Below are 57,671 nucleotides of genomic sequence, written 5' to 3'. Positions count from 1 at the left end.
CGACCCGCAACTCATCAATGAATTCACAGGCCAGCAACCAAATTTTAGAAGGAGAAAACTTCATCAGGAGATAAAAAATATAGATAAAAGTGGAAATATGCCCGATATTGGTCTGTACGATGCATATCAACTGATTAAGTTATCAAAAATAAAAATAACCCTTATTTTAGATAGGATTGATAGTGCTATATTTCAAAAACGAAAGAGTGTGATATCACTCTTTTCCGACCTTCAAAATATTCGTGATAACACTCTAAACGCTCAGATAATATTTGCTGTAGAGGAGGATGTTAATTCAGCATTTATAAAGGAAAAACAAGTGACGACTATAGAACTTCGAAGTGTAGAGCCTGATACATTGGTCAATCATGCGCTAGATACTGCATCTCAAGTCAGTCCGCATTTTAAAATATCTAAAGATGAGGCAATGAATTTTTTTTTGAAATCAGACTCTGCCGAAAACTATATTGAAAAGCTACAAAAAATGGTCCTCCACCAAAATTCAGATTTTAAAAAAGATAGTATACAGGGAGATGCATACTCCCCCTTCAATTAGAGGGTTATCACGGTATATAAATTTATTATAGGATCCTTTGTACCTTGGCTTTCTAAGGCGCAAAGGGGCACATAGCGCCTTAGAGTTTTTGCTCTATTAATCTGTTTATACTACCCCATTTACGATCGTTTTCTTCCAAAAGCAAAATCAAAGTCCCTTGCCTGCAAAGTCGATTTGAATGTTCATGTACTGCTTGAACGATTTCGCTAAGGTGCTTTCGTCTCCATAACGGCTTACAAACCTACAAATTTGTAGCCAACTAAAAAGCAAGACGCGATCCTATTCACACTTAGGGAATTTGACCATTTTTATTGCATATTAAATGAACACTTGATGCAGATGCTTAATAGTTTAGCTTATTGAAAATAAAACATTAATTTTTTTCAGTTTGCATTTATAGAGATCTTTATAAATAAAAATGCATCATTTCCCTAATATAGAAAGTCAATTTACGATCAATTATATATGCAATCTAGCTGTTTTTATGCTTGTTAAGGTCTAATCTTTGATAATCAATAAAATTTTAAATAGGTATTAGTTAGAATGCACACTAATACACTAATACGCTGCTAGCGTGTCAACACTGGACGATACTAGAGCGTCAACAGTATATTGTATCTCTATAAAAGGAAGTGAATGAATGATATATACAAATTCTCAGGCTACGACAGTCGCTATTTCAACAGGTGATCACAAGAAAGCTGCGCTTTATTTCGACAAGTTAGTACCGACACATTCGAGTGGTGACGTTCCCAATATCCTTAGAGAGCCCGTTCACTTCGCAGACTACAAACTATCTGAATTGTTTAGTGCAACGTCAGCAGTAGATATTGAGGAGGATCGCTCAAGTGAGGTTCAAACTGCTACCATTAGGCACGTTTGGAGGGAGGCGCCAATGAGCGTTCGATATTCTAAAGATTACCTGGAGAATGTCTTTGCAAATGTTGTAAAATCTAGTCAAGAAGCGTGGGCAGATAGTAAATTTGTTACGTCGCTAGTGCTGAGGAACGGGATGGTTGATAAGGGCCACTTTCTCATTCCTACCTTTGATGATGACACGAGAGAACAGTCTTTCGCAAGGCTCGGTAATGATGAAGTCGTACAACTGACTCTCAGCAACCTAGACTTAATCGATACGAGTAAATTGGAATGGCCGCAAATACTAGAACTAAAAAGTGATAGTGACTCAGACAAAAAATTGCGAAATCTTCTCCTTTTCCTGTACAAGAACTATAGCAATAAGTCGGTAGATTTCATCAGAGACGACTTGCTGCGACAGATTGATGAATACCAACAGGTCTGCAAGAAGCACGGTTTTAAACTTGTCACGAGTACTTTATCCACTTTATTGAGCTCTAAGTCACTGCTCGCAACGACTGGTCTAAGTACTTTAGCTTTACTGTCCGGCTTGCCACTACAGGCATTAACTCCTGTTGCGATCTCCGCAGCTGGCTTGGAGATTGGTAAGATTGCAATTAACTATGTCGAGAAGAAACGTGATCTCATAGACTACAAAGAAACTCACCCTCTGTCGTATATCTTGCAATTGCCGCTACGCGACACCTTGGTATCGGCAAGATGATCATAATCGAGGTCTTGTCTTTTTCCTAAAATAGCAAAACGCAAGCCAGATCCTAAGGGCAGCACATAATATCTAATAGATTCAACCATTGAAATCATTAATTATTATTGTTAACTCGTCATTTTTTTCACAAAGATACTTCGTACATGCTTTTATAACATTGGTTTCATCACTAATACTCTTCCCTAATTTTTCCATGCCTAAAGGGAACTCGGTATGAAAATGCCAGAGTTTATTCGCGTATTTTATAGCACGTATTCTCCTTTCGTAAGGCTGTACGGTTGAATATATACTAGTAAGTATTGTCATTACCGCACTTAGGTAAAATACAACATTAATGATTTCACTTTCCTTAGTGAAATCACTTTCTAAATTCCCGCTTGAAAGGACTGTAACAAAAGCAGATAAAATAGGCACACCCCATGCCAATATCCTGTGAAGCCAATGATAAATAGCTGACCTTCGACGTGTTAGCATTATATGATATGCAACCCGATTATTGATCTCTAGGCTTTGCGTGAATAAAACCGGATTATTTTTTATTATTGGTGGCAGATTAATGCGTGTGTATTTATTATCTATTTTGTTATTCATTTATTTATTCCTTTTCGCCTAACGTCCCAATATCCTAATGCGTCTGGTGATTTTTCTTGTTCGAGTTATTATGTTTGATTGCCTGAGAAGGTCTAGAAATGAACTTGCTCCGCAACCAATATTATCAATTTATGAGATTATAGTTTCGACTTCTGAATTTTTCCATTTAGTATTATGTAAAGTTTTGTTAGCTTTGTTTGGTAACTGACGATTTTTTATTCATTAATATCTGCTATTGGTTGAACATGAATTGGGGTGTTTCTTTTGCCAATTAGATCAGAAAAATGACTAAGAAAATTCTCTTATTTTTGTTTACTCACAATGAATTTTAGGGTCAGGTCTGGTCTAAATAGCACTGTATTAAGCTATATTTAGGTGATTATTGGGCAGGAATTTTGTGAAAATTTGGAAAGAGCAGCCAGACAAAAAAATTGTATAATGGACTCACCACAAACCTATACAGCAGATCTTCGCTGCATAAGTTTTTTTTAGCACCGAATCCCGACGTTCGCTTTTTCCCGAAATCGAACATAGTCATGGCTAAGTGAATTGGGGCATTTATTTTTAGTTTTATAAGTCGCTAAGGGGGCGAAAGCGACTTAGCGAAATCTTTCAAGCAGTGCATGAAGGTTCAAATCGACTTGCTGTAAGGAGCTTTTATTTTGCTCGCTACTGGGAGAAATACGTGCGTCAACGGGGTCATCTCAATAAATAATTAGTTCAAAATTCTAAGTCGCTTTTATGCCCCAAAGCCCTGAAAATAGATTTTATAAGGGAACGTAACAGGATAGCTGTTGGTTATAGTGATGCTTGCCGTGTCAGGATGCTTGCCGACTCTAATTTTTAGCCATTAGTGATTCAGCATACCGTCACTGCCCATCGCCAAAATCTCATCATATATTTTACTGAGTGGGGTTTCGCTGCCGCCCGATTCACGACTTAATTTATCAGCTTCCAATTGTGCCTTGCGGGTTAGCACAATACTTCTTTCTGTATCAGCTTTCGTTTTTTCCAGGCCAACCAATGAGATCTCTAATGACTCGATACGCGCGACTTTGACGTTAGCGTTAGTTTGAAACTTGTCATAGGTGTTATTCAAACTAATCTTCTGTTCAACCGTTATATCACCATTTAGATCTGCTTCGGTTTGTTTAATGGCAACCATTAAATTTGATAGCTGCATACGTATTAAACAAAGCTCATCGCGTAGTGATGCCATTGAAGCGGAAGAATACCGCAGCGCATCTTCATCCGTGGTAATAAATTCACTGTAATGACCAAATGTGCGCGCATTTTGATTCCCCAGCGACAAAACTCGTTTCTTTGAGGCCGACCTTTTCTCTGAGTCATTGTGCATAACTTCATCTTCATGAATTTCTTTAACTGATTGAATTTGTTTATTATCTGTATTTGGAAGGTCAGGTTTCCGAGGATTTTCAGTCTGTTCAGCACTGCGCACTTTACGCACTGATGGCTGCGCAACGTGCGCACTTGGTTTTATATGTCGACGTGCTGTCGCGTAATTCAATTTTTTCTTTTCGCACCAGGCTTTTACTGAGATCTCAGTGCGTAAATTTTCTTTTATAAATTGCTGATTTAAGACGTCCCAATCTGTCGCCATGAGCCTTCCTCCTTATTTTTACTCATATTAGTTCGTTTTTACTGGTTATCAAAGCAGGTTTGTTAAAATAATTGATGACTATTGTCTTACGTGACTAATAGCGATAACGCTATAACACTATGATATGTAATCAGTTAAAGTAATGGGGGTTTAATTACGGTCGCGCCGGGATAGCATCATTTATTATGTCATTTAGTGCAGAAAACTCAGCGGCTAACCAGACATGGTAAACGGTTAGCGCTTCGCTCTTAGCCTCTACTGCATCGGTATGTATATAAGCGGCAGTCACCTTGGTTAGTTTATGATTTAACAATAGCTCTGCTATCAGGAAATCGATTTTTAAATCAACCCACGTGGTGCGTGCGAACTTACGCAGTTGATGGCTGGTCCAGTTATTGAGACTGACCTCTTGTATCAGTTCATTGGCTGCATAGGCTGAAATAGCACTACGGCCTTTGGGTGCTGGGAATACAAACACGCCGGTATAGCCGTTCTGTTCCTGCCAGTTTCTATAATCAGTAAGGATTTTTTTAACTAATGGAGTGATAGGCAGATTTAATTCTGTGCGGGTTTTAGTGATCGGGCCGGGTATTGACCAAAGATCCGTTTTAAAACAGATATCACTCCATTTTGTTTGCCTTGTTTCACCTAGTCGCGTGCCATGCAGTAGCATAATTGCAACTAAGGCGCGGGCGGGAACACTGGCAGCTTGTGCATCAATAAAGAGCTTTGCGACCTGGTAATATTTAAGTCCCGGACGCTCGGCGGTTTTACCTACCTTAATAAAATCACTAAACTCGAACGATGATATGGGATCAGGCTTAATCAGAACTAGCTTTACCGCTTGAGCAACGGACTGCTTTAAAATAATCCAAATGTTTTTCGCCGTGGTCATTGCGTATTTTTGCTGTATCGGCTGAAAGAAATGTTTATCTAATGCAGCGTAAGTGATCTGATTTAGCGGTAATTCGTCAATTAAGGGTAATAGATGCCGGGTGATCGCCCAACGTATAGTCGTTTTACGCTGTTTTGTGATTTGGCTGTTCTGTTCAGTACGTGCCAAATACCATTTTAAAAGCTGTCCAAGGGTTTGAAATTCACTTTCTGGCTCCGCAGTATCAGCAATTAAATTGCGGCTTAAATTAGCTAAAATATCTTTTAATTTAATGTTCGGATAGCTGCCGATTTTTTCATGTTTTGATTTGCCATGAGTCGATCTAACTAAATACCAGCTGCCCTTACTTCTGCATTTATGCAAGCGCAAACGAAGCGGATAACGCGCATCACGGAACTCGTTAAATGCAATGTCTTGCTCTGCAGACTTTAACGCCGCAGCAGAAAACTTTATCACTTTAGTTGTCATTCTAAGCCCTTAAAATGCTGCAAACAGAGCTTAATTATACCTTTTTTTTATAACTAATTGTAGTTGGTTGTATGATTTTAAATCGTTACTGGCAAATGAAATGCGTAAACAATGGTATCGATTTCCTTATGCCTAATAGCACCACTTCTGCTAAGTTAATGAATGTCATGTCATCTTGTCATTGTGATAGAAAGCCTTATATAACAATGCATTGAAAGGACTATTCCCATGACAACATCTGATTTTACGTCACTCGTTTTTTTAATGACATTAAGTTAATCATTAATGACGTAACGCAAAATAATGTCACTTAGGTAACCCATTGGTTTCACTTCTTTTAACTAACCAATGACATCATGACATTAACATCTTAACCTTTGATATTTTAATAATAGAATGTAAAAAAGGCCTACTCAAAGGCCTTTTAAAACGGGTTACTTACAACTAGGACAACCTTCGCTACAACAAGTGGGGAATAAATAGTACCTTCCCTGGCCGGTTCTTCCTTTTTTAATAAGACCCTCTTTAACGAGCTGAGTTAATGCTTTACCTACCCATTTAATTTGAGCGGTATTAACTCCCAAGTAGTTACATATCTCAGTCGCTGTCATTTTAGCTTCAGCGCCTTTTGCCCTGGCAATATGATCGCTGAGCATTTCATACCAGTTCCCTTTATCAGTATATTTATCTGCCACTTTTGCAGCTAAGCTAAGCTCATCTTTACTTAACATCCAACCATAATTAGCCTCATACATTGCTTTTATTTCTAGCCAAAACTGTAAAAGCAACTCAGGATGAACCTGCTTCGAGCCGTTGTTATACTCATAACCAAGTAAGCTGTTTGTAGCGTCGATATCCACAGCACCGGTTAACTCAATGACAGCATATCGGCTACTTCCGGTTTCATCTTTGAGGAAGTCAGTTTTATTCACTGTGGCAATAAAATGCGTCTGTCTTGGTTTTTTAATATCACCTCGAGCATAAGGAGGCCTAATAGTGTCAATTGGCTTGGTAATAAAAGCCTTCAGGCTTCCTTGACTATTTTTACTGGTCCGCTCTAACTCGCCTAATTCAACAATCCATGACTTTATACAGGAGAGCACACTGTCTTTATTATCAGGATTGAGCTCAGCTCCTTCTAAAAAGGCCCCTTCGATAATGTTAGCAATTCGGCTAATGAACGCTGTTTTCATATAGGATTGATCGCCCTGTAATACCGGCACCAATTTACTTGAAAATGTTTTCTCATATAGAGATGCGACGCATCCGACAAGCCACTTTTTCATAATGGCAATGGCAAATTCCGGGTCTTTGGCATTGAGACAGGCTAATACCAGTTCAACTCGTTCATTGCCATCCCATTGCCCTGCATTGAGTAATTCAGCAATAGGGTGATAACTATTTTTCTCCGCCAGTGCAACTAAATGATCATCAATGGCCACTTTGGGTAAGGCGATGATCGCCGCATTAGTAATGAGACAACTTCTAGCCGCCTCCACAGATGGAAAAGCTTTCCCCTTTACACTTAGCTCAGGCTCATAGGTCATCTTATTGATTGCCGCTTTAATGCCAGTATAGTCAAGCAACACGGAAAGGTTTGGGCCGGTATTGAGTAAATATTTCTCCCTCTTATTGTTTAACTTAAAATGAGGGAATCGATCAATTAATGTTTCATTTTCCAATTCACCGTCGATATTTGAGGGCTGATTAGGTTCAGGTAAATGTCTCATTTCAAGTCCCCCATCACAACTTGAATTTGCTTCTGTTGTTGATCATTCAAATACAGCTTTAGGTTGTGCTTATTATGTTCAGGAAAAGCGCTAGATAAGGCTTTTACCGCCCTCTTCGCATCACCATTAAATTCACGCACAACAATAAACTCAAAAATATCGAGGCACTTTCCTGTCGCACAAGGATCACTAGCGTGGTGAGAGTAATAGCGGAGTTGGCCATCATTCCCTTTAAGTAAATGCACGCCTGCCATTTTGCTTTTTGACTCTGGAGGCAAGTAACTGCGACCTTGTTGTTTATAGCCATACTGTGCAAGCACGTAATCCCATGTATAGGACTGGTTCACCAAATCAATGATAGACACTTGCCCTGCTATTAATGACTCGCAGTATTGCGGTAATACCTTTTTCTTTTTAACTTCAACAACTGGCGCATAATCAGTCATTAAAATATTGTTAAAAGTCACGGCTTGCTCGAGCAGTAACGATCCATTAACCTGTAAAGCGTTTCCCTCCGAGATATAGCTGTCGTAAATAACACCCGGGAATAAGCTGGGCAGATACATGATTTGCTGCGGCCTTGTTGAACAGTCATCGGCAGAAAAAAAATGACACAGATATTTTTCCAGCAAAGACCAAATATCAAATGATAATGCCGCAACTAACTCTATGTAGATACGGTAGCGATGGCTGCAACCATCTTGCATGTGACTAGCAGTTGTATGGACGATATATGACTTAATATCCACTTGGTCCAATAAGTCTTTGATCGCAGCGATATCAAATGGGCTGTCATCTAAATCTAAGCGAAGTAAGGTGAAATTATTGTGCAGCATAACCGTCTGCTTAGTTTTATCTGTTGCATCATGAGCAGCAATAACTGCACAGCGGGCTTTTATCTCTTTTAAAGAAAAAGAGGATGCCTGTGGAGGGTTCTTAATTAAGCCAGTCAACTCAGCCCAATCTAAGTAATTAAAATTATTTGTCATTGTAACTAATGATGCATAAAGAAATTTCAACATAAATGTTGTATCCTATAGGCACTGGTAGTTTGAACTTTGGCGAGGCCGAACTACCAGTGGTTAAGTGATGTGCTTAGCTTTTGCTAAGCACGTTTATTTTTAACGCTTTTGTTTAATAAATTATCTCGTGTCATCCACCTCCCCTTTTCCGTAAAAACCATTATATTTCCTCCTTTTTGAAAAAAATTACGCCACGTTTACGCCTCAAGTAACTTCAGCCCCCATTATTAGTAGGCATATGACGGTTGTTCTGTCCGTTGATTCGAAAAATTCAGCAATTTTTTTATGCCGCATTGCCATATTTAACTTTCCATTGCTCCTAACATTCGATATAAGTAAAAAGTCCATCCCAGTCTTTTTTCATGGGTAAGCGGTTTTCAAGGTAAGCTTTATATAAATATTTAGCACCTTTTACGGTTAAAATTGAGTAATAATAAGGAAGCCCATCTTTGCTTTTATCGCATTTCTGCCTTAAATATTTATCTCGCGCATGACCCTTCACTTTATGACCTCGCTCAACTTTCATTAAAATATTTTTCTCAACAAACCAAGCATTGACTTGTTGGGTATTAACCCCGTTTAACTGGCTACAACAATCAGGAGGAGTAAGCCCTGAAAATAGTGAAATTGAATCATTTTCAACTACCTTCTGGACCAAATTTCCCATCTCTTGTTGTTCATTGATAAGCGCAACAATTAACCGTAAAGCCGACTTTTCTACATTAAATGCCGTATTAGTGTTATTTAGATGTTTCATTTTTAACTCCTTTGTTCAGGCAATTGACCTGCTAGCCAAAGGCCAAATAATGGCAAACAAACATAGCCGCGTTTACCAACTTGCCTATAGCAAGTCGATAAACCTGGATGCTTTTTCCGTTGCCAAAATAAACGTTTTAGTTGCTGTTGAGTGAATTGAGGAAAAACCTCAGCAACTTTTTTCATGGGTTGCCAGTTCTCCAGATCAGTCATATAGAAATTAAAGTTTTGATCAGCTTTCATTTCTTGTTTGCAGTTGGCTGGTGTATCAAAATGATTCATTTTTAATCCTTTCATATTTAGTTGAAGCTATTTTTCGCGTTTTTAGTTCAGTCATGGTTTTGTTGCCTATAATTCGGTTGCATCGAATGCACTAGACACTACTTGAGTTTCGGTGGGGTACCCGTTGTATCTCCCCCATCGAACTGAGGGTAGCGTGATCAAGATCACATTAAAGTCATTGTGAAAGTTACAGACAAAAAACCACTAATTTTTTGCTTGCAGTTGGTCGGTGTATCCATATGATTCATTTTTAATCCTTTTATTTAGTTGAAGCTATATCTCACGTTTTTAGTTCAGTCATGGTTTTGTTGCCTATAATTCGGTTGCATCGAATGCACTAGACACTACTTGAGTTTCGGCGGGGTACCCGTTGTATCTCCCCCATCGAACAGATAGGAGCGTGATCAAGATCACGTTAAACTCGTTATAAAAGTTACAGGCAAAAAAAAACCACCAAATTTCTTTGGTGGTTTTAATATTTGTAAATGGGTTTACTTTATTAGTTAATTATAAATTTCCCCGTCTTTCTTAAGCTGTTTTAAGTAATCGTAAACTACACTAGGGGACTGATAAACAATCTTATTTTTTAAGATTTTATCGCTTAGTGTTGTCATGTGAATGCTAGGATTATTTTTAATTATTGGAGTAACAAAGGTGACTATTTTATTCAGCTTTTCTCGCCTCTCTACAGCCTGCCCTTCATCTTCGCGTTCTCCGTACCGCCCGAACCCCGCTACAGTGTATTTTTCATTCAAAGCATTTCCGATAAGCATGCCACAACCAAACAATAACTCAGATGCCTCCAAGGCAGCTTCAAAATTTTGTGAAAGTTTATGATGACCAATTGCTAAAGCTATATGAACCAATTGGCCTGTTATGATCAGTTCCATATTTTCTTCGACGTTCCCCCTCACTTTTAAATAGTTTGCAAGAGAATAGTGATAGCCTTGGTATTCGTATAAGTTAATAATCTTTGTACTAATATCAAATTTTACCAATTGGATAAATATAGCTGCCCAGGGAGATCCCGGTTTGCTATTTTTTAAAACCTCGGGGCTTTCTGTTGCCATTTTCTTTAGGATATTAATTTCAGATTGACTATCATTTTCAAAATTGTTGATCAAATCTTCCGTTAATTCATTAAAATCAAGTTCATATAACCCATCTTTACCATTTTTAATTTTTGAATATTTTACATCACCCATTAATTATTCCTCCAAATACTCTATCAGTTAGTTTTGCTTTATGTTCGATACAAAGGTGGCTGTATCTTTGGGTCATTGTTATCGATTTATGCCCGAGCACTTGTGCTATTTCAAGCAAACTAGCGCCGTTCATCGCTAAAAGGCTGGCACAGGTATGGCGTAAGTCATGAAATCTAAAATCAGTGATCTCCCCTTCCCTTAAGGCACTTTGCCAGTGGATATCAAAATTACGGAAATATATTGTTGGATCATCTGGATGTGGAAAAACATACCCACCTATGCACCTATATTTCATTAATTCAGTAATGACATCACCCGTTAAGGTTAAAATACGCTGTTCGCCATTCTTGGTGTTGGGAAGGTGAGCTGTTTTTGTTTTAAAATTAATATCATCCCACTCTAGTGTAAGCATTTCAGAACGTCTAGCCCCGGTTGTAATAGCCATTAAGACCAATAGAAACAACTGGTCCCACTTGGATTGTTTTACCATAGCAAATAATATCGATAGCTCTTCGTCACTTAAAAAGCGCGTTCTGGCATCATTTTCTGTATATTGACGAATCCCTTTTACCGGGTTGTAATCGATATCGAACTCATCGGATAGGTAACGATATAAAGAGCCTAAAGCGGCTTTATAACGATTTAATGTGGCAGGAGCTTTGTCATTAGATAAACGCTTTAACTCAGCTTTGACTTGTTGCCGGGTGACTTTACCAACCTTTAGGCTGCCAAAGACAGAAACCCAATAACGTAAACGCTGGTGTTTACTCGGATCTCGACCATTATCTTGATCTAAGAGTTTTTTTACGGCATCAGAGAAGTTTAAGGTGGTTAAAATATGATTGGTTAAACTATTAGCGAGATCATTATCCACCAGCAATAATGCCATGAATGTTTGAGCCTCTTTTTTAAGTTTAAATGATTTGGATATGCGCTTACCGTCTCGCATAAATTCAACACGATAGGTGATGCTTTTTTTGCCCTTACGGACTTGAAGAGTTGCCATTTTTTTTCCTTTACGCCAAATTACGCCAAAAACGTAACCGAGTATCAGGAAAACAAAACCATTTTTTCTTTTTAACACCTCTAACTAGTTGACTAGACTAGGAAAAAGTATGGTGCCCGAGGCCGGACTTGAACCGGCACTTCTTTCGAAAACGGATTTTGAATCCGTCGCGTCTACCAATTTCACCACTCGGGCATAATCTTTAATTTTAAATCAGAGTGTTGTTAAGACGCAGGGATTATACCTAGAGATGCTCTGCTGACAAGTTTTTTCTAACTGACTGATTGAAAAAGCATCATCTTTTTTAATTAGCGGCTAAATCTCTCACATTCATTGATGTTTTACGACTTTTATTGTCCTTATCGCTTTTAAAAAAATGCCAAGTGATTTGGCTTTTGCTACACTGCAAGCAGGTAAACTTAAGGAATCAGTATGGTCAAACATAACCACAATAATGAACAGATAAAAATTCTGCAACAACAGTATCAAAGTTGCCCGCGCGCTAATTTTTTAAAACGAACAGGCGCCTATATCTACGACTTGTTTGCTGTTTCAGCTTTGCTAATGTTAGCCGGAATACTTGCGATTATAGTCGTGATTATCGCAAGTAACACCGGCCTAATAAATATTGATGCTTATCAAGATGTTGCCGATTTTCTCGCTTCCAGCCAACTATTTGCATTATATCTGGCAATCATCATCATTGGCTTTTACAGTTATTTCTGGACCCGAGGCGGTCAAACTATAGGTATGAAAGCGTGGCGATTACGTGTTCAAAATAGCGATGGTAGCAATATTTCCTTTACTCAATCATTAATTCGTATGGCAACGTCAGCCTTTGGCTTAGGCAATTTTTTGGTTTTTTTTGGGAATAAAAGTGCCTTTCAAGATCAGTGGGCAGAATGTGAGATGGTCGTATTAACAAAAGAGTTAAGCGATTGGAAAGGTTTTAAGGGCATGGGATTTATGGATCAGGATAAAAAATAAAAAGCCATAAGAGCTCAGTCATTAAGAGCGCTTTTTGACTAATACAATAAAAATTGCCACGCTTTATTGATAATAAAAACGTGGCATTTTTGTTTCTTGTTCATTATTTAGCTTTGCCGCTTAAGCAGGTAGAGGGCCAGAGATAACACTAGAAAACTCGGTAATAATGCGCCCAGTATCGGTGGCCAGTTAAAGACTAAACTGAAGGGGCCAAATAACTCCCCTGAAACATAGAAAGTAAAACCGGCAGCGATACCAAAAATTAAACGGGTACCCATTGTTACGCTGCGTAAGCCACCAAATATAAAAGAAACCGACAGTAACATCATTACCACAATGGTAAAAGGCAGGACGGCTTTACGCCAAAATATCAGCCAGAAACGCTTTGCATCCTGCTCATTATTTTCAAGGTAGATGATGTAATTATAAATATCGCGCATCGACATTTTATCCGGTTCACCCAAAATGACTTCCAGTTTTTTCGGTGTTAGCTTAGTCTCCCAAATATAATTACTCATTCGCTTAACCTCTGTTCTATCTTCCAAAAAATTGGTTTGGCTAACATCTCCAAAGAACCAACTCCCTTCTTTAAAGGCTGCTTTACGCGCCAGAATGGCATGATCAAGTTTTAAATTTTCATCAAAAAAGTACAGTTGTACATGAAAGAGTTCATTCTTACTGTTCATCCGTTCAATACTGACGAATGAATCCGCATCCTTCACCCAAACCCCATATTGATTACTGACCTGTACCTCGCCTCTTTTTGCCATATAACGCATAGAATAGGCTTCTTTATCTGTTATGGGCACAACAAATTCAGTCAATACCATTACTACGATCACCATTGGAATAGCTGTTTTTAATACGGCGCCTGCAATCCGTAATTTTGATATGCCGGCGGCCTGCATAACAACCAGTTCACTGCTATTCGCCAAACTCCCTAAACCAATCAATGCACCAATCAAGGCTGCCATCGGAAAAAAAACTGATAACTCAATAGGAATTTTTAGAATAACAAAATAGGCCGCATTCCAGGCATCGTAGGAGCCCACCCCAATGCTTCCCATCTGCTCAACAAATTTAATGATACTGCTCAATCCTATCAATACAAACAGGCTCAAAAAAGTGGCTGCAAAAATTGTTTTGCCTATGTAACGATCTAAAATACCCATAATAGTAATTCCGTTTTAAATACCTTAACCATCACCTGCGTAAAGTCACTTTGGTAAATTTACCTAAACTTTGCAGGTGTAATATAATGCCCAACAGCAAAAAGCTGATTTGTACAATCCAGATACTGAAAACGGGTAGAGACCCATCTTCAATCAGACTCTTGGCCGTACTCAGCAGCAAGAAAAAGGTTAAATATAATGCTAAGGCAGGTAATAGCTTTGAATAACGTCCCTGTCTCGGGTTAACTTTTGCTAATGGAACAGCCATAAAAGTCATTAATAATATTGATACTGGAATACCTATTCGCCACTGCAGTTCTGCCTGATATTTAGGATTGTCTACAGAAAATAGTGCAGCGGTCGGTAAGGCCTGAACGCCACGCACCTGCTTTTGCACCTCTCTATTAGCGATATGTACTTCGTACGTCTTAAACTCACTATGATCAAACTCATGTTGTCCAACAATGCCGGCATAACGCTGACCATCTGTTAAGGTCAGCCAGGTACCATCTTTTTTAGACTCAAGATAACCCTCTGCGGCGGTCAATACTGATGGAGCTTGTTTCCTATCTTCCGGCCAATGCGCTGCAAAGATTTTGTCTAACTTTTTATCAGCGGATTTTTCAATGTAAACCACGCTGCCGTTCCCTGAGGTTTTATGAAAACGTCCCTCAATCAGTGTCGCCGAACTGGTATTCGCTTGAGCTTCTTCGATAACGCTAATCATTTTATCTTCACTAAGCGGTGCAAGATACAAACTGTTATATGCCGCAAAAGCGAAGGTTAAAAAGGATAATAACAGAGTCGCTTTCAAGACATTATTGGGACTATATCCACAGGAGCTCATCGCGATCATTTCACTTTCGCCGTGTAACCTGCCATGGGCAAAAAGCACTGCAAGATAAAAACTAATAGGCAACATTAGCGTACCCAGTTGTGGTAAGTTCAAATACAACAGGGTCATTACCAAATCTGCAGGGATAACACCATTAATAGCTTGAGCAAGAATGGTTATAAATTTTTGACTAACAAAAATAAGCACTAAAACAAACAGAATACCGATCTGGCTTTTAAATGTTTCGAGCATCAAATAACGAAGAAGTATCACCCGGTTCTCCTGTGTAAATATGATCCTGAGAAAGCGCTGACGGGCTGAAATCACTTTTTCAAGAGGGCTAGACGAATAGCAAAGGCCCTTGAAAAAAACTAACTTTCAAGGGCCTTTGCTATAAACTAATGAATTAAGCAAGTAAATACGGTAAAATCACATTTTTATGCGTTGAGAAGCGTTACCAAGTCCCACTTACTTCTATAATAACTGTATTTTCTAAAAAATTGCACAGTTAATCGCATTATACATAGCCAAGAGCCAAGGATATATATGGAATTTTCAGTAAAAAGCGGTAGCCCGGAAAAACAACGCAGTGCCTGTATTGTTGTGGGTGTATTTGAGCCGCGCCGTTTATCACGCGCAGGTGAGCAGCTTGATGAGATTAGCGAAGGTTATTTAAGTACATTATTACGCCGTGGTGATATTGAAGGAAAGATAGGGCAGGTATTATTCTTACATAATGTGCCCAATGTATTAAGTGAACGCGTATTATTAGTCGGTTGCGGTAAAGAACGTGAACTAACCGAAACCCAGTACAAGCAAATTATAGCAAAAACCATTACGACACTTAACGATACTGGTGCTTTAGAAGCGATCTGTTTTCTTTCTGAATTACATATCAAAGGGCGTGATACTTACTGGGCAGTGCGCCAAGCAACCGAAGCAACTCAGGATTGTTTATATAACTTCGATAAATTTAAAACCAACAAAGAAAATACCCGCCGTCCTTTGCGTAAATTAACCTTTAATGTGACTAGCCGTAAAGAGTTAGCGCGCGCAGAACTTGGTCTGCAACATGCTTTAGCGGTCGCTTCCGGCGCTAAAGCATGTAAAGATTTAGCCAATATGCCTCCCAATATCTGTACCCCATTATATTTAAGCGAACAAGCGATCGCACTGGGTCAACGATTTGAAAAAATAACCACAGAAATTGTTGATAGTGAGCAGATGGCAGAACTTAAAATGGACAGTTACTTGGCCGTTGCTAAAGGCTCGGCTAATCCTGCCTATATGTCATTAATGCACTACAACGGTGGTAATGCAGATCAAAAACCTATCGTACTCGTTGGTAAAGGGCTGACCTTTGACTCGGGCGGTATTTCTTTAAAACCAGGCGAAGCCATGGATGAGATGAAATATGATATGGGTGGCGCGGCCAGTGTTTTTGGTGCCATGAAAGCACTTGCCAAACTTAACCTGCCAATCAATGTCATTGGCATATTAGCAGGCGCTGAAAATATGCCGGCGGGTAACGCTTACCGTCCGGGTGATATTCTGACTACTATGTCAGGGCAAACCGTTGAAGTCTTAAATACCGATGCTGAAGGGCGTTTAGTCTTGTGTGATGTATTAACCTACGTTGAACGTTTTGAACCGGATTGTGTTGTTGATATAGCAACCTTAACAGGCGCTTGTATTATGGCGTTAGGGCATCATATCAGCGGCTTAATGACGCCGCACAAAGGGCTGGCAAATGAGTTGTTAAGCGCGTCAAATCAATCTAGTGATAAAGCATGGCAACTGCCGATGGATGATGAGTTTCAGAAACAGCTGGAGAGTCCATTTGCCGATATGGCTAATATTGGAGGTCGTCCGGCAGGGTCTATTACTGCGGCTTGTTTCCTTTCACGCTTTACGAAAAGTTATACCTGGGCACATTTAGATGTTGCAGGGACAGCCTGGAGATCTGGAGCAAATAAGGGGTCAACGGGTAGACCGGTTTCCTTATTAACGCAGTTTTTAATAAACAGAAGTGAAAATGAAACAACAGCGGTAAATAGCTAAGTGAAACTAAGATAATGAGTCAGGTTGTTTTTTACGTTTTCACTACGGAAGAAAAATCAAGCAGTGTAGCCATAAGTGCTCATTTTGCGTACGCTTGCAGAATAGCGGCGTTTTTTTATGCACAAAATAAAAAAGTGTTCATCTATACCGATTCAAAAGAAGATGCATTTGCGGTCGATGAATATTTATGGCAGTTTGACGGTGACAGTTTTGTGCCGCACAACTTGTTAGGTGAAGGGCCAAAATTTGGTACGCCCGTTGAAATAAGCTGGCAAGTCCCGCTGCACCCTCGCCCTATTTTAATTAATTTAAGTCAAAAAACGCCTGATTTTGCAATCAATTTTCAAAAAATTATTGATTTTGTTCCGTTTCCGGAACCCCAAAAAATTGCAGCACGAATACGTTACAGTACCTATAGAAAAATGGGGCTAACGCTTTCTACTCAAACCGTTGAGAGTAATTCAACGGTTGAGTCAACCAACAAAACAGAAGATTAACCGATGGAAAAGATATACAACCCAAGTGCAATTGAACAAAAAAATTACCAAAATTGGGAAGAAAAAGGTTATTTCAAACCGCATGGTGATACTAGCAAAGAAAGCTACTGCATTATGATCCCGCCACCCAATGTGACCGGTAGCTTACACATGGGTCATGCATTTCAGGATACTATCATGGATACCCTGGTTCGTTACCAGCGTATGCAGGGGAAAAACACCCTCTGGCAGATGGGTACTGATCATGCAGGCATTGCCACACAGATGGTCGTAGAGCGCAAAATATTTGCAGAAACAGGACAAACACGTAAAGAACTCGGTCGTGAAACTTTTATTGAGAAAATCTGGGATTGGAAAGCGGAATCTGGTAGCAAGATTTCCCAGCAAATGCGCCGATTAGGCACTTCAGTTGATTGGGATCGTGAACGTTTCACTATGGATGATGGGCTTTCTGAAGCGGTTAAAAAAGTATTTGTAGATCTCTATAACGATAATCTTATCTACCGCGGTAAACGTCTGGTTAACTGGGACCCTAAACTGCATACGGCGATTTCAGACTTAGAAGTTGAAAACAAAGATGTTAAAGGTTTTATGTGGCATTTCCGCTACCCGCTTGCCGATGGTGTGCAAACGGCTGACGGTAAAAACTATTTAGTCGTTGCAACAACTCGCCCTGAAACCCTATTAGGTGATACGGCTGTAGCGGTAAACGCTGAAGATCCGCGTTACAAAGACCTGATCGGTAAAGAGATCCTTTTACCTTTTGTTAATCGTCGCATTCCGGTTATTGCTGATCAGCATGCCGATATGGAAAAAGGCACAGGTTGTGTGAAAATCACCCCGGCGCATGACTTTAACGATTACGAAGTCGGTAAGCGTAATAAACTGCCGATGATCAACGTATTAACTTTTGATGCCTGTATCCGCAGTGAAGCCGAAATATTTAACAGCAACGGTGAAAAGAGTAATGATTATGCAAGCGATCTCCCGAGCCAATTCCAAGGTTTAACCCGTGAAGAAGCACGCAAGTTAATAGTCAGTTCACTAGACGACTTAGGTTTATTAGATGAGATCAAGCCACATGACTTAACTGTGCCCTACGGTGATCGTGGTGGTGTCGTTATCGAGCCAATGCTGACAGATCAGTGGTATGTGCGCGTCGCGCCACTCGCTGAAGTTGCCAATGAAGCAGTTAATAATGGCGATATTGAATTTGTACCAAAACAATATAAAAATATGTATAACTCATGGATGAATGATGTCCAAGACTGGTGTGTTTCTCGTCAACTTTGGTGGGGACATCGCATCCCTGCCTGGTACGATCAAGCCGGAAAAATTTATGTTGGTCGTGACGAAGCAGAAGTGCGAGCCAAACATGATTTGAGTGACGATTTCATTCTAACTCAAGATGAAGATGTATTAGATACTTGGTTCTCATCGGGTCTATGGACATTTTCGACCTTAGGCTGGCCAGAAAAAACCTCAGATCTTAAAACCTTTCACTCGACCGACGTATTAGTGACTGGCTTCGATATTATCTTCTTCTGGGTTGCGCGCATGATTATGATGACCATGCACTTTATGAAAGATGAAAATAATAAACCACAAGTCCCCTTTAAAAAGGTTTATTTTACCGGCCTTATCCGTGATGAGCATGGCGATAAGATGTCTAAGTCAAAGGGTAATGTATTAGATCCTTTAGATATCATCGATGGTATTGATTTAGAGAGCCTAGTCGCTAAGCGTTGCGGCAATATGATGCAGCCGCAATTGGCAGCAAAAATTGAAAAAGACACCCGTAAAACATTTGCTAATGGAATAGAAGCTCATGGCACCGATGCACTGCGTTTTACACTTGCCGCAATGGCGTCAACGGGTCGTGATATCAACTGGGATATGAATCGTTTAGAAGGTTACCGTAACTTCTGCAACAAGTTATGGAATGCGAGCCGTTACGTATTAATGAGCACTGAGGAGCATGATTGTGGTTTCTCGGGTAATACTGAAATGGAATTTAGTTTGGCGGATCGTTGGATTCAGGGACAACTGCAAACTACCATCAAAGACTTCCGTCAGGCACTCGATACTTTCCGTTTTGATATTGCCGCTAATATCTTATACGAGTTCACCTGGGATCAGTTCTGTGGTTGGTACTTGGAGCTAACTAAACCCATTTTATTCAAAGGCAGTGAAGCACAGCAACGTGGTACGCGTCATACACTGATTACGGTACTTGAAACCTTATTACGTGTTGCGCACCCTATGCTGCCGTTTATGACTGAAGAAATCTGGCTGCGAGTGAAAGGTATTACAGGTCAAGGTGGTGATACGATCATGCTCGAACCTTACCCTGAATATGATTCAAGCCTGGTTGATGAAAAAGCGGTCGAGGATCTTGAGTGGGTTAAAAAAGTGATTGTTGCGGTGCGTAATATTCGTGGTGAAATGGATATCAGCCCGAAAACGCCGCTTAATTTACTGATTAAAAATGCATCTGCAACAGATCAACGCCGTTTTACTGAAAATCAGGCATTCTTGGCTGCACTTGCCAAACTTGAAAGTGTCACTGTGCTTGAAGACGGGCAAGAAACACCAGTATGCGCAACCGCATTAGTGGGTGAGCTTGAGCTATTAATTCCAATGGCAGGTTTAATTGATACCGAAGCTGAACTCACCCGTTTAAATAAGCAGCTTGAAAAAGCAGGCAAAGAGTTAGCCAAAATATCAGCTAAACTCGGCAATGAAAAATTTGTGGCTAATGCACCTGAAGCTGTGATCGTTAAAGAGCGCGTAAAACAAACCGAGTTGCAAACAACTTGTGATAAGTTAAGCGCACAAATCGACACGATTAAAGCGTTATAGCCTTATAACCTTATAACCTTATAACCTTATAACCTTATAACCTTATAACCTTATAACCTTATAACCTTATAGCTTAACCGGGTTTAGTTAAAAAGGAGCGTTTTGTTAACAAAACGCTCCTTTTTTTATCCAATTTTTTATAATGACAGATTTTTTAACAAACGGTCCATAGCACGATAGGCAAGAGATTCAGTCAGATGATGACGTTCTACTCTAACGCTTCCGGCTAAATCTGCAATACTTCGAGCCACTTTTAAAAGACTGTGCCAGGCACGAATCGATAATCCCATTTGATTAATCGCCTGCTCTAAAAACTGTGCATCTTCAAGACTCAACTGGCAATAGGAGGCTATTTCCTTGGTTGATAAAGCATTATTTAGTTTGCCCTGCCTTTGCTGCTGTTTATCTCTTGCTTTTAACACACGAGTTTTGATTATCTCACTGCTTTCGCCTTTGAGCGTATGCCCAACCTGAGACGATGCCAAAGTGCCTTGAGGTAATAAAGGCACCATAATAGAAAGTGAAAATCGGTCTAAAAATGGCCCCGATAAACGCCCTAGATAACGTAAAATCTGATCCGGCGTACTGCGCCTTAAATCACCACTAATATGCCCGCAGGGGCTTGGATTCATGGCTGCGATTAATTGAAAATGCGCAGGAAAAGTGACTTGATTTGCCGCTCGAGAAATAGTGACTTTATGGCTTTCCAGAGGTTGGCGTAAACTGTCTAAGACTGATCGGGGAAATTCAGCTAATTCGTCGAGAAATAAAACACCACGATGGGAAAGTGATATTTCACCCGGTTTAGGTTTGCCCCCTCCCCCCACTAATGCAACGGCGGAAGCACTATGATGAGGGCATCGGTAGGGCGGCTCAAACCAATCATCCCGTTGCTTGCCGCAGACAGAATAGATAGCGGCGGTTTGTAGCGCATGTTTTTCGGTTAACCTTGGTAATAAGGTCATAAAACGTTCCGCCAACATGCTTTTTCCGGTGCCGGGAGGGCCAACTAGAAGCAGGTTATGCCCACCAACGGCGGCTATTTCTAAAACCCTTTTTGCTTGTTCCTGGCCTAATACATCGCTCATATCGGTTTGGTTTATTGCTGCGGTTTTAGGCGCGGCCTGTGCTTCAGGTAACGTTTTCTGTTTTTGTAAAAAGGCACAGACGCCAATAAGGTTGCGTGCAACATAAGCTTTCGCGCCGGTTAACGCACTTTCATTTTGATTTTCGGGACAAATAATTAAATAGCGGCCTTTTTCTTTAGCAGCCAATGCACAGGGAATTAAACCATCAATAGGGCGCAGTTCCCCTGATAACGCGAGTTCAGCAAAACATTCAAACTGATCAATACCATCGCCTCTAATTTGCTCCGAGGCAATTAAAATACCGAGGGCGATCGCCAAATCAAATCGTCCACCCTCTTTAGGTAAGTTAGCAGGTCCAAGATTAACGGTGATCCGTTTGCTGGGAAATTTAAAGTTACTATTAAGAATGGCACTGCGTACTCTTTCTTTTGCTTCTTTGACCGATGTTTCCGGTAAACCAACCAACGAAAAACTTGGCAAGCCAGTGCCTAAATGTACCTCCACTAGTACCTCGGGTGCATCTACTCCTAATAGTGCGCGGCAGTATAAACTTGCAAGTGCCATATATTGTGTAGCCCTTAATATAGGTTATAAAAATTTATAGAAAATTGATTAATCTCTATCAGTATAGGCAAGGCTATAAAAGTTTATAGGAAGTTGATTAATTGCTATCAATAGAGGCAAGGTTAAAGGTTAAATAGCGTTTTATAGAATAACGGCAGCACAGCGATAAGATAGAAAAAAAATCGGCTTATTGGGCTTTCAGTGCTTGGTTTTTTGCTTACAAAAAAGCCAACCCCATCTGGGGTTGGCTTAGATAAACAGTTTCCTTATTTTAATAATAAGGAAATTTCAGCAATTATTATTTTAATGAAGAATAATAAGCGGCCATATTGACCATATCAGCATCCGATAGAGCCATTGCTTGTGGTGTCATCAGCATAGACATTCCACCCTTACGTTCTCCCGCTTTGTAGGCTTTTAATGAGGAGAGCAGATAAGCTTCTTTTTGCCCTTTTAAATTAGGATAAATTGCAGCGACTGAAATACCATCAGCGCCATGACATGCGGCACAAACAACTGCTTTAGCTTTTGCTGCTTCTAAATCTGCAGCGGAAACCAAGGTTGGTGCAATTAAAAATAATGATGCAAGTAATAATTTTTTCATTAACATTTCCTTTTTTTAGACTTCGGACATTATAGCTCATTCCTTATTAAACAGCAGGGAATGATTAAAACAATGGGAGCTTAACGGATATGATATAGATCATTTATTTTTTCTAAATTATCAAAATTCACATTAAGATCTTTCAGGCGACCGTCTACCACAGAATAAATAAATCCATGAACCGTCAAATCTTGTCCATTTGCCCAGGCTTCCTGAACACAAGTTGTATGACAAACATTTTTTGCCTGTTCGATAACATTAAGCTCAGTAAGATAATCTAAACGTTGCTTATATGTCATTTCTGCGGTGAAACTATCACTAAATTTCACATAGATATCCTTGATATTGCGCAGCCAACCATCAATCAAGTCAAAAGACTGCTTTTGCATTGCTGCGTGAATACCACCACAATCATAATGCCCAGTCACTATAATATGTTTAACTTTTAAAACATCCACGGCATATTTAATAACCGACATGCAGTTTAGATCAGTATGCACAACAAGGTTGGCAATATTACGATGAACGAATATGTCCCCGGGAAATAACCCTAATAACTGATTGGCGGGCACACGGCTGTCAGAACAACCTATCCAGAGATATTCTGGGGACTGTCGATTAGCAAGTCGCGGAAAAAAAGTAGGATCTTCTTCATTTATTTTTGCAGCCCACTCTTCATTATTTTTTAATAGCGCTTCTAATAAACTCATACTTACCTTTCTATTTAATATGCATTGACACTCAAGGAACTTGAGGAATACTTATTCTTATACCCTATCAGAGTTCATATTAAAATAGATCACATAACTTAATCAAACATTTTATTACATTACGTAAGCAGTGGGGGAACAGATCACGGCGAACAGGAGATCTTTTTAGCCGAGAAAACAGTGCAAGTAACTGGAGAATACTTATGCCTACACCCTATCAGGATTCAGATACATTACATAACTTAATCGAATATTTTACTATATTACCTGAAGAGAAAGGGAACAGATCACAGTGAACAGAAGGTCTCTTTCGCCAATAAAACAGTGCAATCAACTTGAGGAATATTTATACTTACACCTATAAGGCTCTAGAGTAAGATACATTACTTAACTTGACCAAATATTTTGCTATATGACCTGAGCGGTGAGGGAATAGACGACTGCGATCCGTACAAGTAACTTAAGGAATATTTATGCTTATACCCTATCAGGATCTAGATTCAGATACATTACATAGCTTAATCGAACATTTTGTCTTACGTGAGGGAACAGACTACGGGGAACAAGAGGTCTCTTTAGCCGAGAAAACAGCGCAGGTCTTCAACTTATTAAAGCGCGGCAGCATTGTTATTCTCTACTCAGAACTTTCCGAGAGCGTGACCCTTATTCACAAGGAGCAACTCTCCCAACAACAGCAATAAATAACTGATTAAAATTTAAGCGTTCTTATACTATAGCTATAATACAGAATAAATTAATACAAAATTAATTGGTTTTTTTGACAAAGATCTGATTTCTCAAATAGGATAACAGCATAAGTGTTATGGGCATCTATTAAAAAGAGATACAATAAAATTCTATTCCATGTAAGTAACTGTCATTATTATTTTGGCGAATAAACCAAAACAAGAAATAGCACATTAGCTATTCATACCTATTAAGGGAGATTTATGATAATAACCAAACCTCAAACCGATCCAACGTTGGAGTGGTTTTTATCACACTGTCACACACATAAATATCCAGCTAAAAGTATACTTATTCATGCTGGAGAAAAGGCTGATACACTTTATTTCATCGTTAAAGGCTCGGTTGCAGTTGTGATTAAGGATGAAGAAGGTAAAGAAATGATTTTATCTTACTTAAATCAAGGTGATTTTATTGGTGAATTAGGTTTATTTGATAAACAAGAAAATCCAATTCGCAGTGCTTCAATTAAGGCAAAAACTCCCTGTGAAGTTGCTGAAATTTCTTATAAGAAGTTCAATCAACTGATCACTGTCAATCCTGAAATTTTAATGCGTTTATCAAAGCAAATGGCTGATCGTTTACAGATTACAAGCCAAAAAGTGGGTAACCTTGCATTTTTGGATGTCACAGGCCGTATCGCAAATACACTGCTGGATCTTGCCAAGCAGCCGGACGCAATGACCCACCCCGATGGCATGCAAATCAAAATCACTCGTCAAGAAATAGGTCAGATTGTCGGTTGTTCACGTGAAACTGTTGGTCGAATCCTTAAAATGCTTGAGGAACAAGGTCTTATTTCTGCTCACGGTAAAACAATTGTGGTATTCGGGACGCGCTAAGCCAACCGATAATATGCAAAAAACCGCTTAATTGCGGTTTTTTTAACAGTAAAATTTAGGTATAAACGGATAATTACGAGGGTAACCCCGCCTGCAGGAATTTTTTTAAGCTGTCGTTTTGATGGCTATCGGTAAGTTTAGATATAGTATCAATACTGCTTATAACACCATTATTTACAAAGAGATAATGTGATCCCACATTAATAGCATCAGAGATATGGTGAGTGACCATTAGAACAGTTACATTTTTTGTAGCAGATAAATCTTTCACAATAGTTAACATTTCTTCGCGCAAAACAGGATCCAGCGCTGAAAAAGGTTCATCAAGTAATAACAAGGGTTTATTTTGGACAAAACATCGCGCCAATGCGACACGTTGTTTTTGACCTCCTGATATTTGATCTGGAAAACGCGATAAAAGTTTATCGACTCCCACTTGTTTAGCAATATTCTGTACTTGCTCACGATCGATGCTGCTTAATTTAAGACCAGGGTGCAAGCCTAAGCCAATATTATCTGCGACAGATAAATGCGCGAATAAATTATTTTCTTGAAACAAAATAGCCATAGGCCGTAGATGCGGTTCAACATCCAGCACCGATTTCCCTCCCATTAAAATATCACCACTGCGTGGGCGAATAAAACCCGCCGCTAAATTTAATAAAGTGCTTTTGCCTGCACCACTTTCGCCCAAAATGGCGACAATAGAGCCTGCTGGAATTTCCACATCAAAACTAAACTCCTCCTGCCGATAGTGATATTTAACATTAACAAAGTTAATCATATTTGCCTTAAGTCATTATTTTTTAAAAGTGCTATTACAAGTAAATGCATACGGCTAAAGTGTGTTGATACCCATCCCGTTAATTAGATATTATCTTTAGGGACAGAAAATTTTCGAATTGAGTATTAGTCTTTAATGGGCATTATTTTGACTGCTAATCTGTTCTACGGCACTAAATATGCCAATACTCAAAATAAATAAAAATAGAGATACAACTGCAGCTGACTCCATCTGATAACTGCCTAATAATTGCAATAGATACAGAGGCAAGGTTCTCAAGTCTTGACTGCCGAACAGTGCAATTGCACTGAGATCCCCCATAGACAGCACAAAACTAATGGAAAAAGCATGAATAATTGGCCGCTTTATGGCGCGCCATTCAATCAAATAAAAACGTGAAAATCCAAATAGTCCTAAACTTGCACATAACTGGTCATATTGCTGAGCAACTTGTAACATCGGTTGGGCAAGCGTTTTAATCACATAGGGCAAAGCCATCAAGGCATTTACCGCGATAACTATAACAATGGCAAAACCAAATACATCGGTTATATTTCTGAGCAGCAGAAACAGACCTGTACTGATAACCAGCCCAGGTGTCACTAATATGATGGTGGCAATTAATTCCAGCTTATCAGCCTTAAAATCAATGCCGACTAATCGCCAGGAGCGACTAGTAAGCAGCATAAAAAATCCCGCGAAGAGGGCAATAAAAGCGGCAAAAATCGCCACTAAAAACGAATTTTGCAGTGCATCCCAAAATGAGGGCGAACTGATCACACTGATAAATTTTGCATTAAGACCGTTGATCACAATCATCAGTAAGGGAGGAATAACCAGAAAAAGCACCAGGCTTATCCACAATGAATCCCAAATTTTTGCTGCCCTATTATCATTAAACAAATAGAAGCTTTGTTTACCTGTCGTGTTAGTCAGAGGGATGGGCCGGGAAAAGCGCTGAATTCCAATTGCCAGGCTGCCGCAAAGTAATATTTGCCAGAGTGCTAATAGTGCCCCTGCTTGTAAATCAAAATCAAACTTAATAGCCTGGTAAATGGCCAGCTCAATGGTTGTCGATTTTGGTCCACCTCCCAGCGCCATTACCGTCGCAAAACTGGTAAAACAAAGCATAAATACCAATCCACAAACGTGGGGCAACTGTTGGCGTAAGCAGGGCCATTCGACTAATTTAAATTTATTCCAATGGCTGATACCAAGATGTGATGATAGTTGGTGGTGCTCACTGGGAATAGAGTGTAAAGACTGCAATAGCAAACGTGCTGCAAAGGGCAAATTAAAAAAAACATGCGCTAATAGTATGCCGTTTAAGCCATAAATAGAAAACGGTAGTTTTTGATCCACCATTGCAAGTAGTTGTGCTATCTGACCACTATTGCCATAAACAGATAACAAACCAAAAACCCCTACTAATACCGGTAAAACAAGGGTTGTAGCAAATAATTTAAGTAAAAAAGATTTAGCAAAGAAGTGACGACGAGAAAGCGCATGAGCCACTGGAATCGCCAAGCCAACACTTAATATTGTCGATAAAAATGCCTGGTAGAAGCTAAATTTTGTAATATGACGGTAATAGGCGTCTTGCCATAATAACGCAGGGTTAAAACCGGGCGAGTAAAATAACAAAGCAGAGACAGAAGCTGCAACAAAAAGACAGATAAACCCGGCAATAATTAAACCGGGTAAAGTATAAGACTTTGCTGACATATTTGCAGACATAGTGGTCGAATGTTTAATAAATTAAAGAGCTCTGCCACTCTCTTATCCATACTTTTCTATTATTGTCGACCTTATCTGCGCTGAATGAAAAAGACGTTGAGGGTATGGTTAAATTTTTAAACCCTTCAGGAAGCGCGACATCAGTAACCGGATACATCCAGTTCCCGGTCGGCATCAGTGATTGGAATTCATCACTGACAATAAATGCCATAAACTTATCTGCAAGTTTTTCATTTTTACTGCTTTTAACTTTTGCGGCAACTTCCACTTGCGTGTAATGACCTTCAGAGAAATTGGCTGCAGCATACTGATTTTTCCCTTCAGCAATAATATGATAAGCGGGGGAGGTTGAATAAGAAAGTACCATATCAGCCTCCCCTTTTAAGAACATACTATAAGCTTCAGACCAACCTTTAGTGACTGTCACGGTCTTTTTCGCCAGCTTTTTCCATGCGTCATCGGCTTGATCACCATAAACCCATTTTATCCATAACATTAACCCCAGTCCTGGCGTCGAAGTCCGGGGATCCTGGTAGATAACGTTAATATCTTGACGTTGCTCAATTAATTCTTTCAGGCTTGCAGGAGGATTTAACAGGGTTTCTTTATTATAAACAAAGGAAAAATAACCATAATCAAACGGCACAAAGGTATTATCTGACCAACCATTGGCAAGGATCACATTACTCGTATCAACCTTGTGCTTTGCTAATAACCCCGTCTTTTTGGCTTCAGTCATTAAATTATTGTCGAGGCCCAGCAATATATCGGCTTTAGTGTTTTTCCCTTCTAAACGCAATCGATTTAAAATTGAAACACCATCGTCCAAGGCAACAAATTCCAGACTGCAAGCGCAGTTTTTTTCGAAGGCCTGTTTAATTTTAGGGCCGGGTCCCCAATCTGAAGCAAACGAATCATAGGTATAAACGACCAGTTTATCAGCCAATACCGGCATTGAAATAATGACAGAAAAGGCCATTAAAGGAATGATTTTTTTCACTATGCGCTCCATTTTTAGTTTGAAAGCATAGGATTGACAGGCAAATCATAAAAATAATACTGATAAGCTCAATTCCTACGCCAGCATTATCTGGTTCAGGTATACGGGTTTAGTTATCTCAGCCTTTTAACAGCACCCCGTTGAGAAAGACTATTGTATACCCAAAAAAAAACAGAGGCACCCAAAGCTTTATTTTTTTAAAAAACAGTTCAGATAATTTTCTGAAAACCACTGTCGACAGCTAATACGTAAATAATTTAATTTAAAATCAACCCATTCCGATGCACATAATACGTCTGTTAAAAAACCAGACTGGTCCGATGTTTGCCGTTATTTGGGATTTGTATTCAGGAATTTTGTGCGGCAGGAGATCTGACGGAGATAGCTTCTATTAATAAAGTGAATCTTAATCCGGAAAAGAGTAAAGCTGCTATTAATACCAAAAAACTAAACAAGTGATCAGCCTAGCTGGTCACTTGTTTGATGCATTTGATATAAGTATCTTCTCGATAACAAAGGGCTATTCACAATACAGGCAATTACTTTGACCGCACCACCTCACTGCTTGCAAGTTTCAATATCAATATTAGATGGTTTCATTACCTGCTGGAATATTAGTCCGCTTACAATCATAACCAAGCCAATCAGGGTTGAGGGTGGAATAGTTTCACCAATGATATAGGCAAGCAGCAGCAGCGAAATAAAGGGTGATATGAAAATCAGGGTACTGATCCGCCCAGTATTATCCGTGGCCTTAAGCGCGGATAACCAGAGTACAAAGGTTATCCCCATCTCAAATAATCCAACGTAGGTGACCGCCAGCCAGCCTTGAAAACTTTGCTCCCAGATAGCGCCTTCATAAATAGACAGAGCAACAGCAAAAGGTAAAGCAACGATGAATCCCAGAAGAACACCGACCACAGGATCGGCTTTGTTTTTTGCGTTTAAAATCCAATATCCCGCCCAAAGCACTGTTGAAAGAAGCGCCAGAATAACACCCAGAGGGCTGTCAAACTCTAAAGCGAACAAATCTCCTTTTGTCGCGATAACAATTACACCAGCATATCCGAGGGCACAGGCAATCCAGTCCTGCTTACGAATTTTTTGCCCTAAAAACAGTGCAGCCATTAAGGTCAGTGTAATTGCCCAGCTATAATTTAGGGGCTGAGCCTGCGATGCCGGAAGTAAGTCATAAGCTTTAAAGAGAATCAAGTAATAAGCAAGCGGGTTTATTAGCCCTAGAATCAGATAATTGAGAGGATTAGAAAAAAAAGTGGTACGCAGCTGATTAAGTTTACCCTGCATATAACAGATACCCGTTAACACAATGGCAGAGACAAAGCTCGCTACGGTTAACATTTGAATAGGAGTAAACTCCTGAAGTGTCAGCTTAAATGCGACCGCTACCGTTGACCAGAGCAGTACTGCTGCAAGTCCTAACACTAATGCACGTTTTTCATTTTTCATTTTTTTAGATTATTCCTAATCAAGCAGATCAATATAGAGGAGAGCTTAAGCGAATTCTGTCGGGAGAGAAAGGAGTATAAGAATAATAAAGGCCTCGTCAAAGTTGATTTGCACCGCTTGTTTATTTCATTACGCTTCGATCACAGCGAAATTTATCAGAATTTGCTCCTCTCCTGTTACTAGCTGTGTTTTTTACCCATTTCCATCCGTGTGCAGATATCAGTCCGGCGTTTAGTCTGCCGCTGATTAATTTTCCGTAAAACGAATCTGAACAATTAAATAACAGAGCGATATTAGAGTCAATAATCTATTCCGCTTTGTCCTCAAAGTCGCAACCGCAACTTTTCACTTTTTCCTTCAGCAATGCCTGCCCTATGGCGATATATTTACTGCCGCAACGGCATAAACATAAATACGCAATATGTCCCCTGATACGCTTGACTGTTTGCCCCTGATTTAATGTTTTACATAATACTGTTAAACAACCATATTGATTATTCACCAGAGAATTATTAACTTTTCTATGGCAACCACAACTGCGGAGAGGCGGATCGATACGATTAAGAAATTGCTTATTTTCAACTAAAAGATGATCTCCACATTTGCATATACATAACCAATAATTGAAATTGTCCGGCACAAGATGGCGATCAGAACTGGCGCGTTCAATAACAAATAAAGATCCAAATATCTTGCCCTGAAAGTCTATTCTCTGCTGTTTTTTTTCCATTAAGATCCTCAAAATAAATTTATTTTTTCATTACAACTCTGCACAATGTTGTGAGTAAAATAGGTCATACCTTATAGCCATTTAATGAAAAGGCCAAGGCGTTTTTTTGAGCGCTTTGTTATGATTTTTGTTTTTAACGATCTGAATTTTGTTGATCTTTATTGTGCATGGAATTATACCAATTTCACTAATTAAGTGATCTGTTTAGACGCCAGAAAAATGCATGAAAGTAAGGCATATATTTTAACCAGTATAAATAAACAGAAAATTAATGGATTTGGTATTATCTATTCACACTTTACTTTAATGGGGAGAATCCAATTTATCAGTGTTGCAATCAGGAGACTGCAGACAATACCTGTGGTATTGGCAGCCATATCCAGCCACTCTCCGTAACGATTAACGTAGGGTTGCAATAATTCAATCACGCCGCTCCAACAAATAAAAAACAAGCAGATAAACTGCCAATATTTTGGTTTACGCAAAGCTATCGGAAACATCAGTGCGCCATAAGCAATAAAGTGATGCGTTTTATCACTACCAGGGACCGAAGGTAAATTTTCCAATGGATAGAGAGACAGCAGAGTTATCAAAGTAAGAGTGAAGATGGTGATAATAATCCAATAGGTTCTAATCACAGCAAGTAGTAAAATCATTCAATACCTTGTTGATATAGCTTTATCATTTTTTGAGTTTAACCGCAGTGCCAAAAGCCATTATCTCCGACGAACCATCCATGATTGCGCTTGTAGTAAAACGTATACCGACAACTGCATCAGCTCCCTTTTCATTGGCGCTTGCAACTAGGCGTTGGATTGCTAGATCTCTGGCCTCGGTTAACATTTCTGTATAGCCTCTAATCTCACCACCTACAATACTTTTTAAACCCGCCATAATATCTCGTCCGATATGTTTAGCTTGAACTACATTGCCCGTAACAACGCCTACTATCTCTGTAATTTCTTTACCTGGAATAGTCTCAGTGGTTGAATAAATCATAAATCCTCCTTTAAAAGATAACGAGGCTGTAGAATGACTCTTACAGCCAAATTTTAGAAATAAATAAGTTATTTTAACTCGATTCTGCAGTTTTTAATTTTAAAGATGGCACGAAACTTTTTGGTTTTTCATATCAATAAGATATATTCATTGGTTAAAATAATGGATAAAAAAGCTATTTTGTTTTAAAAATAAAAATCATGTAACTATTTGGATTTAAAGCAGGTGAAATTTCATGCCAAAGCCGCAACAAAAAATGCGGAATCGAGTTTAACCAACTATAAGCGTGTTTCAGATACTAGGCAATACATTTACAACGCTTAAAAAGGCCTTGAAATTCTCCAACCAAATTATTTGTTCAGCACCAATGCTTTGCTTAGCGACGAGCAAGTGGGTGCTGTTTTTACTGTCTTTTTTAGTAAAACCGCGACAGCTGTTATGCATTCCGTGATTTGGCTTTTATGTTTAACCGCACCCATCGTTTCTGCAATAACGGCTACTGATTATGAAATGAAGTTAGCTTCCATCATTCCCACAATAACGGCTTGTGATATTTTGTTAATTTCATATTCAGAGGATGAGTAAATATCCCCTTCTTTATTACCCAAAGCTATGTCGACAACATGAGGCTTATGATCATGGATAAGAATAACTATCCTCTTATCCTGACTAATACAATCAATTGTAATTGCATCAGCTTCCATACCTTGATTACGCAATGTTTTATCCATTATCCCCATTAACAGATTGATATTATTAAACTTACTGTGGAAAAGATCGTTAGCACTAGAGACAATCTCTGATAAATTTTTTAGCTTACTCTTCATTTTTTACTCTTATTGATTAGGGGCCAGACTGAAACTAAACATTTTAATAACAACCATCCGATACAGTATCTTATCGGCGCCATGCAAGTATCTGTACGCGATATTCTTCACAAAAAATTCCTTTTGCCAAAGGGAGTTTACCATCCTTGCACAAGTTTTTTTTGGCAACCTCTATACTTGGAATACGTTAAAGAGTCCATTGTTAAGGAGTACCACCACCTGAAATAAGATAAATGAAAAAGGCTTAACTCTAAAGGTAAAGCACTTTTATTCGTCCTATACTTTTAACAATATCCTTAATTTTTTCAGCCAGAGCATGAGGGTTACAATTATTTTTCTGCCAATTATCCCGATGGCGATAAAGTTTACCTTCACCGGCGGCGGAAAAGCCCCTTAGTTTTGTACTTTAGTCATAAAACATTTAAGCACTGCAATCAAATTAAAAAAGAGGAGAAAAACGATGAAACAAGTGACGGTATTGTTAATAATTATTGCATTTTTACTGGTTGGTTGCACACAGCCGATAGGCTCCAAGGAGGGAGCAGGAACCCTGCTTGGTGCGACCACCGGTGCCATACTCGGTTCCAATGTGGGTAAAGGAAAGGGCAATGTTGTAGCTATTGCTATTGGTACTCTGGCGGGTGCCCTGTTTGGTCAAGAAATAGGTCGCTCACTGGACCGAGCCGATCGCATTGCCATGGGGCAGAATGCCCAGTACTCACTGGAACATACACGCAGCAATGAAACGACCCGTTGGAATAATCCTGATTCCGGTAACAGCGGTTCAATCATGCCCACCCGAACCTATCAGCAGACAACGGGTCAATATTGCCGCGAGTATCGCCAGACAGTAGTGGTTGGTGGCAAAAAGCAGGACGCATACGGCACGGCCTGCCGTCAGCCCGACGGCAGCTGGATAATTAATAATTAACACTACTTATATTACGATTAAAGGAGTTCTATCCTATACCCGAATTACCTGAGGATACAGAAATCAGCAAGTAGTTTGGGTATATAAAGCAAGCAGCTTGCTGCTCTGCACAAATAAACAACTATGCCACCCATTTTTCTACCCATTGTAACTACTAACACTTTAAAAGTTACAGTATAACTTTTAAAGTGTTAGTAATTTACGTGAAATGCTTAGTTACTTTTTGACTTTACATGTTGATTGAAAAAGAGATTTTTTAATCAACATGTAACAACTTTTCGACTACGTTTTGAATACTTTCTATCTCTACTGAAGTCGAGCTTTCTCTTTTAATATTGGATCTTATTTTCGCCAATACATCCGGTGATAAAATAGCATTTATGACGTTACTATCACTTAGGGCATTAACTTTATTCCAAGCTTTAAGTAATAAACTAGGTCGTTCCATGCCTACTTTCGAAATTAATGCAAAATTATCATTCATCGATTTGTCGAAACCATCATTTATTGTGACAGTAAATAGGTGATCTGCTTTGACTTTTGAACCGGAAATAATCTTAAACAGTCTCCACTCTCTCAAATTTGTAAGCAACACCCACTCAATACCAGAAAAAACACCATATGAAGTTGCTTGAAATATATGTTGATCTTTAAGGGGTAAACCCGCTCTTTTAACTTCAACAACTAATGATTCTTTATTTCCCACAGATAGTACGTAGTCAGCTCTTCTGCCTTCGATATTTTGTTCAGCCTTTATTTCATCAATGTTATAACCAAGAACATCCATTAATATTCGATCAACCAGCATTCTAGTATTTGATTCATTAATCTTATTTTTTGTTGCGGAATCTACTTGGGGGATAATCCTAACTACCTCTGAACGCATTTTTACAGCATGTTTATCTAGAATGTCTTGAGAGCTTCTTCTTTTATGCTTTAATCCAACAGTTTGTTGCTCCACCTCTTCAGAAACAGAGTTTACTGCGACATTGAAGTGATTTGCTAATGCCTCTAAGCCTCCATTAAATCCTTGCCCAACAGCCCTAAATTTCCAATTCTCATTGTGTCTATACAATTCAGCACACATTAGAGCTTTGACCAAACCTGTATCTGAAATTTGATAATTAAGTAATTCTTGACCTAAAAAAGTTCCATCAAGTAATCTGATATAAAGATTGCTGATAGAATTAAATATTGAATCTTGTGACTCCACTTCATCTATAGTTACACAAAAAACAATTTTTGAAACTTCACTCGGAATTAAAGAAAATGAAATATTGAACCCTTGTTGATCATTATTATTTAAAGGATCTGTTAGCAAATCAATCGAATTATTCTTGTCATTGGGTTGATTGTAAAAAATAAAGTCATCATTATTTCTAACCTTATTATTCTCTGTTAAAAAAAAAGCACTTATATCTATTTTATGAGATTGTTCTTTGTCTTTATCATTCCAACCTACACCTACAAATAATTGATTAATATCGCCACGCATCACATTGTCTAATTGAATGTTAGAACCTTTCTGCATTGTTTTCTCCATTAATTAAGTTTCCTGTGCTTTCTATATTGGTTGCAATTATTCTATAGCATTTTTCCATCAAAAACTTATAATTTATGTGTAGAGAGTATGTATAGCTATTCATGATTATAAGGGCTGATAATCATATTATTTTGTCTATGTGCCTACTAAATAAATAGAAGATGTTTTAATATAACACCCGTTATATGCATTTTTAGAGGCTACCAGATGGTAGCCTTTTTTGTGTATGGCTGTAAATTTTTCTAGGGCGCTTTGTCACCCTCAACGCCTTAGCTAGTAAATTCCCATGCATGCTTTTCCAGATTCAGAGGTGTTGCCTATCACACTCGAAAGCTCCCAAGCGGACTGTAATTGCTTAATACTATCGGGCACTACTAAGACCTCACTATCCAGGGTATTTTATTGTCAGATCAAAAAAGCGAACTTAAAAAAGTTCGCTTTTTTACTATTAGAGTTTCCAACTTCAGTGCCGGTTTCCAACTAGAATGACCGTGATCAACAATTGTTAACTTAGAGAATTAACTAATACGCTCAAATAACAGATCCCACACGCCATGACCGAGGTTATTACCACGATTTTCAAATTTGGTTAACGGACGCCATTCCGGGCGGGGTGCATAATCGCTCTCACTGGTGTTTTTAAAGTCTGGTGACGCCTGTAATACGGCTAACATATGCTCGGCATAATTTTCCCAGTCAGTCGCCATATGAATCACACCGCCGATCGCAAGCTTATGACGCATATTTTCAATAAAATGAGGTTGGACAATCCGACGTTTATGATGACGCGCTTTATGCCATGGATCCGGGAAATAAAGTTGGAATACTGCCAAACTGTTATCGGGGATCATTTTATCTAAGACCTCAACCGCATCATGGTTAATCACACGCAAATTAGTCACGCCAGCTTCTCCTGCATCCGCAAGGCAAGCACCCACACCGGGCCCGTGTACTTCAATACCAATAAAGTTCTTTTCTGGCGCGTTTTTCGCCATTTCAATTAATGACTTACCCATACCAAAACCGATTTCTAATACAATCGGCGCCTGACGTCCAAATAAGGCATTAAAATCAATTAATTTTTCTTCAAAATCAATCCCCATAGTATCCCAAAGGGTATCTATTGCCGTCTGCTGACGGTTGGTCATTCGTCCTTCACGTTTTACGAATGAACGAATTTTACGCATATATTTATGCTTTTCAACGGAATCAGCATTTTCTTCACTTGCTGAGTGTTCTTGGTCAGTCATTTTTATACCTTTATCACGGGATCATTTATATTGGCCCATTATACCAATAATATTTAATAATGGATCGACTTTATCTCCTTCCAAATAAGCACCTAATATTTGTGGCGTTATATTTTTAACGTAACTCTGTTATGCTCAACGCTCCTAAAAAAGTTCTCAAAATATAAAAGAGTTTGTAGTGAATCACGAAGATTTTAGTCAACGCATCATCGCATGGCATCAAAAATTTGGCCGTAAAACATTACCCTGGCAACAGGATAAAAGTCTTTATCGAACATGGGTGAGCGAAGTCATGCTGCAACAAACACAAGTTGCCACTGTGATCCCCTATTTTAATAAGTTTATGCGTGCTTTTCCAACTATCTCATACCTTGCCAATGCGCCTTTAGATGAAGTATTGCATCACTGGACTGGACTCGGCTACTACGCCAGAGCGCGTAATTTACATAAAAGTGCGCAATTTATTCGTGATAATTATGCAGGGGATTTTCCGGAAGAGTTTCAACAAGTGCTGGATTTACCCGGGATTGGACGATCCACTGCAGGGGCTATTTTATCTCTGACCTTGAATCAAAACTTTGCTATTTTAGATGGTAACGTCAAACGTGTCCTCACTCGCCATCAAACTATTGAAGGCTGGACAGGTGGAAAGTCCGTTGAAAATACCCTATGGCAACTTGCTGAAAAACTAACACCGGCAAAACAGACCAACATATTTAATCAGGCCATGATGGATATGGGGGCAATGGTTTGCACGCGCAGTAAAGCAAATTGTGTAGAGTGCCCTGTTCAGGACGATTGTTTAGCGCTTGCTGACGGGACAGTGAAAGCTTACCCGACACCCAAAGCTAAAAAGAAGATTCCAATAAAAACAGCTGTGATGCTGGTACTGTGCAAAGACGGTAAAACACTGCACTTAAAAAAACGTCCACCGGTAGGTATCTGGGGTGGATTATGGTGTTTTCCCGAATATGAAAGTGAAGCATTATGTCTGGCAGCTATTCAAGCACAGGGCATTGAACAGTTTAACAGCACCCTGTTACCCGCATTTCGTCATACTTTTAGCCATTTTCATTTTGATATAACCCCGCTAAAAATTGACGTTTCGATCATAGACACAAAACAAGTAATGGAAGAAAATGACACTCTTTGGTATAACTTACACCACCCACAAAAAATTGGGTTAGCAGCAGCAACAACAAAAATTATAACCGCTGTTAACAAAAACCTCTCAAAGGAGAAGATAGATGACTAGAACCGTATTTTGCAGTTATTTAAAAAAAGAAGCCCCTGGTTTAGCCTTTCAATTAATTCCAGGCGCTTTGGGTAAACGTATCTTTGACAATATTAGCCAGGAAGCCTGGTCAGAATGGCAAAAGAAACAAACAATGTTAATTAATGAAAAAAAATTAAAGTTAATGAACGCTGAAGACAGAAAAATTATTGAAGATGCAATGATTGGTTATCTTTTTGAAAATAAAGAAGTAGATATCGAAGGATATACGCCGGAAAAATAGTATCAAGATGTTGGCCACCCCGCAGATTAAGATTAACGCTGATGTTATTATTTTTAATCTTAATCGCAACAATGTTCACAAATAAAGCGGATAATGTTCAAAGGGTGAGCGAACAGCAGAAAAACCAAGTAAATATGTAGAAAGGTGTTGACGACCGAGACTAAAATCTATTTAATACGCCTCGTTCCGCTTCGTTAGCTCAGTCGGTAGAGCAGAGGATTGAAAATCCTCGTGTCCTTGGTTCAATTCCGAGACGAAGCACCATATTATAGTTTACTGAAAAGATTCATTTCCAATCGGTAAATGAGGTTGATAACCTCGGTGCAAATGCACACGTTTTCGTGTGCCGACTTAGCTCAGTTGGTAGAGCAACTGACTTGTAATCAGTAGGTCACCAGTTCGATTCCGGTAGTCGGCACCATTAATACCTTCTTTATTTTTAAAGAAGCTTGTTTTAAAAAACAAGAAAAGTTTTGCTTCGTTAGCTCAGTCGGTAGAGCAGAGGATTGAAAATCCTCGTGTCCTTGGTTCAATTCCGAGACGAAGCACCATCATCATCTAAGCCTTGGTAAAGAAATTTAGCAAGGCTTTTTTGTATCTGAATATTGATTAAAAATAATAGTCTCCGTGGTCCAGCTTATGCTCAAAGCCCGAAGACGAAGCATCATCATCCAGGCCCTTAAAGTGAAAACTTTAAGGGCCTTTTTGTATCTGGAAATTGATTAAAAATAATCGTCTCCATGGTCCAGCTTATGCTCAAAGCCCGAAGACGAAGCACTATCATTCAAGCCTTGGTAAAGAAATTTATCGAGTTTTTTTTGTATCTGGAAATTGATTAAAAATAATCGTCTCCGTGGTTCAGCTTTCGATCAATAGCCCACACCATCATTCAAGTCTCGCTAAAGAAATTTATCGAGGATTTTTTGTATTCAAATATTGATTAAAAAAATCGCGTATAGAAAGTCAAATAGCGCATTTATATTTGGCAGTATTAAAGCCAGGAATTAATAATATGATCTTCGCGGCTGCATTATCAAGGTATCTGTATCTTGGGGGTGCTTTGTTATAAACTAAAGCGTCAATATTACCCTCAATCTGGGCTTGGTTAATAAGGGAAAGGCTTAATTAAATGTTTTATGAAGGGACTGAAAAACGTTTAGAGATTATTACAACAGAAATGAATCTGTTACAACTTCCCGATTCTTTTTGGCAGCAAATGGTCGAGCAGGCAGATGCTTTCATTATTTCAAAAATAGAGAATAGCCAGCTTAAAGCCTACCTTTTATCTGAGTCGAGTTTATTCGTTTGGCATAATAAATTATTACTGATCACCTGTGGTAATACTCACCTTGTAAAAGCAGCACAATTCTTTCAAAAGCAATTCGATAAACGAGTTATTCAATCTTTATTATTTCATCGCCATCAAGCCCATTTACCTGAACTACAAAAAAGCAGTTTTTCACAGGATACTGTGCTATTAAAAACGCATCTACAGGGGAAAACAAAACATTGGCATGGAAATTACCGCGGTGACCTTTTTTTATTCGGAGAAACGCCTACAGGAGCTGTAAAGACGAAACAAATATTAATGCTGCATGGTTTGTGTGGCGATTTTTCCTGTTCGTTACAATCAGGCTCTGCCAGTCAGCAGTTGATTGCCTCAAGATTAGCGGTATTAGGGTTTTTCCCCTGCCTGCGAATAGACCAATTTACTTTTAGTCCAAAGGGTTATTCATTAAATGCGCTTGCAGGAGATCAGTACTTAACACTCCATATTACGCCGGAAAAATTAAGCACCTATTTGAGTGTGGAAAGCAGCTTTGAGGCGCAGGTCATGCAGCCCTTTAACGAGCATCTGCATGCCCTGTTTCGACCACAAAAAAGTAACTTAATGTCTTTTATTGATGATTCGGATCAAGGCTTAAAAATAACCGTCTCTTCGGCAATGCGGAATCCTTAATTACTCAAGTGTAAATACCGCCTCTACCTGATCACTTATTTTGATTTTATTCACTTGATAGGTGCTTTCATCTGTCTGCTCACTTTTTGCCCTCATCATAAGGGGCTGCACATAACTGTGCTGATAATTAATAGCATAAATTTTCCCTAACTTAGCTTGATAGGCTGAGGCTAAATTTTCCGCTTGCTCTTTGGAATCTTGAATGGCTAGTTGGCGAACTTTTAATTGCCACTCTTGTGGTGATTGTAAGCCATAATGCATTTGCCCGATAGATTCAATATTTGCCGCTACTACAAGTTCTAAAAATTGATTAACTTTATCAAGATCAGTTAATAGATAACTCAAATCACGGGTCGCGATAATCCCCTGTAAGGTACGTTGATCTTTTATATATTGGTATTGTTCTCTGGTGTTAATCTGACCTCTCTCCAGTATATTAGTATCAAAGCTGGCGCTTTTGAGATTAACTAAAAGTGCAGAAACCTGTTGATCAACATTCTGCTTAGCTAAAACGGCAGATTTCTCTAAGGAAGTCGCTTGAAACTGAACCATCACTTGATCTGGCTGTACTTCAATTTGTGCACTGCCGGTGACCGCAACATGGGGGCCATCGGGTAAAGCGCCTGCATTTACTAAAGTTGAAAGGGGAAGAGTTGCAATAAGCAGCATTGTAGTTAGAAAATAGCGCATAAATATCCTTAAAAATGATCAGGTGAGTTTAGGACAGGGCGTGGATCATTTAGTTGCATCGAGGTGTTATTTTGGGTAAAAAAAAAGCCAGCAATTAAGCTGGCTTGATAATTTAAATATTCAACTGACTAGTAACTGAATCCGTTAAATTATAGTACATCAACTGCGTTAAGATCTGAGAATGCTTTCTCAAGACGTGCAACCATAGATTCTTGAGCAGCGCGTAACCATGCACGTGGATCATAGTATTTCTTGTTAGGAGCATCTTCACCCGTTGGGTTACCGATTTGGCCTTGTAGGAAATCATGGTTTTTAGCTTCATAACCACGAACGCCATCCCAACATGCCCACTGCGTATCTGTATCGATATTCATTTTGATAACACCGTAACCGATAGACTCTTGAATTTCAGCTTCAGATGAACCAGAACCACCGTGGAATACGAAGTTTAAGCTGTTTGTTGGAAGACCGTGCTTCTCTGACACAAATGCTTGTGATTCACGTAGGATAGCTGGAGTCAGTTTAACATTACCTGGCTTGTATACGCCGTGTACGTTACCAAAAGAAGCCGCAATAGTGAAGTTAGGGCTGATTTTAGAAAGCTCAGTATTGGCATAATCAACTTCAGAGGGTTGAGTATAAAGTAATGAGTCATCCATACCAGAGTTATCAACACCGTCTTCTTCACCACCAGTACAACCTAGTTCTATTTCTAACGTCATGCCCATTTTAGACATACGCGTTAGGTACTCAGCACAAGTTGCAATATTTTCTTCTAGAGGCTCTTCAGAAAGATCTATCATGTGTGAAGAGAAAAGAGGCTTACCCGTTTCTGCAAAATGCGCTTCAGAAGCAGTTAGTAGTCCGTCGATCCAAGGCAGTAGTTTCCTTGCAGCGTGGTCGGTGTGAAGAATAACAGGAACGCCATAAGCTTCAGCCATTGCGTGAACGTGTTTAGCACCAGAAACAGCACCAAGAATAGCGGCTTCGTGACCAGGAAGTTTAAGACCTTTACCTGCGTTAAATGCAGCACCACCATTAGAGAATTGGATTACAACGGGTGCCTTAACTTTAGCTGCAGCTTCAAGTACAGCATTGATTGAATCACTGCCAACAACGTTTACCGCTGGAAGTGCAAATTTGTTTTCTTTTGCAACTTTAAATACTTTTTGTAAATCATCACCAGTGAGAACACCAGGTTTTACTACGTCTAAAATCTTAGTCATAAGGATAGTCCTGTTTATTTAGAGTTAAATTACATTTTGCTCAATTTCACGGCTGATATTACACAATTTTGTGATGAAAAGCACGAAAATGGAAATTGGATAAAATTAAAAATCAGATCGAATTGAAAAAACGAGCATTTATCTCGTTTTAACTGTTTTCTTAAGCATTTGCACGTGACTCTAGCATGGCCACTGCGGGTAAGACTTTACCTTCAACAAATTCAAGGAAAGCACCACCGCCCGTTGAGATGTAAGAAACATCTGCAGTAATACCAAATTTATCGATAGCAGCTAATGTATCACCACCACCAGCAACAGAGAACGCATCGGATTCAGCAATCGCTTTTGCGATACCAGCAGTACCCGCTTCAAAGTTTTTAAACTCAAAAACCCCAACCGGGCCATTCCAAAGAATAGTTTTAGCATCTTTTAGGATAGCCGCTAATACAGCTGTTGAATCAGGACCTAAATCGAAGATCATGTCATCATCTTGCACGTCTGCCACGTTTTTAATAACGGCTTCTGCGTTTTCATCAAAGGCTTTAGCACAAGCAACATCTGTCGCAACAGGAATAGCACAGTCAACCATTAGTTTTTTAGCTGTTTCAACTAAGTCGGCTTCATATAATGATTTACCAACATTATGGCCTTGTGCTGCAATAAAGGTATTAGCAATACCACCACCAACAACAAGTTGGTCAGCAATTTTAGAGAGAGACTCAAGTACCGTAAGCTTGGTAGATACTTTAGAACCACCCACGATAGCTACTAACGGGCGAGCCGGATTGTCCATTGCTTTACCTAATGCTTCAAGCTCAGCGGCAAGTAATGGGCCTGCGCATGCGACAGGCGCAAATTTAGCAATGCCGTGAGTCGATGCTTGAGCACGGTGAGCCGTACCGAATGCATCCATTACGTAAACATCACAAAGTGCAGCAAGTTGCTTAGCAAGACCTTCTTCATCTTTCTTTTCACCTTTATTAAAACGAACGTTTTCCAGAACAACGACTTCACCTGGGTTTACTTCCAGACCATTTAAGTAATCAGTGACTAAACGGACGGGCACATCTAACGCTTCATTTAAATAATCAACCACAGGTTGTAGAGAGAATGCGGCATTTTCTTCAGCAGTACCGCCTTCAACGGGACGACCTAAGTGAGATGTGATCATTAATTTAGCGCCTTTTTCTAACGCTAGTTTAATTGTTGGGATAGAAGCACGGATACGCGCATCAGATGTAACTTTACCGTTTTTAATTGGCACATTAAGATCTTGACGAATAAATACGCGTTTGCCTGCTAAATCTTGATCTACCATTTTCTTTACTGACATGATGAGTCCTCTCATTTGATTTTAAAACTATATATACTGAAATTACTTGAAGATGCAGTCATCAGCAAGACCATAAATGATGGCTTTCCAGGCAGAAGGTTGATGATCTCGTTATTCTAAATCAAAGCCTGCTAACAACATCAGTCATCATCTTACCCTTCGGGAGATTAGCCCGAAAGCGAGCTCTGCGTTGTAACACTTGAGAAGGTAATAACCCTTCTCATCATGTTACGCCTTGTTCTAGGATCTGGGCGAAACTCTGCATCTGCATCTGCATCTTCAGGTAGTTTAGGTATACTTCTGATATTACTGCCTGAATATCTGTCCAAGCCTAGCTATAACAAAGCTTTATAGTAAACATTTGTCGGTTCAACTTGTATTAGTTGTGAGCAGTATAGACGAAAGTTTTTCTGACTTCGATGTTAATGAGAGTGTAATTTACCTTTTTCCCCTGCGGGGGAGTTGATTTGCATCATTTTCCACAACTTATTTCACCACATAAGACAATAATTGAGGTTTTCAAGCTAATTAGCTGAAATTTAAGTTTATTAACGACAGCCGATTGCTCTTTTTTTACCGTGGTTAATAGCGTGAGTTATTCGCATTTTCCACCTAAAAAACACTGATTCAACGGCTTAAGATATAATATTGAGCAATCATCTGAAAAGGCAAAGTATCAACAGAAAATTTAATCGATTATTTTACAGAAGGCAAAACCTAAAAATCTGCTGTGCCGGTTAAATTTCATATTTTTTGCGATCACCCAAGTCATAAAAAAGGGGCATGTTAAGTTTTTTCCAAGCCATATACAGATATAAAAAAGCCGCGAGAAAAAAAATGCCAGCTGCCCATTGCGCCTGTGCAAAAAATACAGCGAACCAGGACAGCACTAATAAAACGGGCACGAACTTAAGGTAAAAAAATGAAAAACAATGGCTTTCCTTAATAGCGATACCCGACAGGGTAATAGACAATGCACCCAGGCTCAAGTAATCCGCTTGTTGCAAGGCTAACGGCAACTAACCAAACACCTACCCAACAGGAGGTGACTAATATCCAACGGACGGGTTTTTTATAAATATGTAATGAAGCGGCCTGCAATAAAGCACCCAAAGATAAAAATATTAGGCAGTGTTTAAACCAATAGGGATAAAAAAGTTGTTGTACTGCCAGCAGGAGTAAAGAAAGACCTGTCAATATCATCCCGCAACGATATAATATGATACTTATTTTATCCCAAATATCTAATCGTTCTTTTACCCCTATATCTGCCATAATCAAACCTTGATTGAAAAGATAATTGAATGGAATAGAATTAAAATAGATAAACCTCAGGTCTTAATCTACAAAAGAATATTACGCTTTCATTATTCCAAATTGAGGTTACATATTATGACTAAACTGATTTTTCGTTGTTTATTAAGAATATGCAATAATAAACAGACTTCCAAATATTTTGTTATAAAACTAGAGAATCATCATGAACAGCATTGAAATTCGTGGCGCTAAAACTCATAATCTTAAAAATATCGATATCTCTATTCCACGCGATAAACTGATTGTGGTCACCGGACTTTCGGGTTCCGGAAAATCATCTCTGGCTTTTGATACCCTATACGCGGAAGGACAGCGCCGTTATGTTGAATCCCTTTCGGCCTACGCACGCCAGTTTCTCTCCTTAATGGAAAAACCTGATGTTGAGCATATAGAAGGTTTATCACCGGCGATCTCCATAGAGCAAAAATCAACCTCTCATAACCCGCGATCTACGGTCGGAACTATTACTGAAATTCACGATTATCTGCGCCTTTTATTTGCGCGTATCGGTGATCCGCGCTGCCCGACACATAACGTTACCCTTAATGCACAAACCGTTAGTCAGATGGTGGATTCAATTTTAAGTAATCCAAGTGGCAGTAAAATGATGCTCCTTGCCCCAATTGTCAAAGAGCGTAAAGGCGAGCATGTTAAAACCTTTGCAAGTCTTGCTGCACAGGGATTTTTACGGGCGCGGATTGACGGGGAGATTTGTGACTTAAGCGATCCACCGGCATTAGAGTTACATAAAAAACACACTATTGAAGTGGTTGTGGATCGTTTTAAAGTGCGCGATGACTTAAAACAGCGCTTGGCTGAGTCCGTCGAAACAACCCTGAATTTAAGTAACGGCTCAGCGGTTGTCGCCTTTATGGATAACGATCAACCGGAACAACTTTTTTCAGCTAACTTCGCCTGTCCGCATTGTGGTTACAGTATTGCAGAATTAGAGCCACGCATATTTTCCTTCAATAATCCAGCAGGTGCCTGTACAACCTGTGAAGGACTCGGCATCGAGCAATATTTTGATCCTGAGCTTGTGGTCAGCAATCCTTCATTAAGCTTAGCTGATGGGGCCATTGACGGCTGGAGCAGTAAATCTAATTATTATTTCCAGATGTTACTCGCGGTTTGTGATCATTATGGATTTTCAGCTGAGATCCCTTTTCAGAATCTCAGTAAAAAACAGCAGCAAATTGTTTTATCTGGCTCAGGCAAAGAGAAAATCTTATTTTCATACAGTAATGATAAAGGGGATATTGTCTCCCGCTTACATGTGTTTGAAGGTGTTATTCCAAATAGAACGCGTCGCTACCACGAAACAGAGTCCAGTGCGATGCGCGAGCACCTTGCTAAATATATGAACCGCCAGCCCTGCTCGAGCTGCCGGGGATCGCGTTTAAAAGAATCCTCGCGCCATGTCTTTATTAATGAGGTCAACCTGCCTTATATCTCGCAATTATCTATTGCAGATGCAGAATCTTTTTTTGCCGATATCAAACTGCAGGGACAAAAAGCGACAATAGCAGAAAAAATTCTTAAAGAAATTTTAGAGCGTCTTAGTTTTTTAGTTAATGTTGGTCTTAATTACCTGAGTTTAGAACGCAGTGCTGAAACTCTTTCCGGAGGGGAAGCGCAGCGTATTCGTCTTGCTAGCCAAATTGGCGCAGGGTTAATGGGGGTAATGTACGTCTTAGATGAGCCTTCTATAGGTTTGCATCAACGCGATAATGCGCGTTTATTGAAAACCTTAACGCATCTACGCGACCTTGGAAATACCGTGATCGTCGTTGAACATGATGAAGAGGCCATTCGTCTGGCCGATCATATTATTGACATCGGCCCCGGCGCAGGTATCCATGGTGGTTTTGTTATCGCAGAAGGTAATTATAAAACAATTCTTAAAGCCAAAAACTCATTAACTGCTGATTACCTCAGTGGCCGTAAGTCGATAGCCATTCCTTCAAAACGCACCGCGCTTAGCGATAAGTGGATAAAATTAAGCGGAGCAACGGGTAACAACTTAAAATCAGTCAATCTAGAAATACCAATTGGGGTATTAACTTGTATTACTGGTGTTTCCGGCTCAGGTAAATCAACCTTGATTAATGATACCTTGTATCCACTTGCACAAACCCGATTAAATAAAGCGACCATCCTTAAGGCTTCTCCCTATCAAAAGATAACCGGTCTTTCTCATTTAGATAAAGTGGTCGATATTAACCAGAGTCCGATAGGCCGGACCCCACGTTCAAATCCAGCGACTTACACCGGTATCTTTACCCCTATTCGTGAACTGTTTGCCGCGACAGCTGAATCACGTGCGCGCGGTTATAAACCAGGCCGTTTTAGTTTTAATGTCAAGGGCGGACGCTGTGAAGCCTGCCAGGGTGATGGGGTCATTAAAGTTGAAATGAACTTTCTGCCTGATGTTTATGTCCCTTGTGATATCTGTCAGGGTCAACGTTATAACCGCGAAACATTAGCGGTTAAATATAAGGGCAAAAATATCCATGAAACCTTAGATATGACCGTTGAAGATGCTTTTAAGTTTTATCAACCCGTTCCCGTGATCGCGCGAAAATTACAAACATTAATGGATGTAGGCCTGTCCTATATCCGTTTAGGCCAAGCTGCAACCACCCTTTCAGGTGGAGAGGCTCAGCGGGTAAAATTAGCCAAAGAGCTTTCCAAACGTGATACCGGTAAAACCCTGTATATTCTGGATGAGCCAACCACAGGTTTACACTTTCATGATATTGCCCAACTTTTAAAAGTCATCCAGGCTTTACGCGACCATGGTAATACTATTGTTATTATTGAGCATAATTTAGATGTGATTAAAACCGCAGATTGGATAGTTGATCTAGGCCCCGAAGGCGGTAATGGCGGCGGTGAAATTATCGCGGCAGGAACGCCGGAAGAAGTTATAAAAGTATCGGCCAGTTACACCGGACAGTTTTTAAAAGAAATGTTAAACAAAAAAATTATAAGTGCATAACACCTGCGCATAACACCAGTGCATAGTTATAAATATTACAGCGATAAAAAGAGCCATTGAAAATGGATTTACAACAAAAATTAACCTGTGTATTTATAATAATTTTTGCGCTTTTAATGGGCATTGGAGCCCATTATTTTCAGCATAATCAGGGTGGCAGTGGCCTTGAATTGGCACAGAATAATGTAGTATGGATATTTTTTTCAGTCTTGATTAGTCTTGGTTTATGGAAAATAACCGTACAACAAAAAATATTCTACAGCCGTTTTACGGTGGTTTTATTAAGCGCTTTTATCCTCTTTTATATTCCTCTTTTTTACCCTAACAATGAGCTGGCCGATCAGAGTTATACACGCTTAATCGGCCTGTTTGCCGGTATATTGCTCTTTATCAGCCTGCAGCAGTTCCAGTTTGATAAAAAGAACCTCGAAAAACTTTTATTACTTATTGTACTCGCCGGTTTTATACAGGCTTGCTACAGCTTAATGCAGGATTATCTGCTGCCAGCCAATAATATTTTTGGTTATGATGTAGGTTATGGGCGTCCCTATGGCATTTTTCAGCAACCCAATGTACTTGCCAGCTTTATGGCAACAACGCTGATTTTAGCCGGCTACTTATTACAGCAAATCAAAGATAAAAAATTACAAATATTTTTACTATTAAGCGCCCTGCTTAATATGTGGGTGATAACCATCACCGTCTCACGCACTGGTTATTTGGGGTTATTGATAGCTTTTGTCTTATTTATTCCGTGGGCATGGCAAAGCAGTAAACGAAAATTCGGTATATTCATTCTGGCTATTTTCTTAGGCCTGGGTTTAGCCTCGACAAAAGGAGGAGATATTCTCGGGAAAAGAAATATTGCTAATATGACCGAAGGCGGTGGGCGTCTAACCCATTATAGTAATAGTTGGGATATGATCAAAAAGCACCCTTTAATAGGATATGGTTACGGGGGATTTGAAAAAAACTATTTAATCAACACCGCAGAGCGGGTTAAAAATAGCAAATCAAAACCTGAACACCAGCATCTTACTCACCCACATAATGAAATATTATTCTGGGCCATTGAGGGTGGTGTGGTACCAATAGTCGCAATATTGTTATTGGTAATCGCTTTTATACACTTATTAGGAAAATTTAGATTAACCCATGCAATGGCTTTATCCACACTGGTTATTCCTATCGCGGTGCATACCCAAACTGAATATCCATTTTACCATTCTGCTCTGCACTGGTTAGTTTTGCTAGTATTGGTCTTTTATATTGACTCCCAGTCCGAAAACAGTCGGCAAAAAATGTTCCGGCCAACCTTTGCATTGCGTGCAGTTGCATTATTAACCCCGCTCTTTACCACACTATTTATGCTCAGCAATTTACATACTATCTCCAAAATAACCGCATATGAACGTAATGAAAAGCCAAATATTCAACTGCTGCTTGATGTGGTGAATCCACTAGTATTTGCAGATCGTTTTGAATTCCATCTCAATAATTTTCGTTTAAGACTGGCAAGTCAAATGGATCAACCTGAAGATCTTCAAAAAATAATAGATTCGACAGAAAAAACCATTGAAAGCAAACCAAAAGCGTTTTTTTATACTATTCTTTATTTTGCTTATCTCAATAATCAGCAGCCGGAAAAGGCGCAGAAAACGCTGGATTATGCGCTATATTTGTATCCAGAGGACCACCAATTGGCCAATATAGATAAACAAACCAGTCAAGCTGCAGCAAGTAGTTCAGCGCAAGCTTCACCAGTTAATGTCAACGAAGAAAAAAAGATAACTGAACAATAATAACTGAACAATAATAACTGAACAATAAAAGAGTCATCACTCCTTATGAAACAACTCAAGTACATTCAAAAATGGAAAATTTTACTGTCGTTATTGGTTAGTTTACTGCTGACGAATAATGTCTGTGCTGATGTTTATAGAATGATTGATAAAGAGGGTAATCAACATTTTGCTGAACGTAAAGTTGATTCAACTTACCACTTGATATTAAAAAGTGATTCTAATACAAGTTCAAACTCGTTCAATACCCAGAAACGTAAAAATGTGACTGTTGTTAGGGTACCAAGGAACAAAACACTGCAAAAAAAATACCACCCTCTTATTCTTCAAGCGGCAAATCTATATCACCTGGAGCCATCATTTATTCATGCGGTGATCACAGCAGAATCCAGCTATCAGTATAATGCAGTTTCATCCGCTGGTGCGCAGGGTTTGATGCAGTTGATGCCGGAGACGGCGCTGCGTTTTGGTGTCAATGATCCTTTTGATCCCAAGCAGAGTATTCACGCCGGCACAGAATACCTGTATACACTGCTGCAGGAGTTTAAAAGTAAAGAGCTCGCGTTAGCGGCATACAATGCAGGAGAGGGCACAGTAAGACGTTATAATAAAACAATTCCGCCCTACCCCGAGACTGAACACTATATTAATAAAGTAATGGGATTTTATTGGTATTACCGCAATAGCCTCTAAAGCCCCATTCTTTATTAAAGCGGTCCATAAGCTTAAATTTTATCCCTTTAGGCTAAAACTAATTGGCTTACGCGTTTTTTTGACCGCTTTACTCTTTTCAGGTTGAGCTGCTGGCTTGGTTGGCATTCTCCCCTTAGCTTCTTTTTTATGCTCAACAACCTCCGGCTCCAAAACTTCATAACCTTCGGTTTGACCTTGTAAAGCAATCTGATAATGCTGCTCATTAAAACTAATTACATCTCCCGCATAGATTTTTTTGCGTTTTTGAGTTTCAACCTGACCATTCAAAAAAACATAACCTTCGGTGATCGCAAGTTTCGCTTCCCCACCACCCGACACTAAGTTTGCGAATTTCAGTATTTTATAAAGGGCTGTTGGCTCCTCTTTAATTTCCACCAGCGTTGCGTAAATTTCTTGCTCTGACATATCACCTTCTTTATGATTATATTAACTGACTTATTTACCCGTCAGACTATGATCCCAATCTTTCCAAACCACCTCAAAACCTTTTGATTTAACCAACTTCGCCATTTTAGCCGGGGATCTGTCATCGGATATTTCAAACTGCTCAAGGGCTTTTGTCGATGTTGCTGCATAACCACCGGGCTGTGTACTGGATCCCGCACTTAATGATGTAATACCTAAAGGTAAAACATGATCTCTAAAATGTTCAGATTCGCGTGTTGAAAGTGATAATTCAACCTCGGGACTAAATAATCGATAGGCACAAATCAATTGTACCAGTTCTTTATCATCCATCACCGACTTTATTTCCATGCCGCCTGCACAGGGACGTAGACGTGGAAATGAGATTGCATAGCGGCTTTGCCAGTATATTTTCTCTAAATAATTCAGATGTGCGGCCACATAAAAACAATCGGTGCGCCATTCCTCAAGACCAATTAAACAGCCTAAGCCCATTTTAAGCATACCCGCTTTGCCGAGTCTATCATGGGTATCTAAACGGTACTTAAAATCAGATTTTTTACCCTTTAAATGATGCTCTGCATAGGTAACCGGATTATAGGTTTCCTGATACACCAATACGGCATCAACACCATACTCAATAAGCGCTTCATATTCGTGCTGATCTAAAGGCTGCACCTCAATGGAGATATGCGAAAAATGTTTTTTTATAATAGGCAGCGCCTGTTTAAAATACTCAACCCCAACCTTGCGTTCAGACTCCCCGGTCACCAGTAAAATATGGGCAAAACCCATTTTTTTAATCGCTAAACACTCATCTTCAATCTCTTTCATATCCAAGGTCTTGCGACGAATAGCATTATGCATAGAAAAACCACAATAGGTGCAGATATTGCTGCACATATTGGACAAATAGAGGGGAATAAAAAATTGCTGTGTTTTACCAAAACGCTGCTGGGTCAGTTGTTGTGATTTTTGTGCCATTTGCTCGAGGAAAGGCTCAGCTGCGGGAGAGATTAACGCTTTAAAGTCTTCTAAATCTAAACGTTCTTTAGACAAAGCGCGCTTTACATCATTTTCACTTTTACCATAAATAGACAGGCGGATATCATCCCACTGATAATTTTTTATCTGTTCACTAAAGCTCATAATTTGCTTACCCCGCCTGTAAAAAGGCAGTCAGTGGACTTGACGCAACAGCATGATTCACCTGTCCCGCTAAACCTGCAAGATATGCCTGTCGCCCGGCCTGCACCGCTTTAGCAAAAGCTTCACTCATCAAAACGGGATCATTTGCCACCGCCATGGCGGTATTCACTAACACTGCATCGGCACCTAACTCCATTGCCAGCGCCGCATGCGAAGGACTGCCAATGCCTGCATCCACAATCACCGGAATATTCGCCTGCTCAATAATAATCTCTAAAAAATCAATGGTTTTTAACCCTTTATTAGAACCAATGGGGGCGCCCAATGGCATTACCGCCGCACAGCCGGCGGCTTCTAAATGTTTACACAAAACAGGATCGGCATGCACATAGGGCAGTACCACAAAACCATCACGCGCTAAAAATTCAGCGGCTTTTAATGTTTCAATAGGATCCGGCAGCAGATACTTAGGATCCGGATGAATTTCTAATTTTATCCAGTTGGTCTGCAAGGCTTCACGGGCGAGTTGTGCAGCAAATATCGCCTCTTTGGCATTACGGGCACCGGAAGTATTAGGTAATAAATTCATCCCGTTTTTAATTAAGGGCGCGAGAATATCATCATCCTTATGCTCCATATCAATACGCTTTAACGCCATAGTGACTAATTCAGATTGGGATGCCCTGAGCGCTGCAATCATAGTTTTTTGGTCATTAAATTTACCTGTGCCAGTAAATAATCGCGAAGTGAAGGTTTTATCGGCAATCACTAATGGATCATTGCCCTGCATTTTATTAAATAACATTGATGGCTAGCCTCCTGCTATGGCTTGAAAAAGCGAAATTTGATCGCCTTCATTAAGTTTATATTCAGCCCATTTTGAACGGCTTATAATATGCTGATTAACTGCAACTGCGCTGCCTTTTAAAGGACTTTCTAACAGCAATAATAATTGTTCAATATTACAGTTGGCGGGGATTGTTATTACCTGTTCGTTTACAAAGATATTCATTGAATTTGTCCGCATACGGGGCATTTGGGATCTTTATTAATCACAAAGGTTTGCCACTCTAAGGTTTTAGCATCAAAAAGTTTTAATTTATTATTAATGCCTGAAGGTAAACCAAGTAGATACTTCAATGCCTCAAGTGCCTGCAAGGTGCCAATGGTACCAACCACAGGACCAAGCACCCCTGCATTGCTACAATTCAAAGCCGGCTCTTCACTATTGGGGAATAGGCAGTGGTAACAAGCAGAATCGGCTTTACTGTGGTCAAAAAACATTAACTGCCCTTCGAAGCGAATAGCAGCACCCACAATTAAGGGGGTTTTCGCCTGTACACAGGCGTTATTAATCATCTGCCGACTGGCCATATTATCGGTACAATCTAAGACTAAATCCGCCAGAATAAGCTCCATCGAAAGTTGTGATTGACTCATTTGAGTATTAATGACGCGTACTCGTACTTCAGGATTAAGTGCCTCTAAACGCTGTTTCATTAAGGTCACTTTAGGCGCGCCTAGATCACTGTTCTGATAAGCGATTTGGCGTTGCAGATTGCTCACTTCCAAATGGTCAAAATCAGATATTACCAGTGTGCCTACCCCCGCAGCGGCTAAATACAGTGCGGCGGGTGAGCCGAGTCCGCCCATACCAATAATCAGTACCTTGGAAAATTTCAAAGCGCTTTGCCCGGACTCACCAACATCTTCCAATAATAGATGACGGCTATAACGTAATACTTCAGGATCCGTTAACATGATTTACCTTAATATTATTATGAATACTTCAAGTAGAGAGCCTTAAACTCACCACTCTTGGCTATTTTTTACTGGATCACTTGATTAAATGATTCAATGGCGATTTTGGGAGAGTCGGCATGGGTTATTGCGCTAACCACTGCAATACTGCCAACCCCTGTTTTCCAAACTGTGGTAGCCCGCTCAAGATTAATGCCGCCAATCGCCACCGTTGGAATATCGGATAACAACTGTGCATATTTTCCTAAACGGCTTAGCCCCTGCGGATCCGATGGCATCTGTTTCGTTTGAGTGGGGAAAATATGCCCCAGTGCGATATAACTGGGTTTTAACTGCTGCGCCCGTAATATCTCATAATAACCATGGGTACTAAGCCCTAAGCGCAGGCCCGCATCGGCAATCATGGGTAAATCCGCAACGTCCATATCTTCCTGACCAAGATGCACCCCGTAGGCCTGATGTTTGATGGCCAGTTGCCAGTAGTCATTAATAAACAAACGCGCATTATATTTACGTCCAAGGGCAATGGCCTCAATAATCTGCTGCTCAACTTGTTCCGGTTGTTTGTCTTTAATTCGCAGCTGCAGGGTTTTAACCCCCAACTTCAGGACTTTGTCCAACCATTCAACACTGTCCAGCACTGGGTATAGCCCCAGTTTCAAAGTGCCACAGGAAGCAAAACCGGGCCCGGCTTCCAATGTCCCCGGCAGATCTAACTCATAACCGATTTTTGACTCGGGTAACACTACTTCCGGAAAATCAGTTTTATTGGTTGGCCAGCCTAAATGGGCTATTCCATAGAAGCCAAGCTTTTTGGCCGCTTTTAGCTCTTGATTCAGATAGGCTTTCGCAACCACCAAAGCATCTTCAATAAAGTAGCCCAAGGCGATAGTTGCGCCAATGGCACTGGCTAAGATGCCCCCCGTGCCGTGACTCTCCATACGAGTCAGTCGTGCGCTGCTTAATGCGATTTCACGCTTGCCATCTGTCCAGTAATCAAGCGCTATTTTATCCACCAGTTCAAAATCACCACCTTTAATCAAGACACTTTGACAGCCCAGCGAGATGAGTTTTAAAGCGGCAGGTTTTAGCGACTCACCACTGATTAAAGCATGACCGGATAAGGTAAGTACTTCACCGGCATTGGCGGTTAACAAATCAATGCAGGGTAGTAAGGCTGTTCTAATAAGCTCAACAAGCCCTTCTTCTGCCATCTTCTCACCCGTCAATGCAACTGCGACCGGATCGTAAATCACAAAAGGTGGCACCGCCCAGGTTTGTTTAAATTCAGCCAATTTTTCAGCGAGAATCTGCACATGTTTCACACTGGTAATTAAACCAATTTTGATCACCTTTGCCTGCATATCGGCCGTTAAACAGGCTAATTGATCGGTGAACATCTGTTCCGATACACTTTCAACCAAACTCACGGTCGCCGAGTTTTGCGCGGTAACCGCGCTAATCACCGAGCAGCCATCAGCGCCTAAGTCTTTAAAAGTATGGAGATCCGCCTGAATCCCCCCACCACCAGTGCAATCAGAAGCACCAATACTCCAAACAAGTTTATTCATATTTATCCTTAACAAGAGCAGCTATCTGCTGACAGCTAACAGCCGACAGCCGACAGCTTTTTTATAAAACTGGCTGATAAATTTCAGCACCAGAGTCGTTAAATTCTTTGGCTTTAAGTGCCATGCCTTCTGCTGCTGTCATAGTAATAGTTTCATCTAAAATCTTAATACTGATCTCACCTGAATCTAATTTTGCAGTGAAATCACGCACATCCTGAGTAATTTTCATTGAACAGAATTTTGGCCCGCACATTGAGCAGAAATGCGCGACTTTTCCGGATTCCTGCGGCAGGGTTTCATCATGATATTCTCGTGCGGTGACTGGATCTAAACCGAGGTTAAACTGATCTTCCCAGCGAAATTCAAACCGTGATTTTGACAAGGCATTATCACGAATTTGCGCACCTGGATGCCCTTTTGCTAAATCCGCGGCATGCGCTGCAATTTTGTAAGTAATTAAACCGACTTTTACATCATCTTTATTTGGCAGACCTAAATGCTCTTTTGGGGTGACATAACAAAGCATTGCACAACCGTACCAACCAATTTGCGCGGCACCTATGCCCGACGTAATATGATCATATCCCGGTGCAATATCCGTGGTTAGCGGCCCTAAGGTATAAAATGGCGCTTCAAAACAATCGTCCAGCTGTTTATCCATATTCTCTTTAATCATCTGCATCGGCACATGACCCGGACCTTCAATAATCACCTGTACATCGTATTCCCAGGCAACTTTAGTCAGTTCGCCTAACACTTCCAATTCTGCAAATTGTGCCTGATCATTAGCATCTGCAACTGATCCGGGCCGCAGACCATCACCTAAAGATAATGACACATCATATAGCTGACAGATTTCACAAATTTCGCGAAAATATTCATAAGCAAAGTTTTCTTTATGATGCGATAAGCACCACTTTGCAAAGATTGAACCGCCGCGAGACACAATACCCGTAACACGTTTTGCTGTCATCGGCACAAAACGTAATAATACACCGGCATGAATAGTAAAATAATCCACCCCTTGCTCGGCCTGTTCAATTAAGGTGTCACGGAAAACGTCCCAACTGAGATCCTCAGCCACACCCTTTACTTTTTCCAGTGCCTGATAGATAGGTACTGTACCGATTGGCACGGGAGAGTTACGCAGGATCCATTCACGGGTTTCATGAATATTACGCCCGGTCGACAAGTCCATTACCGTATCACCACCCCACAGCGTTGACCAAACCAGCTTTTCAACCTCCTCTTCAATTGAAGAGCTTACCGAAGAGTTACCAATATTAGAATTTACTTTTACCAGAAAATTACGGCCGATAATCATTGGCTCAAGTTCCGGATGATTAATATTGGACGGGATAATGGCACGTCCGCGAGCAACTTCCTGACGCACAAACTCCGGGGTTATTTTTTCCTGCAGATTGGCACCAAAACTATGACCCGCATGCTGAAAATGCAGCGCTTCACATTTTACGCGGTCACGGCCCATGTTTTCACGAATAGCAATGTATTCCATTTCAGGGGTAATAATACCTCGGCGTGCATAGTGCATTTGGGTGACACATTGTCCTTTTTTAGCGCGTAAGGGTTTAGGCCGATTTGCAAAGCGCAAATCATCTAAACTGTCATTAGCCAAACGTGCCTTGGCAAAATTTGAGGTGACACCTTCCAGTGTTTCAACATCATCACGGGCAGCAATCCAGGATTGACGTAATTTAGGTAAGCCGGCATGCACATCTATTTTCGTTTTAGGATCCGTATAAGGGCCGGAAGTATCATAAACGGGAATAGCTTCATTTTTTTCAAAAACGGGCTGTTCTCCACTGCCTGCCAGCAAAGTATCGGCCTGATGAATTTGTCGCATTGCCACTTTAATCGGATGAAGTTCACCCTTAATAAAAATTTTTTCTGAATTGGGGTAGGATTCGTTATTGAGATTTTGAATATAGTCCTGCGCTGCTCGGCGGGAGGCTTTGCGGGATAAACCTTTACGGCTGCTGGTTTTTAAATTCGAGTTTACTTGATTAGACATAGCATTCTTTACCTTAATTAAATTGGGTAGTGAGAGTGCTTGTCGAAATTCAGTGGAAAGAGTAAAGAAAGGAGATTCATTTTCTTTATGCTTGTTTCCTACGCAGGTATTAACCCAATCAGGTTCCACGGATTCCACTTTGCTGTACAAAAAACACCTGTTATTGGGTGATCATATTGCAAACTCAGTAGTCTCAGCCCGAAGGCGCTCCGACAAGAGCCAGCAGTATAGAAGAAAAAGCGGGCAAGTTAAATAGAATAACTGAATGTTAGGCATTAAATCAGATCAGAATAGAATCACTCAATGAATGGAATTGGTATAACAAACGAACCAAGTGTTTAACGGCGGTGCAGGAAATTTTGCTTAAGTGACAGCCATAAAAACCTCGTTATAGAAATAACGAGGTTTATTAATCTTAAAAGTTATTTAAAAGAAACTATTTCTTTTAAATAACTTTATCAGCTTTAACTTTTTCGATTACGCCTTCAGCAACATTGTTTGGACAAGGCATGTAGTTTTTAAACAGTATAGAGAACTGACCACTGACTAATGTCATTATACGTAAAGAACTGAATATATGTGCCCAGATATTTTTGCAGGCAGACATAAAAAAACCCCACTATCATGGATAACGAGGTCTATTAATCTTAAAAGTTATTTAAAAGAAACTATTTCTTTTAAGCCACTTTATCAGCTTTAACTTTTTCGATTACGCCTTCAGCAACATTATTTGGACAAGGCATGTAGTTTTTAAACAGCATCGAAAACTGACCACGAACAGGAGTCGCAGAGCTCCTCCGCCCATAACACTAGACTGTCGTCTAATTCGCCCTGCTGCATTTGTACGTAAAAAACTGAATATATGTGCCCAGATATTTTTGCAGGCAGACATAAAAAAACCCCGCTATCATGGATAACGAGGTCTATTAATCTTAAAAGTTATTTAAAAGAAACTATTTCTTTTAAATAACTTTATCCGCTTTAACTTTTTCGATTACGCCTTCAGCAACATTGTTTGGACAAGGCATATAGTTTTTAAACAGCATAGAGAACTGACCACGGACTAATGTCATTGTACGTAAAGAACTGAATATATGTGCCCAGATATTTTTGCAGGCAGACATAAAAAAACCCCGCTATCATGGATAACGAGGTTTATTAATCTTAAAAGTTATTTAAAAGAAACTATTTCTTTTTAGCAGCTTTATCAGCTTTAACTTTTTCGATTACGCCTTCAGC

At 39.7% G+C, this 57,671-nt stretch carries 53 protein-coding genes, 4 tRNA genes and 2 riboswitches (2 of these 59 only partly in view); of the genes, 18 read left to right on the top strand and 39 right to left on the bottom strand.

The window, feature by feature from the left end:
• Both PING_RS02180 and PING_RS02175 read left to right on the top strand, forming a co-directional pair.
• Positions 1–556, top strand: the 3' portion of a protein-coding gene (locus tag PING_RS02180; RefSeq protein ID WP_011768829.1) for a hypothetical protein. It extends 227 nt beyond the left edge of the window; only the last 556 of its 783 coding nucleotides appear in the window; its start codon lies beyond the left edge, outside the window; the stop codon is at positions 554–556.
• A gap of 640 nt (positions 557–1,196) precedes the next feature.
• The gene (locus PING_RS02175; protein WP_011768828.1) at positions 1,197–2,138 is read left to right on the top strand and encodes a hypothetical protein; all 942 of its coding nucleotides are present in this window, start codon (positions 1,197–1,199) and stop codon (positions 2,136–2,138) included.
• Positions 2,139–2,219: 81 nt separating this feature from the next.
• On the opposite strand, the gene PING_RS02170 is transcribed toward PING_RS02175, so the two are convergent.
• The 10 genes from PING_RS02170 to PING_RS02125 form a co-directional block, all read right to left on the bottom strand.
• Positions 2,220–2,732, bottom strand: coding sequence for a hypothetical protein (locus tag PING_RS02170; protein ID WP_011768827.1), 513 nt, complete (start codon positions 2,730–2,732; stop codon positions 2,220–2,222).
• Positions 2,733–3,582: 850 nt separating this feature from the next.
• Positions 3,583–4,353, bottom strand: a complete 771-nt coding sequence (locus PING_RS02165; RefSeq protein ID WP_011768826.1) for a hypothetical protein — start codon at positions 4,351–4,353, stop codon at positions 3,583–3,585.
• Between the two features lie 154 nt (positions 4,354–4,507).
• On the bottom strand, positions 4,508–5,716 hold the full coding sequence (locus PING_RS02160; protein ID WP_011768825.1) for a tyrosine-type recombinase/integrase: 1,209 nt from the start codon (positions 5,714–5,716) through the stop codon (positions 4,508–4,510).
• Between the two features lie 434 nt (positions 5,717–6,150).
• On the bottom strand, positions 6,151–7,446 hold the full coding sequence (locus tag PING_RS02155; RefSeq protein ID WP_011768824.1) for a VapE domain-containing protein: 1,296 nt from the start codon (positions 7,444–7,446) through the stop codon (positions 6,151–6,153).
• Positions 7,443–8,468: a hypothetical protein gene (locus PING_RS02150; RefSeq protein ID WP_011768823.1), complete on the bottom strand. Its 1,026-nt coding sequence runs from the start codon at positions 8,466–8,468 to the stop codon at positions 7,443–7,445. The genes PING_RS02155 and PING_RS02150 overlap by 4 nt, the downstream gene beginning before the upstream one ends.
• A 319-nt stretch (positions 8,469–8,787) precedes the next feature.
• Positions 8,788–9,225: a hypothetical protein gene (locus PING_RS02145; protein ID WP_011768822.1), complete on the bottom strand. Its 438-nt coding sequence runs from the start codon at positions 9,223–9,225 to the stop codon at positions 8,788–8,790.
• Positions 9,226–9,227: 2 nt separating this feature from the next.
• Complete coding sequence (locus PING_RS02140) at positions 9,228–9,506, bottom strand: hypothetical protein (protein ID WP_198134734.1); 279 nt, start codon at positions 9,504–9,506, stop codon at positions 9,228–9,230.
• 503 nt (positions 9,507–10,009) lie between these two features.
• Positions 10,010–10,711, bottom strand: a complete 702-nt coding sequence (locus PING_RS02135; protein WP_011768820.1) for a hypothetical protein — start codon at positions 10,709–10,711, stop codon at positions 10,010–10,012.
• Positions 10,704–11,717 (bottom strand): tyrosine-type recombinase/integrase, encoded by a 1,014-nt coding sequence (locus tag PING_RS02130; protein ID WP_011768819.1) that lies wholly within the window; start codon positions 11,715–11,717, stop codon positions 10,704–10,706. Before PING_RS02130 ends, PING_RS02135 begins: the two co-directional genes overlap by 8 nt.
• Positions 11,718–11,827: 110 nt before the next feature.
• Positions 11,828–11,912 (bottom strand) — tRNA-Leu (locus PING_RS02125).
• 237 nt (positions 11,913–12,149) lie between these two features.
• On the opposite strand from PING_RS02125, the gene PING_RS02120 reads away from it, so the two are divergent.
• Complete coding sequence (locus tag PING_RS02120; protein ID WP_011768818.1) at positions 12,150–12,704, top strand: RDD family protein; 555 nt, start codon at positions 12,150–12,152, stop codon at positions 12,702–12,704.
• Positions 12,705–12,811: 107 nt separating this feature from the next.
• Here the strand turns inward: PING_RS02120 and lptG are convergent, their stop codons facing one another.
• Both lptG and lptF read right to left on the bottom strand, forming a co-directional pair.
• Complete coding sequence (lptG, locus tag PING_RS02115) at positions 12,812–13,876, bottom strand: LPS export ABC transporter permease LptG (protein ID WP_011768817.1); 1,065 nt, start codon at positions 13,874–13,876, stop codon at positions 12,812–12,814.
• Positions 13,877–13,907: 31 nt separating this feature from the next.
• Positions 13,908–14,984 (bottom strand): LPS export ABC transporter permease LptF, encoded by a 1,077-nt coding sequence (gene lptF, locus PING_RS02110; protein WP_011768816.1) that lies wholly within the window; start codon positions 14,982–14,984, stop codon positions 13,908–13,910.
• Between the two features lie 273 nt (positions 14,985–15,257).
• Here lptF and pepA point away from each other — a divergent pair, with 273 nt between their 5' ends.
• From pepA to PING_RS02095, 3 genes are read left to right on the top strand one after another with little or no spacing between them, the layout of a single operon-like run.
• Positions 15,258–16,772, top strand: a complete 1,515-nt coding sequence (gene pepA / locus PING_RS02105; RefSeq protein WP_011768815.1) for a leucyl aminopeptidase — start codon at positions 15,258–15,260, stop codon at positions 16,770–16,772.
• Between the two features lie 14 nt (positions 16,773–16,786).
• Positions 16,787–17,269, top strand: a complete 483-nt coding sequence (locus PING_RS02100; protein WP_011768814.1) for a DNA polymerase III subunit chi — start codon at positions 16,787–16,789, stop codon at positions 17,267–17,269.
• Between the two features lie 3 nt (positions 17,270–17,272).
• Positions 17,273–20,131 carry a valine--tRNA ligase gene (locus tag PING_RS02095; RefSeq protein WP_011768813.1) on the top strand — a complete coding sequence of 953 codons (2,859 nt, stop codon included), beginning with the start codon at positions 17,273–17,275 and terminating at the stop codon, positions 20,129–20,131.
• 137 nt (positions 20,132–20,268) lie between these two features.
• On the opposite strand, the gene PING_RS02090 is transcribed toward PING_RS02095, so the two are convergent.
• The 3 genes from PING_RS02090 to can all read right to left on the bottom strand — a co-directional run bounded on the left by PING_RS02090 (position 20,269) and on the right by can (position 23,097).
• Positions 20,269–21,783 (bottom strand): YifB family Mg chelatase-like AAA ATPase, encoded by a 1,515-nt coding sequence (locus PING_RS02090; protein ID WP_011768812.1) that lies wholly within the window; start codon positions 21,781–21,783, stop codon positions 20,269–20,271.
• Positions 21,784–22,081: 298 nt separating this feature from the next.
• Positions 22,082–22,387 carry a c-type cytochrome gene (locus PING_RS02085; protein ID WP_011768811.1) on the bottom strand — a complete coding sequence of 102 codons (306 nt, stop codon included), beginning with the start codon at positions 22,385–22,387 and terminating at the stop codon, positions 22,082–22,084.
• Between the two features lie 80 nt (positions 22,388–22,467).
• On the bottom strand, positions 22,468–23,097 hold the full coding sequence (gene can, locus PING_RS02080) for a carbonate dehydratase (protein WP_011768810.1): 630 nt from the start codon (positions 23,095–23,097) through the stop codon (positions 22,468–22,470).
• 473 nt (positions 23,098–23,570) lie between these two features.
• Between can and PING_RS02075 the strand changes: the two genes are divergently transcribed.
• Both PING_RS02075 and crp read left to right on the top strand, forming a co-directional pair.
• On the top strand, positions 23,571–23,798 hold the full coding sequence (locus PING_RS02075; RefSeq protein WP_011768809.1) for a YheU family protein: 228 nt from the start codon (positions 23,571–23,573) through the stop codon (positions 23,796–23,798).
• Between the two features lie 249 nt (positions 23,799–24,047).
• Entirely contained in the window at positions 24,048–24,686 is a 639-nt protein-coding gene (gene crp / locus PING_RS02070; RefSeq protein ID WP_011768808.1) for a cAMP-activated global transcriptional regulator CRP, read from the top strand.
• A gap of 73 nt (positions 24,687–24,759) precedes the next feature.
• On the opposite strand, the gene thiQ is transcribed toward crp, so the two are convergent.
• From thiQ to PING_RS02030, 8 genes are all read right to left on the bottom strand, one after another.
• On the bottom strand, positions 24,760–25,470 hold the full coding sequence (thiQ, locus tag PING_RS02065) for a thiamine ABC transporter ATP-binding protein (protein ID WP_011768807.1): 711 nt from the start codon (positions 25,468–25,470) through the stop codon (positions 24,760–24,762).
• A 132-nt stretch (positions 25,471–25,602) separates the two neighbouring features.
• Complete coding sequence (gene thiP / locus PING_RS02060) at positions 25,603–27,195, bottom strand: thiamine/thiamine pyrophosphate ABC transporter permease ThiP (RefSeq protein WP_041766799.1); 1,593 nt, start codon at positions 27,193–27,195, stop codon at positions 25,603–25,605.
• Between the two features lie 25 nt (positions 27,196–27,220).
• Entirely contained in the window at positions 27,221–28,207 is a 987-nt protein-coding gene (thiB, locus tag PING_RS02055; RefSeq protein ID WP_232279398.1) for a thiamine ABC transporter substrate binding subunit, read from the bottom strand.
• A gap of 55 nt (positions 28,208–28,262) precedes the next feature.
• Positions 28,263–28,357: riboswitch (TPP riboswitch) on the bottom strand.
• A gap of 408 nt (positions 28,358–28,765) precedes the next feature.
• Positions 28,766–29,674, bottom strand: coding sequence for a DMT family transporter (locus PING_RS02050; protein WP_011768804.1), 909 nt, complete (start codon positions 29,672–29,674; stop codon positions 28,766–28,768).
• Positions 29,675–29,981: 307 nt separating this feature from the next.
• Complete coding sequence (locus PING_RS02045; RefSeq protein WP_041765824.1) at positions 29,982–30,404, bottom strand: hypothetical protein; 423 nt, start codon at positions 30,402–30,404, stop codon at positions 29,982–29,984.
• A 287-nt stretch (positions 30,405–30,691) separates the two neighbouring features.
• Positions 30,692–31,060, bottom strand: coding sequence for a VanZ family protein (locus PING_RS02040; protein WP_011768802.1), 369 nt, complete (start codon positions 31,058–31,060; stop codon positions 30,692–30,694).
• 25 nt (positions 31,061–31,085) lie between these two features.
• Positions 31,086–31,403, bottom strand: a complete 318-nt coding sequence (locus tag PING_RS02035) for a heavy metal-binding domain-containing protein (protein WP_011768801.1) — start codon at positions 31,401–31,403, stop codon at positions 31,086–31,088.
• Between the two features lie 503 nt (positions 31,404–31,906).
• Entirely contained in the window at positions 31,907–32,230 is a 324-nt protein-coding gene (locus tag PING_RS02030; RefSeq protein WP_011768800.1) for a hypothetical protein, read from the bottom strand.
• 460 nt (positions 32,231–32,690) lie between these two features.
• On the opposite strand from PING_RS02030, the gene PING_RS02025 reads away from it, so the two are divergent.
• Entirely contained in the window at positions 32,691–33,161 is a 471-nt protein-coding gene (locus PING_RS02025; RefSeq protein ID WP_011768799.1) for an RT0821/Lpp0805 family surface protein, read from the top strand.
• A 256-nt stretch (positions 33,162–33,417) separates the two neighbouring features.
• Here PING_RS02025 and PING_RS02020 read toward each other — a convergent pair whose 3' ends face one another.
• The gene (locus tag PING_RS02020) at positions 33,418–34,692 is read right to left on the bottom strand and encodes a TerD family protein (RefSeq protein ID WP_198134733.1); all 1,275 of its coding nucleotides are present in this window, start codon (positions 34,690–34,692) and stop codon (positions 33,418–33,420) included.
• A 530-nt stretch (positions 34,693–35,222) separates the two neighbouring features.
• The gene (trmB, locus tag PING_RS02015) at positions 35,223–35,954 is read right to left on the bottom strand and encodes a tRNA (guanosine(46)-N7)-methyltransferase TrmB (RefSeq protein ID WP_011768797.1); all 732 of its coding nucleotides are present in this window, start codon (positions 35,952–35,954) and stop codon (positions 35,223–35,225) included.
• Between the two features lie 178 nt (positions 35,955–36,132).
• Here trmB and mutY point away from each other — a divergent pair, with 178 nt between their 5' ends.
• The 6 genes from mutY to PING_RS01985 all read left to right on the top strand — a co-directional run bounded on the left by mutY (position 36,133) and on the right by PING_RS01985 (position 39,431).
• Positions 36,133–37,209 carry an A/G-specific adenine glycosylase gene (mutY, locus tag PING_RS02010; protein WP_011768796.1) on the top strand — a complete coding sequence of 359 codons (1,077 nt, stop codon included), beginning with the start codon at positions 36,133–36,135 and terminating at the stop codon, positions 37,207–37,209.
• Positions 37,202–37,471 carry an oxidative damage protection protein gene (locus PING_RS02005; RefSeq protein ID WP_011768795.1) on the top strand — a complete coding sequence of 90 codons (270 nt, stop codon included), beginning with the start codon at positions 37,202–37,204 and terminating at the stop codon, positions 37,469–37,471. Before mutY ends, PING_RS02005 begins: the two co-directional genes overlap by 8 nt.
• Before the next feature lie 188 nt (positions 37,472–37,659).
• A tRNA-Phe gene (locus tag PING_RS02000) sits at positions 37,660–37,735 on the top strand.
• An 81-nt stretch (positions 37,736–37,816) separates the two neighbouring features.
• Positions 37,817–37,892 (top strand) — tRNA-Thr (locus tag PING_RS01995).
• A 54-nt stretch (positions 37,893–37,946) separates the two neighbouring features.
• A tRNA-Phe gene (locus PING_RS01990) sits at positions 37,947–38,022 on the top strand.
• 578 nt (positions 38,023–38,600) lie between these two features.
• Positions 38,601–39,431, top strand: coding sequence for an S-adenosylmethionine decarboxylase (locus PING_RS01985; RefSeq protein ID WP_011768794.1), 831 nt, complete (start codon positions 38,601–38,603; stop codon positions 39,429–39,431).
• Here the strand turns inward: PING_RS01985 and PING_RS01980 are convergent, their stop codons facing one another.
• From PING_RS01980 to PING_RS20835, 5 genes are all read right to left on the bottom strand, one after another.
• Entirely contained in the window at positions 39,432–40,121 is a 690-nt protein-coding gene (locus PING_RS01980; protein ID WP_011768793.1) for an SIMPL domain-containing protein, read from the bottom strand.
• Positions 40,122–40,270: 149 nt separating this feature from the next.
• Positions 40,271–41,347, bottom strand: coding sequence for a class II fructose-bisphosphate aldolase (fbaA, locus tag PING_RS01975; RefSeq protein WP_011768792.1), 1,077 nt, complete (start codon positions 41,345–41,347; stop codon positions 40,271–40,273).
• A 160-nt stretch (positions 41,348–41,507) separates the two neighbouring features.
• Entirely contained in the window at positions 41,508–42,680 is a 1,173-nt protein-coding gene (locus tag PING_RS01970) for a phosphoglycerate kinase (RefSeq protein WP_011768791.1), read from the bottom strand.
• Positions 42,681–43,417: 737 nt separating this feature from the next.
• Entirely contained in the window at positions 43,418–43,654 is a 237-nt protein-coding gene (locus tag PING_RS21720; protein WP_198134732.1) for a DUF2301 domain-containing membrane protein, read from the bottom strand.
• Complete coding sequence (locus PING_RS20835) at positions 43,623–43,955, bottom strand: hypothetical protein (protein ID WP_041765817.1); 333 nt, start codon at positions 43,953–43,955, stop codon at positions 43,623–43,625. Before PING_RS20835 ends, PING_RS21720 begins: the two co-directional genes overlap by 32 nt.
• A gap of 205 nt (positions 43,956–44,160) precedes the next feature.
• Between PING_RS20835 and uvrA the strand changes: the two genes are divergently transcribed.
• The 3 genes from uvrA (at position 44,161) to PING_RS01950 (ending at position 49,493) form a co-directional block, all read left to right on the top strand.
• Positions 44,161–46,998, top strand: a complete 2,838-nt coding sequence (uvrA, locus tag PING_RS01960; RefSeq protein ID WP_011768790.1) for an excinuclease ABC subunit UvrA — start codon at positions 44,161–44,163, stop codon at positions 46,996–46,998.
• A 62-nt stretch (positions 46,999–47,060) separates the two neighbouring features.
• Positions 47,061–48,800 carry a PglL family O-oligosaccharyltransferase gene (locus PING_RS01955; RefSeq protein WP_011768789.1) on the top strand — a complete coding sequence of 580 codons (1,740 nt, stop codon included), beginning with the start codon at positions 47,061–47,063 and terminating at the stop codon, positions 48,798–48,800.
• Between the two features lie 45 nt (positions 48,801–48,845).
• Positions 48,846–49,493: a lytic transglycosylase domain-containing protein gene (locus tag PING_RS01950; RefSeq protein ID WP_011768788.1), complete on the top strand. Its 648-nt coding sequence runs from the start codon at positions 48,846–48,848 to the stop codon at positions 49,491–49,493.
• Positions 49,494–49,532: 39 nt separating this feature from the next.
• Here the strand turns inward: PING_RS01950 and PING_RS01945 are convergent, their stop codons facing one another.
• The 9 genes from PING_RS01945 to fusA all read right to left on the bottom strand — a co-directional run.
• A complete protein-coding gene (locus PING_RS01945; protein ID WP_011768787.1) occupies positions 49,533–49,919 on the bottom strand; it encodes an RNA-binding S4 domain-containing protein in 387 nt (128 codons plus the stop codon).
• A 30-nt stretch (positions 49,920–49,949) separates the two neighbouring features.
• Complete coding sequence (gene thiH, locus PING_RS01940) at positions 49,950–51,068, bottom strand: 2-iminoacetate synthase ThiH (protein WP_011768786.1); 1,119 nt, start codon at positions 51,066–51,068, stop codon at positions 49,950–49,952.
• Between the two features lie 7 nt (positions 51,069–51,075).
• The gene (locus tag PING_RS01935; RefSeq protein ID WP_011768785.1) at positions 51,076–51,873 is read right to left on the bottom strand and encodes a thiazole synthase; all 798 of its coding nucleotides are present in this window, start codon (positions 51,871–51,873) and stop codon (positions 51,076–51,078) included.
• Between the two features lie 6 nt (positions 51,874–51,879).
• Positions 51,880–52,080, bottom strand: a complete 201-nt coding sequence (thiS, locus tag PING_RS01930; protein ID WP_011768784.1) for a sulfur carrier protein ThiS — start codon at positions 52,078–52,080, stop codon at positions 51,880–51,882.
• Positions 52,077–52,829 (bottom strand): HesA/MoeB/ThiF family protein, encoded by a 753-nt coding sequence (locus tag PING_RS01925; RefSeq protein WP_011768783.1) that lies wholly within the window; start codon positions 52,827–52,829, stop codon positions 52,077–52,079. The genes thiS and PING_RS01925 overlap by 4 nt, the downstream gene beginning before the upstream one ends.
• 68 nt (positions 52,830–52,897) lie before the next feature.
• Positions 52,898–54,400 carry a thiamine phosphate synthase gene (thiE, locus tag PING_RS01920; RefSeq protein WP_011768782.1) on the bottom strand — a complete coding sequence of 501 codons (1,503 nt, stop codon included), beginning with the start codon at positions 54,398–54,400 and terminating at the stop codon, positions 52,898–52,900.
• A 61-nt stretch (positions 54,401–54,461) separates the two neighbouring features.
• Positions 54,462–56,432 (bottom strand): phosphomethylpyrimidine synthase ThiC, encoded by a 1,971-nt coding sequence (gene thiC, locus PING_RS01915; RefSeq protein ID WP_011768781.1) that lies wholly within the window; start codon positions 56,430–56,432, stop codon positions 54,462–54,464.
• Positions 56,433–56,510: 78 nt separating this feature from the next.
• Positions 56,511–56,654, bottom strand: a riboswitch (TPP riboswitch).
• A gap of 740 nt (positions 56,655–57,394) precedes the next feature.
• Positions 57,395–57,556 carry a hypothetical protein gene (locus tag PING_RS20370; protein ID WP_157035287.1) on the bottom strand — a complete coding sequence of 54 codons (162 nt, stop codon included), beginning with the start codon at positions 57,554–57,556 and terminating at the stop codon, positions 57,395–57,397.
• 61 nt (positions 57,557–57,617) lie between these two features.
• Positions 57,618–57,671 carry the 3' portion of an elongation factor G gene (fusA, locus tag PING_RS01910; RefSeq protein WP_011768779.1) on the bottom strand. Its footprint extends 2,043 nt past the window's final position, so the window shows 54 of its 2,097 coding nt (coding positions 2,044–2,097); its start codon lies beyond the right edge, outside the window; its stop codon occupies positions 57,618–57,620.

The sequence above is a fragment of the Psychromonas ingrahamii 37 genome, from assembly GCF_000015285.1.
Classification (GTDB): domain Bacteria; phylum Pseudomonadota; class Gammaproteobacteria; order Enterobacterales; family Psychromonadaceae; genus Psychromonas; species Psychromonas ingrahamii.
Note: the sequence above shows the minus strand (reverse complement) of the source record. Positions and strands in the feature narration are given on the sequence as shown.

What these genes read in the sequence shown, in the direction of transcription:
- PING_RS01925 (WP_011768783.1), bottom strand. Translation starts at nt 52,829, where the DNA reads ATGTTAACGGATCCTGAAGTATTACGTTATAGCCGTCATCTATTATTG.
- PING_RS01945 (WP_011768787.1), bottom strand. Translation starts at nt 49,919, where the DNA reads ATGTCAGAGCAAGAAATTTACGCAACGCTGGTGGAAATTAAAGAGGAG.
- PING_RS02165 (WP_011768826.1), bottom strand. Translation starts at nt 4,353, where the DNA reads ATGGCGACAGATTGGGACGTCTTAAATCAGCAATTTATAAAAGAAAAT.
- can (WP_011768810.1), bottom strand. Translation starts at nt 23,097, where the DNA reads ATGAGTTTATTAGAAGCGCTATTAAAAAATAATGAAGAGTGGGCTGCA.
- PING_RS01970 (WP_011768791.1), bottom strand. Translation starts at nt 42,680, where the DNA reads ATGTCAGTAAAGAAAATGGTAGATCAAGATTTAGCAGGCAAACGCGTA.
- PING_RS01935 (WP_011768785.1), bottom strand. Translation starts at nt 51,873, where the DNA reads ATGTTATTTAATAAAATGCAGGGCAATGATCCATTAGTGATTGCCGAT.
- thiS (WP_011768784.1), bottom strand. Translation starts at nt 52,080, where the DNA reads ATGAATATCTTTGTAAACGAACAGGTAATAACAATCCCCGCCAACTGT.
- crp (WP_011768808.1), top strand. Translation starts at nt 24,048, where the DNA reads ATGATAATAACCAAACCTCAAACCGATCCAACGTTGGAGTGGTTTTTA.
- uvrA (WP_011768790.1), top strand. Translation starts at nt 44,161, where the DNA reads ATGAACAGCATTGAAATTCGTGGCGCTAAAACTCATAATCTTAAAAAT.
- PING_RS20370 (WP_157035287.1), bottom strand. Translation starts at nt 57,556, where the DNA reads ATGTCTGCCTGCAAAAATATCTGGGCACATATATTCAGTTCTTTACGT.
- PING_RS02160 (WP_011768825.1), bottom strand. Translation starts at nt 5,716, where the DNA reads ATGACAACTAAAGTGATAAAGTTTTCTGCTGCGGCGTTAAAGTCTGCA.
- pepA (WP_011768815.1), top strand. Translation starts at nt 15,258, where the DNA reads ATGGAATTTTCAGTAAAAAGCGGTAGCCCGGAAAAACAACGCAGTGCC.
- PING_RS02135 (WP_011768820.1), bottom strand. Translation starts at nt 10,711, where the DNA reads ATGGGTGATGTAAAATATTCAAAAATTAAAAATGGTAAAGATGGGTTA.
- PING_RS02170 (WP_011768827.1), bottom strand. Translation starts at nt 2,732, where the DNA reads ATGAATAACAAAATAGATAATAAATACACACGCATTAATCTGCCACCA.
- PING_RS02005 (WP_011768795.1), top strand. Translation starts at nt 37,202, where the DNA reads ATGACTAGAACCGTATTTTGCAGTTATTTAAAAAAAGAAGCCCCTGGT.
- fbaA (WP_011768792.1), bottom strand. Translation starts at nt 41,347, where the DNA reads ATGACTAAGATTTTAGACGTAGTAAAACCTGGTGTTCTCACTGGTGAT.
- PING_RS01950 (WP_011768788.1), top strand. Translation starts at nt 48,846, where the DNA reads ATGAAACAACTCAAGTACATTCAAAAATGGAAAATTTTACTGTCGTTA.
- PING_RS02020 (WP_198134733.1), bottom strand. Translation starts at nt 34,692, where the DNA reads ATGCAGAAAGGTTCTAACATTCAATTAGACAATGTGATGCGTGGCGAT.
- PING_RS01955 (WP_011768789.1), top strand. Translation starts at nt 47,061, where the DNA reads ATGGATTTACAACAAAAATTAACCTGTGTATTTATAATAATTTTTGCG.
- PING_RS02090 (WP_011768812.1), bottom strand. Translation starts at nt 21,783, where the DNA reads ATGGCACTTGCAAGTTTATACTGCCGCGCACTATTAGGAGTAGATGCA.
- PING_RS02175 (WP_011768828.1), top strand. Translation starts at nt 1,197, where the DNA reads ATGATATATACAAATTCTCAGGCTACGACAGTCGCTATTTCAACAGGT.
- thiC (WP_011768781.1), bottom strand. Translation starts at nt 56,432, where the DNA reads ATGTCTAATCAAGTAAACTCGAATTTAAAAACCAGCAGCCGTAAAGGT.
- PING_RS02140 (WP_198134734.1), bottom strand. Translation starts at nt 9,506, where the DNA reads ATGAATCATTTTGATACACCAGCCAACTGCAAACAAGAAATGAAAGCT.
- PING_RS02120 (WP_011768818.1), top strand. Translation starts at nt 12,150, where the DNA reads ATGGTCAAACATAACCACAATAATGAACAGATAAAAATTCTGCAACAA.
- PING_RS02150 (WP_011768823.1), bottom strand. Translation starts at nt 8,468, where the DNA reads ATGTTGAAATTTCTTTATGCATCATTAGTTACAATGACAAATAATTTT.
- PING_RS02145 (WP_011768822.1), bottom strand. Translation starts at nt 9,225, where the DNA reads ATGAAACATCTAAATAACACTAATACGGCATTTAATGTAGAAAAGTCG.
- thiQ (WP_011768807.1), bottom strand. Translation starts at nt 25,470, where the DNA reads ATGATTAACTTTGTTAATGTTAAATATCACTATCGGCAGGAGGAGTTT.
- PING_RS02100 (WP_011768814.1), top strand. Translation starts at nt 16,787, where the DNA reads ATGAGTCAGGTTGTTTTTTACGTTTTCACTACGGAAGAAAAATCAAGC.
- PING_RS02075 (WP_011768809.1), top strand. Translation starts at nt 23,571, where the DNA reads ATGCTTATACCCTATCAGGATCTAGATTCAGATACATTACATAGCTTA.
- thiH (WP_011768786.1), bottom strand. Translation starts at nt 51,068, where the DNA reads ATGAGCTTTAGTGAACAGATAAAAAATTATCAGTGGGATGATATCCGC.
- thiP (WP_041766799.1), bottom strand. Translation starts at nt 27,195, where the DNA reads ATGTCAGCAAAGTCTTATACTTTACCCGGTTTAATTATTGCCGGGTTT.
- PING_RS01985 (WP_011768794.1), top strand. Translation starts at nt 38,601, where the DNA reads ATGTTTTATGAAGGGACTGAAAAACGTTTAGAGATTATTACAACAGAA.
- thiE (WP_011768782.1), bottom strand. Translation starts at nt 54,400, where the DNA reads ATGAATAAACTTGTTTGGAGTATTGGTGCTTCTGATTGCACTGGTGGT.
- PING_RS02085 (WP_011768811.1), bottom strand. Translation starts at nt 22,387, where the DNA reads ATGAAAAAATTATTACTTGCATCATTATTTTTAATTGCACCAACCTTG.
- trmB (WP_011768797.1), bottom strand. Translation starts at nt 35,954, where the DNA reads ATGACTGACCAAGAACACTCAGCAAGTGAAGAAAATGCTGATTCCGTT.
- PING_RS02025 (WP_011768799.1), top strand. Translation starts at nt 32,691, where the DNA reads ATGAAACAAGTGACGGTATTGTTAATAATTATTGCATTTTTACTGGTT.
- PING_RS02095 (WP_011768813.1), top strand. Translation starts at nt 17,273, where the DNA reads ATGGAAAAGATATACAACCCAAGTGCAATTGAACAAAAAAATTACCAA.
- PING_RS01980 (WP_011768793.1), bottom strand. Translation starts at nt 40,121, where the DNA reads ATGCGCTATTTTCTAACTACAATGCTGCTTATTGCAACTCTTCCCCTT.
- lptG (WP_011768817.1), bottom strand. Translation starts at nt 13,876, where the DNA reads ATGGGTATTTTAGATCGTTACATAGGCAAAACAATTTTTGCAGCCACT.
- PING_RS02035 (WP_011768801.1), bottom strand. Translation starts at nt 31,403, where the DNA reads ATGATTTATTCAACCACTGAGACTATTCCAGGTAAAGAAATTACAGAG.
- PING_RS20835 (WP_041765817.1), bottom strand. Translation starts at nt 43,955, where the DNA reads ATGGCAGATATAGGGGTAAAAGAACGATTAGATATTTGGGATAAAATA.
- PING_RS02050 (WP_011768804.1), bottom strand. Translation starts at nt 29,674, where the DNA reads ATGAAAAATGAAAAACGTGCATTAGTGTTAGGACTTGCAGCAGTACTG.
- PING_RS02040 (WP_011768802.1), bottom strand. Translation starts at nt 31,060, where the DNA reads ATGATTTTACTACTTGCTGTGATTAGAACCTATTGGATTATTATCACC.
- PING_RS02155 (WP_011768824.1), bottom strand. Translation starts at nt 7,446, where the DNA reads ATGAGACATTTACCTGAACCTAATCAGCCCTCAAATATCGACGGTGAA.
- PING_RS02045 (WP_041765824.1), bottom strand. Translation starts at nt 30,404, where the DNA reads ATGGAAAAAAAACAGCAGAGAATAGACTTTCAGGGCAAGATATTTGGA.
- PING_RS02030 (WP_011768800.1), bottom strand. Translation starts at nt 32,230, where the DNA reads ATGAAGAGTAAGCTAAAAAATTTATCAGAGATTGTCTCTAGTGCTAAC.
- PING_RS02130 (WP_011768819.1), bottom strand. Translation starts at nt 11,717, where the DNA reads ATGGCAACTCTTCAAGTCCGTAAGGGCAAAAAAAGCATCACCTATCGT.